Source organism: Streptomyces sp. NBC_01298, from assembly GCF_035978755.1.
In the GTDB taxonomy this organism is placed as follows: domain Bacteria; phylum Actinomycetota; class Actinomycetes; order Streptomycetales; family Streptomycetaceae; genus Streptomyces.
In genome coordinates, this window is sequence record NZ_CP108414.1 from 3,767,375 (window position 1) to 3,825,045 (window position 57,671).

Genomic DNA, 57,671 nt, shown 5'->3' on the forward strand with positions numbered 1-57,671 from the left:
GCGTCACCGGACGGCCGTCTCACCACCCGCCGGATATGGCTGCGCGGGCTGGCGAGCGGGCGGCCGGCTCTGGTCCTGGACTTCGGCCCGCCCGGGCGACCGCCGGGGCTGGCGCTGCCGGTCGGTTTGGTGCTGGAGGCGGAAGCCCGCTTCCGGCCCGGCTCCGCGGGGCTGCGCGCGGATCTCGGGGAGAGGTTCGGGCCGGCCGCACCGTGCCGGACCGCGCCGACCGGCGTGAGCACGACCGCGGCACTGGAGGCGTACGGCGCGGCACTGCGCGAGGACCCCTGGCTGGAGTCCTGGCCGGTGGTGCTCGGCCCGGTGGTGCCGATACCGGGGGGACCACAAGGGGGACGACAGGAGGGAGCGCAAGACGACCGAGACGGGCCACAACAGCCCAATGAATCATGGCAGTTGGCGGACGCGGAGGGGACATCCGCCCTGCCCGTGCCCCTGACCGGGGCCGGGAGCCGGACCGGGACCGGGCTGTGGCAGCTGGCCGCGCTCTCGGGGGGCGGCCCGTTGACGGTGTTCGGCGAATGCGGACACCGCGGATTCACCCCGCTGACGGCCTGGCAGCCGGGCTCCTCGGAGCCGGTGGTACTGGGCTGAGCGGGCGGCAGGGGGAAGGCGGCGGCGCGGGGGCGCCGACGTATTCGAAACGAGTGAGCCGGGGGGCTTTCATGGACGACAACCACGCCAGTTGAGGCCATAGGCACGGCCGTCTGCCTGTCTGTGCCACAGGAAAACAAGCTGCTCCGGTCCCGCGGAGGGGGCGGGACCGGAGCCGGGCACGGCACGCGAAGGAAAAGGGAGGGGAACCGGTGAACACGACGACGCACACGACCAGTGAATCGACGGACACGGCCTACGCGGACGGGAGCTGGGACGAGCTGGTGGGCGCGGCGCTGCTGGGTACCGAGCGGCGCCGGGGCAGTCCCGGCGCCCTGCTCGCGGCCGCGGCCGTGCAGACCGTACGGCGCCGGGCCGGGCTGAGACCCGCCGAGGCGGGACCCCGGCCCGAACCCGCGCCGCACGACCCGCGTCCCGAGCCGCCGGAGCCGGCCCGGCGGCGGCTCGCGCAGTTGCTGGCGGGCCGGGCCGGAGCGGGCAGCGGTAGCGGGCGCCGGGGGGCCGCCCCCGACCTGACGGAGCTGCTGCCCCAGTGGCTGGCCGCCGCCGGACAGCACGGCTACCGGGCACCGGCCTCGCTGGTGCCCGCGCTGCTGGACGTGGCCCGGGCCCGTAGCGACCTCCGCCCGCAGGCGCTGGCCCTGACCGGGCCCCGTGGGCTGTGGCTGGCCCGGCTCAATCCGGACTGGCGGTTCGCGCTGCGCGGGGGGTCCGGGGGCGCCGGCGAACTGCCCGACGCCGAGGACGCGGTGGCGGTGGAACGGTTGTGGCAGGAGGGGCTGTTCGCGGAGCGGGTCGCACTGCTCGGTCTCGTACGGGCCCACGAGGCGGCCGCCGGACCGCGGCTGCTGGAGACCACGTGGAGCACCGAACGGGCCGAGGACCGGCTGATGTTCCTCGACTCCTTGCGGGTGGGGCTGTCGGCGGGCGACGAGCCGTTCCTGGAGGCGGCGCTCGGCGACCGCAGCCGCAATGTCCGGGCGACCGCCGCCGAGCTGCTGTCCGCGCTGCCGACCTCGGCGCTGGCCGGCCGGATGGCGGAGCGCGCGCTGGCCTGCGTCGGCCCGGAGGGGGTGACGCCGCCGGCCGAGTGCGATGCGGGGATGCTGCGCGACGGCGTGGTCAAACGGCCGCCGGCCGGTCGCGGGGAGCGGGCCTGGTGGCTGGGGCAACTGGTGGAGTCGGCGCCGCTGTCGTGCTGGCGGGAGCGGTTCGGGGGGCTCGGCCCGGCGGAAATCGTGGCGCTGCCGGTGGCCGAGGGCTGGGCGGAGGAACTCCACGCGGCCTGGTGCCGGGCCGCGGTCCGCCAGGGCGACCCCGCATGGTCCCAGGCCCTGCTCAGCTCGGCCTCCGCACCACCCGCGGCGGGCCCGGCGACGGCGTCGCTGGCGGAACGGGCGAAGCTCCTGTCGATCCTCGGGGAGGAGGAACGAGCCGCCTGGGTAGCGGAGTTCATACGCACACACGGGCTGTCGGAGGCGTTCCAACTGCTCGGGGTGTGCGTGGTGCCGTGGGCGGGGGCGCTGGGGAGAGCGGTGATCGAGGCGCTGGACTCCGCGCGGGAGGCGGGCGGCTACCCGTGGAGCTTCAGCGGGGTGATGGGACTGGCCGAGCGATGCCTTGATCCGGCGGAGGCCGGGCGGCTCGATGTGCTGGCGGCGGAGCCGGTGGAGGAGGGTGCGGCGGCGTACTGGTCGGAAGCCTTCCAGCGCCTGGTCGCCACCCTGCACCTGCGTGCCGCACTCCACACGGAACTAGCCCCAGCCGACTGAAGACACCCCGGCCGGGACTCAATTTCCCCCAGCCGGGGTCGGGGGCTGCGTAGCGGGGGCGGGGACGGGGGCGGGGTGGGGTGTTGGCCGGGACGTAAAGCGTGATTTGTGGCGCACTACTCGGGATCACTGTCGAAGCAGCGGGCAGGGCGCCTAAATCATGCAGTCCAGGCCGACACCCCACCCCCCCCCCGGCACCGACCCCCACCCGCAGCAAGCACCACACCGGCACAACCCCAGCCCCGCCGGCGATTGAGGCGCAGGGGCCCGGGGACAGCGTCCCCGGCAACGGCGCCGCGCCAGACCCCCAGCTACACCGGCTGGCGGACGTGCGCCCGCACCCACTCCACGATGGCCGTGGTCGTCGCCCCCGGAGTGAAGATCTCGGCCACGCCCTTCTCCTTCAGCGGAGCGATGTCCGCCTCCGGAATGATCCCGCCGCCGAACACCTTGATGTCCTCCGCGTCGCGCTCCGCGAGGAGTTCCAGCACGCGCGCGAACAGCGTGTTGTGCGCGCCCGACAGGATCGACAGACCGATCGCGTCGGCGTCCTCCTGGATCGCCGTGTCGACGATCTGTTCGGGGGTCTGGTGGAGGCCGGTGTAGATGACCTCCATGCCCGCGTCCCGCAGGGCCCGCGCGATCACCTTGGCGCCTCGGTCGTGGCCGTCGAGGCCCGGCTTGGCCACCACCACACGGATCGGACCGGTCACACCCATCGCACTGCCTCCCGAGTGAACGAACGTTAAGTACAGCATTGCGCACACCCCCGTTTCGCGGTCAACCACGAGGGGGAAATCACACGTGGGATGGCGTACCACCGCTCCGCGCCGACAGCCGCACGGCACGGGGCGGTCGGACGCCCCGGTCCCGAGTCACCAGGACCTACGGGGGGTCGTCCATGGGGCTGACCATGTCCGGGGCCGCGCTGCGGGCCGGCGTACTGGAAGCGATCGTGCTCGGCGGGCACATTTTGCTCTATCCCACCGGAGTCCTACCAGAGCGACCCGCCGCCACCACGACGACGACCACAACAACAACCACCCACGACCGCCCACCGGTGGTGCTGCTCCACGGGTTCACCGACAACCGCTCCGTCTTCGTCCTGCTGCGCCGCGCCCTCGGGGCAGACGGCCGGCGGCAGGTGGAGGCGTACAACTACTCCCCCTTCACCCGCGACCTGCGCGTCACGGCCCGGCACCTCGCCCGCCGCGTCGAGGAGCTGTGCGAGCGCACGGGTCAGGACCGGGTGGACCTGGTGGGGCACAGTCTCGGCGGACTGGTCGGGCGGTACTACGCCCAGCGCCTCGGCGGCGACGCGCGCGTCCGCACGCTCGTCACGCTCGGCACCCCGCATTCCGGCACCCGCGTGGCGCCCTTCATGGACGCGCACCCCCTGGTCCGGCAGATGCGCCCGGATTCCGCGGTGATCGCCGAACTGCGCGCACCCGCGCCCGGCGGCCGGACCCGGTACGTGGCGTTCTGGAGCGAGTTCGACGAACTGATGGACCCGACCGGCACGGCCCGAATCGAGCACCCGGACCTGCTCGTGGAAAACGTGCAGGTCACCGGCATCGGGCATCTCGCCCTGCCCGCGCACCCCACCGTCATCGCAGCGGTCCGGCGCGCACTCGACGGGCCCAGGCCGACCGCCCTCCCCCACCCCGACGCCGCCTCCGTCGCCTGACCGGCCCGGCCGGCCTACCGACCGACCCGACCGGCCGACCCGACCGGCGGGCCCGACCGGCCGACCCGACCGGCGGGCCCGACCGACCGGCCCGGCCGGCCGAACGCCCCGCCGCGCCCTCGACCGCGGGAGCGAATAACGACCCCCAGTCGAACGTTTTTCGAACTCAAGGCCAAGGGTGGGTCTTCAGCCGACCGAAAGGCGGCCGAATGCCCGGTTCCGCCGAGCACAAATCCCTCCGAAGATTGTCGTTGCGAGTAACCGCCGGGTACAGTCACGCCACTGCTCTCCTCCGAGGACCCCACATTCCTCGGCCACCCAGGCCCCCCGCTGCCGAGGCGAAAGAGAAGTTGGTGAACGACCGCCCCTCGTCGGGCCAGTACCCCGATTTCGGGTACGACGGCCTTTCCACCACCACCTTCGCTGGCGATTCAGCGTTCACGCCCTATGAAACGCAGGGTCAGGGCTACAACTACGGCGCCACCTACGGTTCCTACGACACCGGCTCGTACGACACCACGGCATGGACCGCCCCCCAGAACGGCTACACACAGCAGTCCGCCGACGGATATGGCGGCTACGCCGCCCACGACGGCTACCTCTCGACCGTCCCCACGCAGGGCGGCGTCTCCCTGGACTATCAGTCCACCGCTTTCGGCTACGACACCTCCGCCGAGCAGACCGGCCACTGGTCGGTCCCCGGCTACGGCACCGAGACCGGCACCTACGACGCCACCGCCTGGAACACGGCCCCCGAGCAGACCTACGGCTACAGCGGCTACGAGCAGCAACAGCCGCAGCAGCAAGTACCGGAGCCGGCGCAGGATCAGGCCTACACCCAGGCCTACACCCAACCCGATGAGCAGCAGTACGCCTACGACTACGGGTACGAGGCCTACGCCGCCGCCCCCTCGCCCCAGGGCGAGACGGCCTACACCGAGACCGCCGTCTTCGACTTCCTCCCCGCCGATGTCGGCGCCGAGGCGCACATCGAGACCGCGGACGCGGATACGGACGCGAACCTCGACCTGGACCCCGACCTGGACCTCGACCTGGACCTGGACGCCCAGGTACACGATCTCCCCACCCAGGCCATGCCCGTCACCCCGGCCGCGCCGGACGGTCCGCGCCCCTCGCGCCGCGCCGGTTCCAAGCCCGGCTCGAAGCCCGTCGCCAAGGCGGGCAAGGCGAGTACCGCCAAGGCCGGTGCCAACAACCGCCGTCGCACCCCGGCCAAGCGTTCCGCGCTGCTGACCGTGGCCGTTCCCTCGGCCTGCGTGATGGGTGTCGCGGGTGTGGCCGCCGCCTCCGTGGGCGGGCTCACCGGTACGGAGAAGCCGTCCGAGGAGACCACCACCCTGGCCGCGCCCGACCCGGCCTCCATCAAGCCGGTCGCGGCGAACAGCAAGCTCGACACGCAGCTCACCGCCCTCAGCGCCGACGCCGGCGACTTCGCCGACCGCGCGAGCCGCACCCAGGAACGCATCGACCTGCGCCTGCGCCAGGACGAGGAGAAGAAACGGAAGGCGGAGGAGGCGGCGGCCAAGGAAGCGGCCCGCCCCAAGTTCGCGCTCCCCGTCGCACGGCACGGTCTGAGCGCCGGCTTCGGCCAGGCGGGCGTCAACTGGATGTCCGTGCACACCGGCATCGACTTCCCGGTGTCCTACGGGACTTCGGTCATGGCCGCCACCGACGGCACCGTGCGCAGCCAGTGGAACTCCGCCTACGGCAACATGGTGATACTCACCGCCGCCGACGGCACCGAGACCTGGTACTGCCACCTCAGCAGCGCCAAGATCCGCTCCGGCAAGGTCAAGGCCGGCGACGTCATCGCGTACTCCGGCAACTCCGGCAACTCCACCGGCCCGCACCTCCACTTCGAGGTGAGGCCGGGCGGCGGCTCCCCGGTCGACCCGCAGGCATGGCTGCGCGCCAAGGGCCTGAACCCGAACTGAGGCAGTGCACGACGCGGAACCACTACGCGGAACGTGGAAGGGCCCGCCCCCTGAGGGGCGGGCCCTTCCACGTCGGCTACGGAACCGTGCCGCCCGCTAGAGCTTCTGCACCGGCGCGTACCTCAGCAGCAGCCGCTTCGGCTTCTCGTCCCCGAAGTCGATGGTGGCCTGCGCGTCCGCGCCCGCTCCCCTGACCTCCATGACGGTGCCCAGCCCGAACTGGTCGTGCGTGACCCGGTCCCCGACCACCAGCGCGATGACCGGCTTGTCGGTGGCCCGCCGCGTCGCGAACCCCGACGGGCCCGACTTCGTACGCGACGAGGACAGGAAGGCCTCCGGCGAGGTGCCGAAGGTGGCCTTCGACCCGCCTCCGCCGGAGCCCGAGCCCGAGGATCCGTACCCGGAGCTGCGCATCGGGCCCGCCGGCTTCTGCACCGCGCCCGTCCGCTTCCACTGCAGGTACTCGGCCGGAATCTCTTCCAGGAACCGCGACGGCGGGTTGTACGAGGGGGTGCCCCAGGCGCTGCGCATGCTCGACCGCGTCAGGTACAGCCGCTCGCGCGCCCGCGTGATGCCGACGTAGGCGAGGCGGCGCTCCTCCTCCAGTTCCTTGGTCTGGCCCAGCGCGCGCATGTGCGGGAAGACCCCGTCCTCCATGCCGGTCAGGAAGACCACCGGGAACTCGAGGCCCTTGGCGGTGTGCAGGGTCATGAGGGTGATGACCCCGTTGCCGTCGGTGTCCTCGTCCGGGATCTGGTCGGAGTCGGCGACCAGCGCGACCTGCTCCAGGAACTCCGCGAGGGTGCCCGGGCCCACCGGCGGGGCGCCGTTCTCGGCGGCCTCGGCCGCCGCCGCCACCCGTGCCTGCTCGAATTCGAGCGCCACGGCGGCGAGCTCCTGGAGGTTCTCGATGCGCGTCTCGTCCTGCGGGTCGGTCGAGGCCTGGAGTTCGGCGAGGTAGCCCGTACGCTCCAGGACCGCTTCCAGGACCACCGCGGGGCCGGCGCCCGAGTCGACGATGGTGCGGAGCTCCTCCATCAGCACGTTGAAGCGCTTGACGGCGTTGGTCGAGCGGGCGGCCATGCCGAAGGCCTCGTCGACCCGGCGCAGCGCCTGCGGGAAGGTGATCTTCTCGCGCATCGCGAGCGCGTCGATCATCGCCTCGGCGCGCTCGCCGATGCCGCGCTTGGGCACGTTCAGGATCCGGCGGAGCGGGACGTTGTCCTCGGGATTCGACAGGACGCGCAGGTACGCGAGGACGTCGCGGACCTCCTTGCGCTCGTAGAACCGGACGCCGCCGACGACCTTGTAGGGCAGTCCGACGCGGATGAAGATCTCCTCGAACACGCGGGACTGCGCGTTGGTCCGGTAGAAGATCGCGACGTCGCCGGCCTTCGCGTCGCCCGCGTCCGTCAGCCGGTCGATCTCGTCGGCGATGAACTGCGCCTCGTCGTGCTCGGTGTCGGCGACGTAGCCGGTGATGACCGCGCCGCTGCCGGCCTCGGTCCACAGGTTCTTCGCGCGGCGGTTCTCGTTGCGCTCGATGACCGCGTTGGCGGCGGACAGGATCGTCTGGGTGGAGCGGTAGTTCTGCTCCAGCAGGATCGTGGTCGCGTCCGCGTAGTCCTCTTCGAACTGGAGGATGTTGCGGATGGTCGCGCCGCGGAAGGCGTAGATCGACTGGTCGGCGTCACCCACCACGCACAGCTCGGCGGGCGGCAGGTCCGGGTAGCCGGTGCCGACCAGCTCGCGCACGAGCGTGTACTGGGCGTGGTTGGTGTCCTGGTACTCGTCGACCAGCACGTGCCGGAAGCGGCGCCGGTAGTGCTCGGCGACGTCCGGGAAGGCCTGGAGCAGGTGGACGGTGGTCATGATGATGTCGTCGAAGTCGAGCGCGTTGGCCTCGCCGAGGCGCCCCTGGTACATGGCGTACGCCTGGGCGAGGGTCTTCTCGAAACCGTCCGCGGCCTGCCCGGCGAAGGCGTCCGCGTCGATGAGCTCGTTCTTGAGGTTCGAGATCTTGGCGCTGAAGGCCTTCGGCGGGAACTTCTTCGGGTCCAGGTCCAGGTCGCGGCAGACCAGCGCCATCAGGCGCTTCGAGTCCGCCGCGTCGTAGATCGAGAAGGAGGAGGTGAAACCCAGCCGCTTGGACTCGCGGCGCAGGATGCGCACGCACGCGCTGTGGAAGGTGGAGACCCACATGGCGTTCGCGCGCGGACCGACCAGGCCCTCGACGCGCTCCTTCATCTCACCGGCGGCCTTGTTGGTGAAGGTGATCGCCAGGATCTGCCCCGGGTGGACCCCGCGCGCGCCCAGCAGGTGGCCGATGCGGTGCGTCAGCACGCGCGTCTTGCCGGAGCCGGCGCCGGCCACGATGAGCAGCGGTGAGCCCGCGTGCACCACGGCGGCGCGCTGCTCCGCGTTCAGCCCCTCCAGGAGGGCCGCCGGGTCGATGACGGGCCTGGGGGCTCCGTCCCGGTAGTACGCGTCCCCGTGGATGGGCGCGTCGAACCGGCCCCCGAAGAGATCGTCCGCGCCCGCCTCGGGGGCGGCGTGGTCTTCGGGCGGCGGGGGGACCTCTTCGGAGGGGGAGAGGTCGGCCAGGAAGCTGTCGTCAAAGAGGCTGCTCATCGCCTTCCGAGTTTAGGGGGCGGGACCGACAGCCGGTCCCGCCCCCGGAAAATCCCTGTCCCCCCACGGAAAATTCGGCGGCATATGCCCTGCGGACCCCTCCCGCCCCCTTCCGAGTCGCTCGCTGCGCCGCTAGCGTGCTCCGCCAACCGGAAGGAGGTGCCGGCCCGTGTACACGTACGGATTCCCCTCGTCCCAACCCTCCCCCCACCACCGCAAGCCGCGCACCCGAAGACATCCGAACGCCCCCGCCGCGGTCGTCACGACCGCGGCCCTTTCCTCCTTGGGCCTGCTCCTCCCCCACCAGGCCGCGGCGGCGCCGGCGCCCCGCCCCTCGGTGGAGGAGGTACGGACCCGCGTGGACGAGTTACACCGGCAGGCGGGCACGGCCACCCAGGCCTACGACGCGGCGGCCGGGCGGACCGAGGAGCAGCGGGCCCTGCTGTCGGCGCTCATGGACCAGGTGGCCGCCACCACGCAGAAGCTGAACGAGGCCCGGCGGCTGCTCGGCAGCTACGCCGCCGACCGGTACCGCGGGGCCGGCGGGCTCGGCGGGACCGCGACCCTGCTGCTCGGCGACGATCCGCAGGCCTTCTTCGCCCAGACGCACCTGCTGAACCGGCTCGGCGGCCGTGAGGACGCACTGCTCACCCGGTACACCCGGGCCAGGGCGGAGACGGCCGGCAAGCGCCGGGAGGCGGCCGTCGTGGTCTCGGAGCTGGAGCGGGCGCAGGAGCAGCTGCGCGGGCGCAAGCAGGAGGTGCAGTCCCGGCTCTCGGAGGCGAACGCGCTGCTCGCGCAGCTGACCGCGGCGGAGCGGGCGCGGGCCCTGGCCCCCCGGGCGCCGGCCGCCTCGGGACCTCGGCCGGGTGACGCCCCCGCGTCGGCGGCCGGTGTCAGGGCGGTGGCCTTCGCCCGGGCCCAGCTGGGGAAACCGTACGTCTGGGGCGCGACCGGCCCGCGCTCGTACGACTGCTCCGGCCTGACCCAGGCCGCCTGGCGGGCGGCGGGGATCACGCTGCCGCGCACCACGTGGGACCAGGTGAAGGCGGCTCCGCGGATCGCGACGAAGGATCTGCGGCCGGGGGACCTGGTCTTCTTCTACGCGGACATCAGCCACGTCGGGATCTACATCGGCGGCGGCCGCATGATCCACGCCCCGAGGCCGGGGTCGTCGGTGCGCGAGGACTCGGTCTACTACCAGCCGATCTACGGGAGCGTCCGGCCGGGGTGAGAGCGCCCGGCGTGTCCGTCACTCAGCGCCACCGTGCGGCGGGGCCTCCGGCGTGGCGCTCACCGTCCGTATCAGAGGAGTTGGCGGGGCGCCCGCCAACTCGCTCTCTCCGTTGGTCCGTTCGTGCCGCTCGATTCGCGGGTTCCGCCAACCGGACCTAGCGTCTAGCGCATCGAGGAGCATTTACTGCCTTTTACGGACAAAGTGTTCGGGGCTGCACCTCGGGGACCCGGAGGATCCACCATGCGTGCGATACGCGTCGCATCCGTCACCCTGCTGTCCACCGCCGCCTTCGCGCTCACCGCGCCGTCCGCCTCGGCCAACGACGGCGGGACCACGCCCAATGTCACGTCCTTCGGCTTCACCGTCTCCCCCGCCACGGTCGCCCCGGGCGGTACCGTCACCCTGAACGCCACCGAATGCCAGGATCCCCTGGTCAAGGTCTCCTCCGGCGTCTTCGACGCGGTCGAGCTCAATGAGGGCAAGTCCGCCACCGTCAAGGTGGACGCGGACGCCAAGGCGGGTGCCCAGTACGAGGTCACCTTCGACTGCAAGGGCGAGAAGGGCACGACCACGCTCACGGTCGCGGGCCACTCGACCGGCACCGGGACCGGAACGACCACTCCCTCCAAGGGCGTCAAGGCCGGCCTCGGCGGCGGCGCCGGCGGCCTGAACGGCACCGAGATCGCGGCCGGTTCCGCGCTGCTGGCCGGTGCGCTCGGCGGTGGCGTGTACCTGATGCGCCGCCGGGCCGACGGCAACGCCTGACCGCTAGGGCCTGTCGTCCCCCGGGCACCCTGACCGCCGGGCCCGTCCGACCCGCCCCTGGCCGCCGGACGGGCCCGGTCCAGCACCCGCCCCACAACACCCGCCCCACACCCCCCGGCGCCACCGCGCCACCGAAGGAGCGCGCATCATGCCCCGCCCCCAGGAGCGTACGAAGCCTCGCGGCGGCTGGGGCGTCGTCGCCGTGGTCGCCCTCAGCGGCACGTTCCTCCTCACCAACGGGCTCGACCTGAACGGCGGTCCGCCGCAGCCCGCGCAGGCCGCCTCGCTGGTCAGCGACCCGGCCCACGACGAGGCCGCCCGCCGCCTCCCGCCGGCCCCGAAGCCGCTGAAGTCCTCCGCGCCGACCCGGATCCGGATTCCGTCCGTACAGGTCGACGCCCCCGTCACCCGGGTCGGACTCGACGCCGAGGGCTGGGTGGACGCGCCGCCGCCGCAGGACGGGAACCTGGCCGGCTGGTACGGGGGTTCCCCCGCTCCGGGCGCCCAGGGCACGGCGGTGATCGACGGGCACGTGGACAACAGGCGGGGTCCGGCCGTCTTCTACACCCTCGGCTCGCTCGAGCGGGGCCGGCACATCGAGGTGGACCGACGGGACGGCCGTACCGCCGTGTTCACGGTGTACGGCATCGAGGTCGTGGGTAAAAAAGACTTCCCGGCGGCCCGGATCTACGGCCCCAAGGGTGCTCCGGAGCTCCGCGTGATCACCTGCGGCGGCGGCTTCTCGAAGAAGGAGGGCTACGACGGCAACGTGGTCGTCTTCGCCCGCCTGACGGAGATCCGCGGATAGAGCCGACCTCGGTACGGACACCCGAGCCACCAGGTCCGGTCGCGTACGGCCACTTTCGATCATCTCGTCATCCAGCCGTTACCTTCGGGTCTAGCGTCCTCCCCCAAGCACCGACGGAGGAAGGACGTGAGGCCCTCGTGGCCAGTCATCGAAAGCCCAGGCAGCGCCCGCTGGGCGGCGGCACGGCACGGAGCACCGTACGCACCACCGCCGCCACCCTCGCCCTCGCGGGCGCTGCCACCGCCACCGCGTTCGAAGGCACGTCCCACGCCGACCCGCAGCAGACGCCCTCACAGGTCAAGGCGGAGATGGACCGGCTCTACGAGGAGGCCGAGGCCGCGACGGACCGGTACAACGGGGCGAAGGAGAAGGCCGACGAGGCGCAGCGCGCGCTCGACGGGCTGCGGGACCAGACCGCCCTCAAGACCGACCGGCTCAACACGGCCCGCAGCGCGCTCGGTTCGCTGGCCGCGAACCAGTACCGCAGTGGCACGCTGGGCGCCGCCGTACAGCTCGCGATGTCCGACGATCCGCAGGAGTACCTGGACCGGGTCGCGCTCATCACCCGCGCCGGGAACCGCAAAGCGGCCGAGATCTCGGCCGTGCGGCGGGGGCTCGAAGAGGTCGGCCAGCTCAAGGACCAGGCCGCCGGGCGCCTCGCCGACCTGCGGACCCGGCAGCGCGAACTCGCGGGCCACAAGGCCGAGATCGAGGAGAAGCTGACCGCCGCGCAGCGGCTGCTGGCCAAGCTGACGGCCGAGGAGCGCGCGGCCTACGAGGCCCGCTCGGCCGGCCCCGCCCCGAGCGCCCCCGCCACCCGGGCTCCGCTGCCCGCCGACGGCTCCCGCGCGGCCCGTGCGGTGGCCTTCGCGTACGGGGCGATCGGCAAGCCGTACGTGTGGGGGGCGACGGGACCGGGCTCGTTCGACTGCTCCGGCCTGACCCAGGCGGCGTGGCGCGCGGCCGGGGTGTCGCTGCCGCGCACCACCTACACACAGATCAACGCGGGACAGCGGGTCTCTCGCGGGGCGCTGGCCCCCGGTGACCTGGTGTTCTTCTACTCCGGTGTCACGCACGTCGGCATGTACATCGGCAACGGCCAGATGATCCACGCCCCGCGCCCCGGCTCCACGGTCCGCGTCGCGCCGATCGACTCGATGCCCTGGGCCGGAGCCTCCCGCCCCGCGTGAGCTCCGGGTGGGTGCCCTGCCGGGCTCAGATCAGCCGGCGGGCCGTCGCCCAGCGGGTCAGCTCGTGGCGGTTGGAGAGCTGGAGCTTGCGCAGCACGGCCGAGACGTGGGATTCCACGGTCTTGACCGAGATGAACAGCTGCTTGGCGATCTCCTTGTACGCGTACCCGCGGGCGATCAGCCGCAGCACCTCGCGCTCGCGCTGGGTGAGGCGGTCCAGGTCCTCGTCGACCGGCGGAGCGTCCGTCGAGGCGAAGGCGTCGAGCACGAAGCCCGCGAGGCGCGGCGAGAACACCGCGTCCCCGTCCTGGACACGGAAGACCGAGTCCACCAGGTCGGTGCCGGTGATCGTCTTGGTGACGTAGCCGCGGGCGCCGCCCCGGATGACTCCGATGACGTCCTCGGCCGCGTCGGACACCGACAGGGCCAGGAACCGTACCGGGTCCTCGACGGCGCCCATCAGCGGGGCGCAGCGGCGCAGTACCTCGACGCCGCCGCCACCGGGCAGGTGCACGTCGAGGAGCACCACCTCGGGGCGGGTGGCGGTGATGACGGTGACGGCCTGGTCCACGTCGGCGGCCTCTCCGACGACCTCGACCCCGGTCCGCTCGGTCTCGCCGATCTCGGCCTGTACCCCGGTGCGGAACATCCGGTGGTCGTCGACGAGCACCACCCGGACCCTCCTGGTCGCGCCGCCGGTGCTCGCGCTGTCCTCGGTCATGCTGCCTTCGCCGCCCTCTCCATCTCCAGCTCGACTTCCGTGCCGCCGTCGGGCGCGGACCGCAGTCGCGCGGTCCCGCCGTTGCGCTGCATCCGGCCGATGATCGATTCTCGTACGCCCATGCGGTCGTCCGGTACCGCGTCCATGTCGAAGCCGGGTCCGCGGTCCCGTACGGACACGAACACCGTCTGGCCCTCCACCTCCGCGTACACCTGGACGGGGCCGCCGTCGCCACCGTACTTGGCGGCATTGACCATCGCCTCGCGCGCGGCCTGCATCTGTGCGGCCAGCTTCTCGTCGAGGGGGCAGTCGCCGACGACGACCACCTCGATCTGCACCCCGTGGTGGTCCTCCACCTCGGCGGCGGTCTTCTTCACGGCCTCGGCCAGTGTCGTCGGCTCCTCGCCCTCGTCCTTGCCGGTGCCCTCCGGCTTGTACAGCCAGTTGCGCAGCTCCCGCTCCTGGGCGCGGGCGAGGCGGCGCACCTCGCCGACGTCCTCGGCGTTGCGCTGGATCAGGGTGAGGGTGTGCAGCACGGAGTCGTGGACGTGCGCGGCCACCTCGGCGCGCTCCTGGGCGCGGATGCGCATCAGGCGCTCCTCGGAGAGGTCCTGGGTCATCCGGATCAGCCAGGGTCCCGCCAGGAGGGCGACGCCGACGAGGACGGCGAGGGTGGCGGTCAGGACGTTGCCCAGCTGGGCGGCGGAGCCGCGGACCACGATGAAGACGGTCAGGCCCACGCCGACCAGGGCCACGCCGGCGAGCGCGCGGGCGGCCTGCAGCAGCCGGCCGTGCCGGCCGGCGGCCGCGTTCCAGTGGGCGCGGCGGGCGTTGTCGGCCTGGCGCCAGACGAGGACCACGCCGGCTCCGACGAGCAGGGTCGGCCACACGTACCGTCCGGAGCTGCCGCCGACCTGGACCTTGGAGATGAAGATGCCCGCTCCGACGCACAGCGCGATCAGCGCGATGATCTGGCCCCGCTCGGGCTTGCGCAGCCGCCGGGTGCCGTCGGGGAGGGTGTCGAAGTAGGAGCGGTGGCCGCTGCGGCCGCCGACGCCCAGCGGTACGAAGACCCAGAACGCGGCGTAGAGCAGCACGCCGAGTCCGTCGCCCCACATGAACAGGCCGAGGAAGGTGAGCCGGACCCAGACGACGGGCAGGCCCAGGTGCCCGGCGAGGCCGCGCGCGACTCCGCCGAGCATCCGGCCGTCGGCGCTGCGGTAGAGCTTGCGCTGCGGCGTCTCGTCGGAGTCCGGTGCGTACGGCGGGCGGGGGGCGGCTGCTACGGGCATGTCACCGATGGTCACACGCTCGCGGTGCCCGTGACATCAGGGCAGCCCCCCAGTTCTCTCGGGGGGATATCAGGGTTGCGCCAGGGTAGATCCGGATGCCCGTGGCGACCCCGGACCGTCACCATGTACCCATGACCGAAGTACACGATTCCCCGCCGCCGGACGCAGGAGCCGGCAGGAGCACGGCCGGCGCGGGCGCCGGCTCCGCTTCGACGCCCGCCGAGCGCCCTCCCCTGCGCCGCGGCAAGCGCGACAAGGTGCTCGCGGGCGTGTGCGGCGGGCTGGGCCGGTACTTCGGTCTCGACCCGGTGATATTCCGGATCGTGCTCGGCGTCCTCGCCGTCACCGGCGGCGTGGGTCTGATCTTCTACGGCTTCGCCTGGCTGCTGCTGCCCCAGGAGGGCGAGGAGGACAGCGAGGCGAAGAAGCTGCTGACCGGCCGGGTAGAGGGCTCGACGCTGGCAGCGGTGTTCGCCGCGCTGGTGGGCTGCGCCCTGTTCCTGTCGATGCTGGACAACGGCGGGCTGGCGGTCTTCTCCGTCCTGGCCGTCCTCGCGCTGGGAGCCGCGGCCCACTGGTCGCAGCGGCGGCGGAGCGGATCCGGCGGGGCGCCCGAGGAGAAGGCGGCGCCGGGCGCCGAGTTCGTGTACCCGGCGGCCACCCGGACCGGGCACCGCACGGCGCACAGTCCGGCGCCTCCCGAGACCCAGGCGCCGCCCGCGCCCGGCGGCCCGTCCTGGTGGCGGGATCCGCTGGTCAAGGACGGCACCACGGGGCCGGTCGGCTCGACCGGGTACCTGTGGGGCCCCGAGGACTCGGTGCCCGCCGGTCCCGGCGGCGGTCCGGCGGCGGCTCCGCCGTCCGGGGAGGACCTCCCCCGGGAGCCCCGCGGCGGCATCGGCGGCCGGGTGTTCGTCCTCGCCGCGCTGGCCGGGAGCATCGCCACCGCCGCGGTCTGGGAGGGCAGCACCCTGAGCCACGCCCTACAGGTCGGCTTCGCCGCCGGCCTCGCCGTCTTCGGCCTGGGGCTCGCGGTGAGCTCGGTCAAGGGCCGCACGGGCTTCGGCACCATCCTGCTCTCGGTGATCACGGCCGCCCTGCTGGCCGCGTCGGTCGCGCTGCCCAAGGACATCAGTACCGACTGGCGCGTCGTGGACTGGCATCCGACCGCGGTGGCCGAGGTGGCCCCGGTCTACGAGGCGGGTACCGGGCTCGCCACCTTGGACCTCAGCCACGTGGACGTGCCCAAGGGCACCACCGTGCCCGTCCGCGCCTCCATCGACGCCGGCCGGCTGCGGGTGATCCTCCCGAGGGAGGTCACCGCGAGGACGGAGGCGACGGTCAGGCTGGGCGACATCCAGATGCCCGGCGACACCAGCGAGGACATACGCGTGCGCGACCGCACCGAGACCCGGGAGGCGACGCTGCCCCCCGCCTCGGGCACCCAGGCCGGCGGCACGATCGAGCTGCACCTCAGCGCGGGTGTGGGACAGGTGGAGGTAACCCGTGCGGCGTCATGAGTTCCAGCCGGGACGGCTGATCGCGGGACTGGTCCTGATGGCGGCCGGGGTCCTCTATCTCCTCGGCGCGGCGGGCGAGGCGGATCCGCCCTGGTTCCTCGTCCTCATGATGACCGCCGGCGGCCTCGCCTTCGCCGCCGTCACCGGACTGGTGACCTACGCCGTGCGCCGCGACCGGCGCGAGCGGATCGGGGAGACCCGCGGGTCCGGCGGGAGGTGATGTCACGCCCATCATGACAGGTCAGAGGGTGTTTTCGTAGGACGAAGGGCACAGGCGAACAGCCTTGTCCGGCTCCCTGCGCCGCCCCCAGACTCTCCGTCATGGATCACTCGGGGAAAGTCGATCAGGACGACATCGTGCGGGCACGCAACGTGCTGCTCTCGTCGGGACGCCTCTCCCCGCGGGACAAGGTGGACGCCTACCGGGTGCTCGCCCAGGTCAGCCCCGCCGCCTACCTGCCCCTCCTGGCCCGGGCTTTGCAGGACCTGAGTCACGAGGGCGGCAGAACGCATCCGGCCGCCCTCACGCTGTGCGAGGAGGCGGTGGCCGCGGCGCGGGCCATCGATCCGGCCGAGCCCGCCCGCGCGGACCACCTCTACGAGGCCCTCGACACGTGCCAGCGCGAGCTGTACCGCGCGGGCCGGCGCGCCGAAGGGCTCGCCCTGCGCGCCGAAATGCTCGCCATCGGCCGCGCGCGGGCGGAACTGGCCGGGGAACCCGTGGTCGCGGGGCTGAACACGTGGGCGGCCGGTCTTTCCGAGGAGGGCCGGTATGCCGAGGCGGCCGATGCCATGACCGAGCTGGTCACGGTGCTCCTGCCCGACGGGTCCCGCAGTGGGGCTCTCGCCTGGTCCCTCCTGGAGTGGATCGCCGTCCTCCACGAGGCCGGCCGGTCCGGCGAAGCCCTCGACGCGTTCGAGACCCTCGTCGGCGTGCAGGCCGCCGAAGCGGCGGGAAACGACCGCGACCGGATGATCTCCCGGCTCCACACGCTCATCGGGTACGCACGGATGCTCGACGCCCACGGTCGGGACGAACGGGCGGGCCTCGTGAGGGAAGAGGCACTCGCCCTGCTCACGGAGCTGGCCCTCCGCGGTGCGCGGTACTCCGGGGGCGGCTACGAAGTGTCGTTCTGGGCGGTGCTGTTGTCCTTGCCCGGCGCCGGAAGCGACCGGCCCGCGCCCGGTGAGCCGCGTCCTCCCTCGGGCACGGATCCCATGTACTGGTCGCCCGACACCAAGCAGCGCTACTTCGACAGCCGTCACGCCCTGCGCGAAGAGGTGGACGCCCTCGCCGCGCGGGCCACCGACGACCCGGACCGGCACCTGGCGGAACTGGTCCGGCTGCACCGGGTCCTCACCGTCCGCTCCACCGTCTACTGGCGGTACCGGACCCATCTGTTCGCGGAGCAGGTGCGCCCCCTCTTCGACGAAGGGGTGGAGCTGGCCCGCCGGCTGTCCCCGCACGACCCGGCGGCCGGAACCCGGACGCTGGCCGGCAGCCTGATCGACCGGTCGGCCTTCCACGTCGCCGTCGGCGAGTTGGGTCCCGCCCTGGAGGACTTCCGCGAGGCACTGGGCCACCCGGGAGCGGCGAACTGACCGGACCGCTCCCCTCAGGCGGTGGCCCTCCGCTTGCCCCTGATCAGGGCGTCCAGTGACCACAGGGGCGCCCCGGCGAGGATCAGCGGGGTCCAGGCCAGCAGGTAGATCAGGTCGTTGCCGTAGTAGTACGGGGTCACCGCCCAGGACACGGTGAGCCACAGGCTGAGCGAGATCAGCGCCCCGCCGACGGACGCGATCCGGGTCAGCAGCCCGGCCAGGACCCCCAGGCCGACCAGGAGCTCCCCGATGGCCAGGGCCACGGCGAAGCCGACGGGTGCCTTCAGGGCCAGGTCCACCATGGCCGGGATCGCCGAGGTGTCGCGCACCCCGTGCATCAGTTCGCCGATGGAGCCGCCGCCGGTGGCGGAGAGGAACGCCGAGTCGGTCAGCTTGTCCAGGCCCGCGTAGACGAAGGTCACGCCGAGGAAGATCCGCAGGGGCAGGAGGGCGTGGCGGGCGGCGCGTTCGCGCAGACCGTGCGGGCCGCTCGGTCCGGTGGGTGCGTCAGGGGCGCCGGAGGGGACGTCAGTTCGGGTCACGCGTCATGTGTACCCGCTTCACTCCGCCACGTCGATGGTGCACCGGTTTGATTCCACCCCCGCGGCGGTGACGACCTGGATCTCGATCCGCCCCGGCTCCACTTCCGCCGGGACCGGCACGGTCAGTACGGCGTCGGACGGGTTGGTGAAACCGCCCGCCACCGGGACCAGCGGTACGTGCACATGGACCGCGCCCACCCGGACCACAAGCCGGGCCAGCATCTCCGGCGTCTGGGCCCCCGGCGGGACGAAGCCCACTCCGCGGATCTCGATGTCGTCCCCGGGGCGGATCGCCGCGTCCAGATCCCCGGGCTCGCGTCCGCGCACCACCGACAGGACCAGCGGGCGGCTGCCCTCCGCGTACTTCGCCGCCAGGTACACGGCCGCCGACAGCGCCACCAGCAGCGCCAGCGCCCACGGCAGCGCCGGCAGCCGGTCCGGGAACCGGGCCAGCGAGACCCCCGCGAAGGCCAGCACCACCGTGGAGACCAGCACGTACTGGGCGTCCGGGAAGGAGCCCCGGCCCGCGTCGTCCGTCAGCAGGTCCGCCCCGGTCGGGCGGTCCGCCGGCAGCTTCTGCAGCCGCTGTCCCATGATCCGTACGGAGACCACCCGGCGCACCAGCACCGCGACGCCCGAGGTCAGCCCGAGCACCGCCAGCAGCGGCAGCGCCCGGTCGAAGGCGAGACCCTCGTACAGCGCCTGGCGCTCGGGTCCCGGCGAGGAGGCCGCGAGCCGCAGCGCGGGCAGCAGCGTCGCGAAGGCGGTGAGCACCAGCCAGGCGCTCGGCACCACCTTCGAGGTGGACAGCCGGTTGTCCTCGCCGACCAGCGGGGCCAGCAGACCGCCCCGGATCGTCTGCGCGCGGGCCGCCACCGTCAGCAGCGCGGCCAGTACGAGCGCGGCCAGCAGCCCGGCGGTGCGCGTCGTGGACCAGCCGGTGCCGAGCGCGGTGCCGACCTGGACCAGGAGCAGCACCCCCGCGGCGATCCACACGGCGAGGACGGCCCGCCGGGAGAACAGGTAGAGCCAGGAGCTGCCCGCCTCCCGGCCCCGGTCGGCGACCGTCCGGGCCGACAGGGTCAGCTCGTCGGAGACCCACTGTCGGGAGGCCCCGAGGGAGTGCGCCACGGCGTCCGGCACTCCGTGCCCGGAGGCGAACTCGTCGCGCTTCTCCAGGAACGCCGCCACGGCGCGGCGGTGCCCCTCTCGTGTGCAGTCCTCGCAGGCACAAGCCGCGGTATGGGTGCTTCTGGACATCTCTTGGACAGCCACGAACGTGCCGCCTCTCTGAACTCCGGTGCGATGCCAGCGAATTGTGCACCACTGCGGCAGTGTTCCGGATTGCGCACGATGTCAGAGCAGGTGATTAACCGTTCATGATGTTGACGCACCCGCTCCGGCGGCCTCCAGCAGCGGCTGGCAGTTCGCCCAGGCCGCGAGATCGGATCCGAACCGTTCCCTGGTCGCGAGCGCGCTGTGATGGCTGATGAGCACCGCCTTTCCGGCCGCCCGCGCGATCAGCTGGACCTGCGCGGCCCGCTCCGCCGCGATGAACCACCACGCGGCGGCCTCCACCGAGTCACCGACCGTCAGCAGGCCGAGGTTCCGCAGGACCAGAGCCTTGTAGGGGCCGAGCGCGGTCGCGATCCGCTCGGGGTCCCCACCGCCCGCGGCCCCGCCGCCCAAGGCCCCACCGCCCGAAAACTCGTCGAGCAGCGCGTGGTCCTCGTAGAAGGCGCAGGCCTCCTGGGTGACGGGGGCGAGCAGTTCGCCGAGCGCGGCGAGCGCCCGGCCGTACGGGGCCTGCGTGCGCACGACGGCCACCACGCGGGGCCGGGCCCGGTGGACGGCCGCGTGCACGGCGAAGGCCAGCTGGTTGACCCTGCGCCCGCCCTGCCTGACCCGCCCCTCCCCGTCGACGAGCAGCAGGTCCTCGGGGCCGATCGAGGCGAAGGCCCGGCCGAAGGGGTTCACCCAGTAGCAGTCCTCGAACTCCGGGTCCCGGGCGCTGACGTGCCCGCCCACCCCGTCCTCGTAGCCGAGCCGCCCCAGCAGCCGCAGCACCCCGGCGAGCCGCTCCTTGCGGTGCGCGCGCTCCTCCTCGGCGGTGGCGAACACCGGCGGCATCTCGAAGCCCAACCGCTCGACGGGCACGGGTGCGGGTGCGGGCAGTCGCTCGGTCATGGCCCCTCCTTCAAGGTCGCGGCGCAAAGTACCGGCGACCGGGCGAAGAGGCCATACACGCGACGAGGCCGCCGCTCCCTGGGCGGGAGCGGCGGCCTCGTCACCTACGTGCGGGCGGGTGGGACTACTCCCACTCGATGGTGCCCGGGGGCTTGCTCGTGCAGTCCAGGACCACGCGGTTGACGTCCGGCACCTCGTTGGTGATGCGGGTGGAGATCCGCGCGAGCACCTCGTACGGCATGCGCGTCCAGTCCGCGGTCATCGCGTCCTCGGAGGAGACGGGGCGCAGCACGATCGGGTGGCCGTAGGTACGGCCGTCACCCTGGACGCCGACGCTGCGGACATCGGCCAGCAGGACGACCGGGCACTGCCAGATCTCGCGGTCCAGGCCGGCCGCCGTGAGCTCGTGGCGGGCGATGGCGTCGGCCTCGCGGAGCAGGTCCAGACGCTCCTTGGTGACCTCGCCGACGATGCGGATGCCGAGGCCGGGGCCGGGGAACGGCTGGCGCTGGACGATCTCGGCGGGCAGGCCGAGCTCCTGGCCGACCATCCGGACCTCGTCCTTGAACAGCTGGCGCAGCGGCTCGACGAGCTCGAACTCGATGTCGTCGGGGAGCCCGCCCACGTTGTGGTGGGACTTGATGTTGGCGGTGCCGGTGCCGCCGCCGGATTCGACGACGTCCGGGTACAGGGTGCCCTGGACCAGGAAGGCCACCGCCGGGCCGTCCTCCTGGAGGATCTCCAGCTGCGCCGCCTCGAAGACGCGGATGAACTCGCGGCCGATGATCTTGCGCTTGGTCTCCGGGTCGGAGACGCCGGCCAGCGCGTTCAGGAACCGCTCCTGGGCGTCGACGACCTTCAGCTGCACGCCGGTGGCGGCGACGAAGTCCTTCTCGACCTGCTCGGTCTCGCCCTTGCGCATCAGACCGTGGTCCACGTACACGCAGGTGAGCTGGGAGCCGATGGCCTTCTGCACGAGGGCCGCGGCGACCGCGGAGTCCACGCCGCCGGACAGGCCGCAGATGGCGCGCTTGTCGCCGACCTGCTCGCGGATGAGGGCGACCTGCTCCTCGACGATGTTGCCGGGGGTCCAGGTGGGCTGGAGGCCCGCGCCGCGGTAGAGGAAGTGCTCCAGGATCTGCTGGCCGTGCGTGGAGTGCATCACCTCGGGGTGGTACTGCACGCCGTAGAGCTTCTTCTCGTCGTTCTCGAAGGCCGCGACCGGGACGACGTCGGTGGACGCGGTGACGGTGAAGCCCTCGGGAGCGGCGGAGCAGGCGTCGCCGTGGGACATCCACACCGACTGGTTCTCGGGGGTGCCCTCGAAGAGGGTGGATCCGGCCTTGGAGACGGCCAGCGGGGTACGGCCGTACTCGCGCGAGCCGGTGTTGTCGACGGTGCCGCCGAGGGTGACCGCCATGAGCTGGAAGCCGTAGCACATGCCGAAGACGGGGACGCCGGCCTCGAAGATCGCGCCGTCGAGCTGGGGGGCGCCCTCCTCGTACACGGAGGACGGGCCACCGGAGAGGATGATCGCCTTCGGGTTCTTGGCGAGCATCTCGGCCACGGGCATCGTGCTGGGCACGACCTCGGAGTAGACCCGTGCCTCGCGGACGCGGCGGGCGATCAGCTGCGCGTACTGGGCGCCGAAGTCGACGACGAGAACCGTGTCCGGGGCGCTGTCGTGGGTGGCGAGGGTGGCTTCTGGCACGGGGCAGGCCTTCCGGCGGAAGAGGGGGTTGTTTTGTCGATTCTAACGGGGGACGGATACCCCTCTTCGTCTCAGTCTCCGAACCGGCTTGGCACGGAGCGGGACAGAGGGTCATAATCCCTCCATGCGCAAGCAGCTGAGCTTCCTCTTTACCTATGGCACCGGCCGGTCCGGTCGCCATGGGTCATCGTGATGCTCGCTTGAGCCACTGACTTCCCAGAGCGCCCCGGTCCGACAGGACCGGGGCGCTCTGGCGTTCCCGCTCCGGTCGGACCCTCACCCACAGGAGACCGACCATGAGCACGACCACGATCGCCGCGCACGGCGCCACCACCGCCACCACCACCCCCGAGCAGCTGATCGCCGGATCCCGCGAGCGGATCGACGCCATCGACGACCGGATCATCGGCCTGATCCAGGAACGGATGGCCGTCTCGACCGTCATCCAGGAGGCCCGGATCGGTTCGGGCGGGCGCCGGGTGCACCTGTCGCGGGAGATGGAGGTCCTGACCCACTGGAGCGACGCACTCGGCAAGCCCGGCACCACGCTCGCGATGACCTTGCTGGAGCTGTGCCGCGGCCGGGTCTGACCCTCGGCGCGACGCCCGTGACGCCTGTTCGTCACCCGTCCGGACCGTGACCGGCCCCACGGCCCTTCGTTGATGCCGATGACCGTGCCAGCCAGGTGCGGACCGCAGCACCACGCGTGGATCCGCTGGAGCGATGAGACGTACCCCTGCGGGGCGTGCGTCGTGGGACCTCGCTCCTTCTATGTGACCGGACGGCAGGGGACAGCAGCCCGGTCACCACACAAAGGACGGCCGGCCCGGGGGACGCCCCGGACCGGCCGTTCTTCTGTTTCCCCCGTTGTTTCCCCCGCGGGCCCCCGTTGCTTCCCCCCGCGGGTCCCCCGTTCGTTCCCCCGGCTACGCCGTTACGCGCGGCCGGTTGTCCGGCGCCGGAACGCCAGGAACACGGCGCCGCCCGCGGCCACGAGGACCGCGCCGGCGAGCAGGATCGGCCCGGCGGTGACGCCGGTCTCGGCGAGGCCGCCGTTCGGCGTCTTGCCGTTGCCGGTACTGGCGCCCGGGCTCGGAGTGGCGCTCGTGCTCGGCGTGGCCGTCGGGCTCGTGGAAGACGTCGGCTTCGGGCCGGGCGTGGTCGGGGTCGGCGTGGGCGTGACCTGCTTGCCGTTGATCACGAAGGCGGCCTTGTCGTTGGCGTGCTTCGGGTCCCAGCTGATCGGCGCGGCGCCGTCGGGCGACCAGCTGCCGACGGTGACGGACCCGGTGGCCTCCGCGATGACCTTCTCGATCTTCAACTCGAAGGGGAAGCTGAACTTCTCCTTCTCCCCGATGACGTGCGAGGTCGGGCAGAAGTAGCGCGGTGCGCCCAGCCGACCTTCGCGGTAGCCCCCCGAGGCCGTGACGGCCCTGCAGAACTTGGGCGCCTTGGTGACCTTCGCGCCCGCCGGGATCACGATGTCCGCCATGGCGACGTCCTCGCCCGAGCGGAGGTAGGCGACCCACGCGGGGCCGTCGTTGCGGAAGCCGATGGCGGCCTTGACCGTCTCGCCCGCCTTGCCCTTCACGGAGAGGGGCTCGGCCACCAGGTCGGCGGTGTTCTTCACCGAGAAGCCGAACTCGTGCTGGTTGTTCCACGGGTCCAGGTCCACCCCGCGCGGCGTGGCCTTGGCCGAGCGCGTCTTGAGGCCCAGCTTCTTGCCCGTGCGGGGCGTGCTGAACTTCTGCGTGGACTTCGGCTGGGAGCCGGCCTCGTGCACCCCGTAGATCAGCTCGTCGATGAAGGCGTGCGGAGCGGCCTTGAGGGTCAGCGCGCCGGCGATCTCCCAGACCTCGCCCGGCTTGATCTCGTTGTCGAAGGTGCAGACCGTCACGCCCCAGCCCACGTTCCAGGGCTGGCCCGTGCTGTCGTCCTGGCTGAAGGCGCAGTTGTCGTACTGCTCGACCAGGCCCATGCCGTGCGTGGTGATCATCTCCAGCGCCACGCCCTTGACCGGCTCGGTGCCCGCGTTGGCGAAGACGACCGGGAGCGGCTGGGTCTCACCCGGGACCAGCTTCGACTTCAGCTTGGCCTTTTCCAGGACCAGGTCCGGGCCGCCGACCCGGACCTCGGTGGTGGTGGGCTTGAAGGTGGCGCCCTGCGCCGCGCCGGTCATCGTCAGGTCGGCGACCGTGCCGTTCTTGCTGCCCTTGGCGGCGGTGAGGTCCAGGGACACGACCTCGCTGCCGTACGTCCAGACCGCCCAGTCCGTGCAGGTGACCTTCGTCGCCGTGAGGGTGCAGTCGTTGGAACGCTCCGGGGTGAGCTTCACGTCGGCGACGCCCTTGAGGGGGGTCAGGTCGATCGTGTAGGTGGCGTGCTCGCCGAAGTCCTTGCCCGTCTCGTTCTCGACGACGAAGCCGACGGTGGTCGGCCGCGCCTTCCCGGCGTCCCCCGGGTGCGGGTGCAGGCCGATCTCCTCCGGGCTGGTGAGCGTGAATACCGGGTCCGCCGCGTTCGCGGGGGTGGCGGCCAGGCCGACGGCCACCAGGCCGGCTGCCGCCAGCAGGGAGATGCGCTTTCTCATGCCGTCCTTGACCAGCGAGGTCCCTCCCGGGTTGCCCCCTTCACCCTGTGACGCACGCCACACATCCGTGACCGGATTCCGCTACAACCATCCGGGCCCCGCGGCTGTCATCCATGTAGTTCGGCGGGTACCGCGCTCGGAGGGGGAGTGCGGTGCCCGCCGAAGTCGTTCGGCGGTGGAGCGGTGCCGAACGACTTCGGCTGCCGGCGGCTATTCGGCGGGCGACTATTCGGCGGGCGACGCCGCCCGCGGCGGGATCTCCGGTACCGCCAGGAACGGCAGGCGCAGCGCCCCGAAGGCCTCCTTCGGCACCGCCGGGCGGGCCGGTTCCACGGCCGCCAGGCGGGTGTAGGCCGCCCCCTGCTCCGGGCGCGGGTCGCGCTCGCCGTTGTTCGGCCAGTAGGACATCGCCCGTTCCGCCTGCGCGGTGATCGTCAGCGACGGGTTGACCCCGAGGTTCGCGGAGACCGCCGAGCCGTCCACCACCGAGATGCCCGGGTGCCCGTAGAGCCGGTGGTACGGGTCGACCACGCCCTCCTCGGGCGAGGCGCCGATCGGGCAGCCGCCGAGGAAGTGCGCCGTCAGCGGGGTGCCCATCAGCTCGCCGATGTTGCTGCCCGGGAACCCGTTGATCTCCTCGGCCAGCAGCGTCGCCGCCCGCGTGGCCTCGGCGATCTGTACGGGGTTGGGCGCGCCGTGGCCCTGCCGGGCGGTGAGCAGCCCCTTCCCCAAGCCGCCGGGCTTGCGGTAGGTGGTCAGGGAGTTGTCCAGGGACTGCATGACCAGGCCGATGATGGTCCGCTCCGACCAGCGCCGGTTGGAGAGGGACCGCAGCAGCTGGAGCGGGTGGCGGGCGGTGCGCCCGAGCCAGGCGCGGACCCGGTGGCCGGAGTACGGCACCTGGAGGATCGTCATGAACCCCATCGCGTTGGAGCCCTTGCCGTAGCGCACCGGCTCGATGTGCGTGTCGGCGTTCGGGTGCACCGAGGAGGTGATGGCCACGCCCCGCGTGAAGTCCGCGCGCTTGTCCTTGCCGTGCCGCTTGCGGTAGCGGCGGTCATCGGTCTGAGCCCCTACGAGGCCTTCGGAGTTGGTCCGGGTCAGATCGCCGAGGCGGTCCGAGAGGCGGGGCAGCTCGCCGAGGTCCTTCATCGTGTGCAGGAGGGTCTGGGTGCCGTAGGTACCCGCCGCGACGACCACGTAGCGGGCGCGCAGCACCTTGGGCTCGGCGCGGCGGCGGCCCTCGGTGGGGACGGTGCGGACGCGGTAGCCGCCGTCGGGGTGGTCGGAGAGGGCCGTGACCGTGGTCATGGGGTGGATGACGGCGCCGGCCCGCTCGGCGAGGTGCAGGTAGTTCTCGTTCAGGGTGTTCTTCGCGCCGTGCCGGCAGCCGGTCATGCACTCGCCGCACTCGGTGCAGGCCTTGCGGGAGGGGCCGGCGCCGCCGAAGTACGGGTCGGCGACCTCGTCACCGGGGCGGACCTTGCCCTGGCCCGCCGCATCCTCCCCGTCCCCGAAGAAGACGCCGACCGGGGCCATGTGGAAGGAGTCCGCGACGCCCATCTTGGCGGCGGCCGCCTTGAGGTGGACGTCGGAGGGGGTCGTCGTCGGGTTGAGCCGGACCCCGAGCATGCGCTTGGCCTGGTCGTAGTAGGGGGCGAGCTCGTCCCGCCAGTCCGTGATGGACGCCCACTGCCGGTCCTCGAAGAAGGCGGTGGGGGGCACGTAGAGGGTGTTGGCGTAGTTGAGGGAGCCGCCGCCGACGCCCGCGCCCGCGAGGACCATCACGTTGCCGAGGAGGTGGATGCGCTGGATCCCGTACAGCCCGAGGGCCGGGGCCCACAGGTAGTTGCGCAGGTCCCAGCTGTTCTTCGGCAGGCTCTCGCGGGTGAAGCGGCGCCCCGCCTCCAGGACGCCGACCCGGTACCCCTTCTCGGAGAGCCGCAGCGCCGAGACCGACCCTCCGAAACCCGATCCGATGACGATGACGTCGTAGTCGAAGTCGTGGTCGTACGACACTGCGGTGCCTCCCCGAACAGAACGGAACGGAACGGACGGAACGGAAACGGATGGAACAGACGGAACGGAACTGACTAGCGGAGTCGGAACGCCTTCATGACCTGGAGGCTGCGGGTCATGAACGCCGCGTACTTCTCGTCGTCCATCCCCAGCGAGGGGCCCATCGGCAGCAGCCGCTGGTGGGCGACGGTCTGGGCCTCGGTGTACTTGAGGATGCCCTCGGAGCCGTGGCGGCGGCCGAGGCCGGATTCCTTCATGCCGCCCATGGGGGCCTGGGCGCTGCCGTAGGCCGGGGCGTAGCCCTCGTTGATGTTGACGGTGCCGGTGCGCAGGCGGGCCGAGACGGCGTGGCCGCGGCGGGCGTCCTTCGTCCACACGCTGGAGTTCAGGCCGTAGGCGGTGCCGTTGGCCTCCTCGATGACCTCGTCCTCGTCGGTGAAGCGGTAGATGGAGACGACCGGACCGAAGGTCTCCTCCCCGCACACCGCCATCGCGGACTCGACGCCGTCGAGGATGGTCGGCTCGTAGAAGAGCGGGCCGATGTCGGGGCGGGCGACGCCGCCGGTGACGAGGGTGGCGCCCTTGGCGACGGCGTCGTCCACATGGCGCTGTACGGCCTCCAGCTGGCGCTCGCCGGCCAGGGAGCCCATGTCGGCGCCGTAGGCGAGGGAGGAACCGAGCCGCATAGCCTTCGTACGGGCGGCGAACCGGGCGACGAACTCGTCGGCGATCGAGGCGTGCACGTACAGCCGCTCGATGGAGATGCAGAGCTGGCCGGCGGAGGAGAAGCAGGCGCGGACGGCGCCGGCGGCGGCCTTCTCCACGTCGGCGTCGCGCAGGACGAGCATGGCGTTCTTGCCGCCGAGCTCGAGGGAGACCCCGATCAGGCGGGCGGCCGCGCCCTGGGCGACCTCGCGGCCGGTACGCGTGGAGCCGGTGAACGAAACGTAGTCGGCGCGGCGGACCAGCTCGGGGCCGACGACCGGGCCCTCGCCGAGCACGATCTGGAACACCTCGGCCGGCAGGCCCGCCTCGATCATCAGGTCGCGGGCCCACAGGGCGGTCAGCGCGGTCTCGGTGTCGGGCTTCATCACGACGGCGTTGCCCGCGACGAAGGCGGGCAGGGCGTCGCCGATGGACAGTTCGAGGGGGTAGTTCCAGGGGGCGATCTGGCCGATGACCCCGCGCGGCTGGCGCAGCTCGGTGACCTTGGTGAGGGTGGGCATGGCGCCCGTGTGGCCCTTGGGGCGCAGGTACGAGGGGGCCTTGCGGCCGTAGTGCCGGGCCGCGATCGAGACGGCCTGGACCTCCTCGTGGGCGTGCAGCCGGGCCTTGCCGGTCTCCAGCTGGATCAGGTCGAGCACCTCGGCCTGCCGGGACAGGACCAGGTCGTGGAAGCGCAGCAGTACGGCGGCCCGCGCGCGGACGGGCACGGCGGCCCAGGCGGGCTGCGCGGCGCGGGCGGCGGCGAAGGCCGCCTCCACGTCCTCGGGGGTGGCCTCGGGAAGCTCCGCGAGCCGGTCCCCGGTGAAGGGGCTGTGGTTGGCGGTGCGGCCGGAGCCGGCCACTCCGCGGGTCAGCCGGGCGACCAGTTCGGGGGTCACCACGTCGGCGGCGCTCCGGGCGCCGGCCGGGGCGGGGGCGACCGGGTTGGTGGGCTGCGGGGCGCTGCGGAGGGGGGCCGGGGCCTGCGTGTCCGTCATGGGCGTGAGCGTATTCCGCCGGGGGGTGCTTTGGGTACCCGCCGGTAACCGGATTTTGCCATTTATGCCAGTGATCACTGGCGGGATGGCGGAAATCCGGGCACCGGGGGCCTTGGGGGCCTCAGGAGGCCGGGGCCGGCTGCCAGCCGCTGAGCACGATGTCGAACTGTTCCCGGGTGATGTCCCAGTCCGCAACCGGACCCGACATGTACACCGCGTACTCGGTGCCGTCCGGCGCGTAGTACATCTGCTCGATGGCCTTGCGCGGCCCGGTGAAGGCCCCGGTCTTCTCCGTCCAGACGAACTCCCACAGGGCGGCCTTGACCTGCCCCCGGAAGGTGTTCGGGTGCAGGGTCAGGCGCACGTAGTCGGAGCGCTTCTGCACCTGCTTCTCCAGATCGAGCAGGTGCGCGTACGGGTCCTTGAACTTCGGGTCGCGGTCCACCGCGATCCGGATGAAGTGCTTGCCGTCGTCCCGGGTGTAGTCGATCTGCGTCCCGTCCTCGCGGCGCTTCCAGCCGTCCGGGACGAAGAGGGAGAAGCCCTCCTTGTCGACCGCCTTCACCCAGCCCGCCGGCGGAGCCTTCTGCACCTGCCCCTTGGCGTCCCCGGCGCCGGACGAGGCACCGGAGGACGCACCGGCCGACGTGCCGGACGAAGCACCGGCCGACGCGTCCTGGGTACCGGCCGTGCGGCCCGGGATCCCGCCGTCCGTGGTCGAGTCGCCGGTGTACTTCAGGATCCCGAACACCCCGCCGCCGCCGAGCAGCGCCGCCACCACCGCCACGGCCGCGGCCCGCCTGATCCGGCCGGGGGCTCCGGTGTCGCGGCCGCCCCGTCCGCCCGGTCCGGCCTCGGAACGCGTGGCGAACACCGGCTCCGGCGCCGGCTCCCGGCTCCGCCCCTGCTCCCCTTCACCGGGCGGCGCCGCGATGTCCGCCGGCTCGCTCCGGGCGGCGCCCAGCTCCTCGGAGCCCATCGCGCGCGTGGGTACGTACGCCTGCGCCGACTTCGGCTCCCGGCCCTCCATCGCCTGCAGCAGCATCTGCTCGGCCTCGTCCGCCGACGGCCGCTGCGCCGGGTCCTTGCGCAGCAGCGCCGTGATGACCGGGGCCAGCGCGCCCGCGTGCGTCGGGGCGGGCGGCTCCTCGTTCACCACGGCCTGCAGGCTGGAGATGGGCGAGGTGCGGCGGAAGGGCGAGCGGGCCTCGACGGCCGTGTACAGGGTCGCGCCGAGCGACCACAGGTCGGAGGACGGATCGGGGGAACCGCCGGTGACCCGCTCGGGGGCCAGGTAGTCGATGGAGCCGATGAGTTCACCGGTGCGCGTGATGGAGGAGTCGCCCTCGATCGCGGCGATGCCGAAGTCGGCGAGCATCACCCGCCCGTCCTTGGCGAGCATCACGTTGCCCGGCTTCACGTCCCGGTGCAGTACCCCGACCGCGTGCGCGGCGCGCAGCGCGCCGAGCACGTGCAGCCCGATCCGGGCCGCCTCCCGTGGCTCGATGCGGCCCGCCGTCTTCGCCGCGTCCGCGAGGGAGGGACCGTCGATGTACTCCATGACGATCCAGGGCCGGTCGTCGTGTTCCAGTACGTCGTGGACCGTGACGACCGCCGGATGCTGGATCCGGGCCGCGGCCCGGGCCTCCTTCTGCGTCCGCTGGTGCAGGACGTCCCGGTCCGCCTGGGCGACGTACAGCCCCGCCGTCAGCTCCTTGACGGCGACCGTCCGGTGCAGCAGCTCATCGTGCGCGCGCCACACCTTGCCCATGCCGCCCCTGCCGATGGGCTCCACGAGCCGGTACCGGCCCGCGAGCACCGCACCCGCACCTGTCTGCTGTTCCACGAATCCCCGCCGCCGCTCTGTGCACTTCCGGTCAGACTACGGAGATCGCGGGCGACGGCGGAACCACTCGGAGGCGGTTCGGCCGCACTGTGACGCAATCGCCGTACTGATAGCGCGTCAGCCGCCGCTCCTGTAGCTGGCCGTCGCCTGCTCGAAGGTCTCGGTGACCTTGCCCTCCTGGTCCTGCGGGCCGGTGACCATCACGACGTGGTAGGAACCTCCGAGCGCCACGACGAAGTTGCGGGCCACGACGGAACGGCCGTTGCCGTCGATCCAGGTGTACCGGCCGGTGACGCGGAGCTGGTTGCCGACCTTGGTGGACCTGATGTCGCTCACGCTGGACCAGGTGGAGGAGCGGTACGGAGCCAGCTCGGGCTCCTTGTCCTTCTGGTAGGTGGCCGGGTCGGGGTTGCCCTGGACCTTGTCCCGGCCGGGGACGACGGTCAGGACGAAGTCCCCCTCCGTGTAGCGGACCTGACCGGACTCGTTCATTCCGCGGCGCTCCCAGCCGTTCGGAACGTTGATCGAGAAGTGCTCGGCGTCCTGCTGGGCGGTGTACCCGGACGGAGCGGTCACGCCCGGCTGCGGGGCCGGCTTGGACTCGGGCGGGCTCGGGTTCGCGGAAGGGCCCGTGCCCTGGCCGGACCCGCTCGGCTTCGGGCTCGGCTTCGGGCTCTGCTTCGGGTTCTGCGACTGGGTCGCGGCGGGCGGCTTCATTCCGGCCGCCTTCTGCCCGCCGCCCTGCGGATCGGCGGAGCGGGGCATGAAGAACAGGGCGTAGGCCACGGCTCCCGAGAGCAGGACGAGGATCCCCAGTAACAGGGAACGGCCCAGCGAGCGCGGCTTGCGGGGGTGTTCGGCGCTGCGGTGCCGGCCGTGCAGGTCGGCTCGCCGCCGTGCGACGGGGAGCCTGGCCGGATCCTCCACCACCGGCGGCAGCATGGCGAAGCCGCCGTCGGGCTCCGGGGCGGAGCGCACGAGGGAGCGCAGCCAGCCGCGGAGCTCCTCGAAGTCGGGCCGCTCGGTCGGGTCCTGACGGAGCAGGGACTCCACGATCGGGCGCAGCGGGCCGCACTCCTCGGCGAAGGCGGGGGGCTCCGCGCAGACCATCTCCACGAGCTCGGCGACGCTGTCCTCGGGGTACGGGGCATGGCCCTGTACGGCCCGGTACAGCAGCGCGCCGAGCCCCCAGAGGTCGGTGGCCGGCCCGACGGGCGCGGCCAACTGCCACGGCCCGTGCACGGCCTGCGCCTGCTCGGGAGCCCACCGCTCGGTGACGGCCCCGACGACGGCCATCCGCGTCTGCCGGGCCCGCTCGGCATCGAGCCCGCTCCGCGGCCCGCTCCCCCACCCGACAGCCCCACCCGCGCGCTGCCCGGCCCCGGGGGCGACCGCGTACCCGGGAGCCCCCTGCGGCCCGCCCTGCGGACCGCCCTGCGGACCCGCCTGGCCGGGGCCGCGGGCGCCGTGCACCACCGGATACCCGCCACCGCCTTGCGGACCGGACTGTGGGCCGCCCTGGCCGTAGCCGCCGGGGCCGGGGGCCGTCGCGTATCCGGCGCCGGTCTGTGGGCCGGGCTGCCCGTAGCCGCCCGCCCCGGAAGCTGTCGCGTACCCGGCGGTGCTCTGCGGGCCGCCGTGGTCGGGGTTCGCCGGATCGGGGCGGCCCGGCTCGAGCTGGAGTTGCCCGCCGTACCCGGCGACCGGCCGGTCGAGGCCCGCCTGATCCTGGGCCGGGTGGCCCGGTCCCTGCGCGGTCGGCCCGTGGCCCGGCCCGTGCTCCCCGCCGTCCTGCGGCTGCGCCTGGCCGTCGGGGGAGACCCCGGGCGTGCCGCCGTCCGGGGTGTCCGCCTGGTGGTAGCCCTGGGGAAGGGCGAGCTGCGCCGGCAGCGCCGCGCGGGCCGGCGGCTCCGCTTCGGCCGGCGGCAGGGCCTGGCGGCGCGGGGTGGCGCCGTGCCAGGCCGCGCCGCTGTCCGGGCCGCCGTACGGGTACGAGTACCCCTGCGGCAGCTTCGACCCCTCCGGCCTCGGCTCCGCCTCGGGCTCCGGCGCGGGCTCGGCCCCGGACCCGGCCTTGCGCTGCTCGGTGATCCGCGCGGCGGCCTGGGCCCCGGCCCGGTACGCGGCGATGGCCCCGGCCCGCGCGGCGGCCTTCAGATCGGGCCGCTCCCCGGCGCTGCCCGGGGTGGAGGAAGTCCCCGGGGTGCCGGGGGTGCCATGGCCACCGGCAGGCGCGAGGGCGCCGGAGGGGCCGGGCGTGTCGGCCGCGCCAGGGCCTCCGGACACGCCATAGGGACCGGCCAAGTCAGGGCCGCCGGGGCCGCCAGGGGCTCCGGGCACGCCATAGGGACCGGCCAAGTCGGCGCCACCCGAGGCGCCGGGCGCATTCGGAGCCTCGGGGGTACCGGAAGTACCGGACCTGCCGGAGCCGTCGGGACGGCTCCCGGTACCGGGGCTTATGTGGTCCCGGTAGCGCGGCCCGGTGTCGTAGCCCGGAGCCACGAGCGGCGCGTACTCCGCCGCGTTCCCGCCCCGCTGTCCGCCGTCGTCGCGCCCGGAACGCTCCCCGGGCCCGCCCCCGTACGGGTCGTCGTACCGGTCGCCGAGCTCCCTGGGCTCCCCGCCCCGCTGCCCGCCGGCGAGGCCCGCACCGTGCCCGGCCCCCGGCTGGTACCCCGCGTCCGCCCCCGGCCCGCTCCAGGCGCCCCCCGGGGCACCGCCGTACCCCGTGTCCGCGCCCGCCTCCGGCCCGGCCAGCGCGGCGCGGCCGTAGCCACCACCGCTCTCGGGCGGACCCGCCGCGAACCCCGGGCCGCCCGGTTCACCGCCCGGCCAGGGCCAGGGCTCCGCGGCAGGGTCCGTACCGTCCTGCGGCGGGACAGGGTCGTACCCGCACAGGGCGTCCTCCGCCGCCCCCGCCGCCAGTCCCGTCAGGACGACCCGCCCGTCCTCGCAGATCAGCACCGTCCGCATGGTGATGTTCCGGTGCGTCCACCCGTGGGCGTGCAGCACCCGCAGCGCGGTCAGCACGTCCGCCGCCACCTCCGCCGCCCGGTACGGGCTCAGCGGTTCGTCGGCGATCAGCGCCGCCAGCGGTCTGGCCGGGACGAGTTCGCTGACTATCCACAGCGACCCGCCCTCCGCGAACACGTCGAAGACCTGGTCCAGCCGCGGATGGTCCGGCACGGACGCCGCCGCCTGCGCGGCCTCGATCGCCCTGCGCACGGCGGGCAGTTCACCGTGCGGGACGCGCCGGCCCCCGGCCACGGGCGGCGGCCCGCCCCGCGTGCCGTCCAGCAGCTCCGCGTCGACGACCTCGGGCAACGGGACCTGCCGTACGAGGACTTCCTGACCGCTGCGCGTGTCGAAGGCCCGGGTCTCGATCAGTTCGTAGGCGTCGGACGGCGGCAACGGCAGACGGTAGCGCTCGGCCAGGATCCGGCCCGCGTAGTCCTCCACATCGCCTCCCCCGAGAGCTGCGGACCCGTCCCCCAGGCCCCGCTGACACGATACGACGCCCAGGGCGCCCGCGTCCCGGCCCTGGCGAGGCTGACCCGAGCCCGCTCGGTACGCGGGTCAGCCCAGTGGCTGGAAGGTGTCGAACGCCGTGGTGCGCAGCTGCGTGCACTCCGGCGCGTCCCACTGGTCCGCGAGGCAGGTGATCATGATGGCGTAGCCGTGCGTCGCGTCCATCCGGAACCCGCGGTCGAGCACCCGGACCCGCGAGCCCTTCTGGTCCCGCTCGAACTCCCAGTCCGCGACGGTCGGGTACCCGCGGTACTCGACCTTTTCGAGGCGCAGCAGCTTGTAGTTGCTGCTGCTGCCCGCCACGGCGGGGGCCAGTTCCAGCCAGGCCGCGCGGGCGTCTTCCCGCGGCGAGCTGTTGAAGTCGATCTGGATGCGCGGGAATCCGCCGTCGCGGCTGTAGATGACGCCGCTCTTCTTCCCTACCACTCCGGTCTGCTTGAAGCCCTCGGGCATGCCCATCGCGAAGTGGAACCCGGGGTCGTTGATCTGGCCGTACCCCGGCGGCAGCCCGGGCAGGGCGCCCCCGGGCGTGGAGCCCTGGCCCTGGCCGGGGTTGGTCCCCGCACCGGGAGACTGGCCCGGGTCCGGCGAAGCGGCCCCCGCGCCGGGCGACTCGCCGCTCTTCGGCGAGGGCGAAGGCGCGGGCGAAGACGGAGGCGGGGTCGACGAACCGGGGGCGGGGCTCGACGCGGCGGTCTTGCTGCCGCCCTTGCCGTCCTTCGGGGAGTCGCCCTTGTCGTCGTCGCCATTGACGACGTACCCGATGATCGAGCCGATGACCGCGAGCGCCACGACCACGCCGGCTATCGCGAGCACGATGGTGCGGCGCGGCAGGACGTCGGTGATCGGGGCCGCGACGGGCGACGGGCGCGGCGACGGGGCCTCGGCGGCGGTCGCCGCCGTGGCCGTGGCGGCCGCGGCGGCGGCGCTGGCCGCCGCCGCCTTGCGGGCCGACTTCAACGCCGCGCGGGCACGCTCCCGCTGCTCGCGCTCACGGCGCTCGCGTTCCTTCTTCTCCGCCTTCTCCGCGGCCTTGGCCGCCTTGTCGGCCGCCGCCTGCTCGGCGGCGTCATGGGCCTCGGCGAGGGATATCTGCCGGGTTTCCTCGGGGCTCGGACCGACTACGGGGGCCGGCGGCTCGGGCGCGTCGATCACGGCGGTGAGCATCGCCCGCGCGCGGTCGTCGTCGAGCCGGTGGGCGGGGTCCTTGACGAGGAGTCCGTAGATGACCTCGGTCAGCGGACCCGCGTTCTTCGGCGGTTCGACGGGCTCGGTCATCACGGCGGTCAGCGTCGCGAGCGCCGACCCCTTGTCGTACGGGGGAACGCCCTCGACGGCGGCGTACAGCAAGCCGCCGAGCGACCACATGTCCGCCGGCGGGCCGGGCCGCTGGCCGCGGGCCCGCTCGGGCGAGATGTACGAGGGCGCGCCGACGAGCATGCCGGTGGAGGTGACGGAGGGGTCGCCCTCGACCTGGGCGATGCCGAAGTCGGTGAGGATCACGCGGCCGTTGCCGTGGTCGGCGAGCAGCACGTTGGAGGGCTTCACGTCCCGGTGCAGGATGCCCTGGCGGTGGGCGGCACGCAGTACGTCGAGCACGGCGAGGCCGACTTCCGCGGCGCGGCGGGGGGTCAGCGGGCCGCTCTCGCGGATGAACTCCGCGAGCGAGGGGCCCTCGATGAGCTCCATGACGATCCAGGGCCGGCCGTCCTCGTCGACGACGTCGTAGACGGTCACGGCGCCGCCGCTGCGGATCCGGGCGATGGCCTTGGCCTCGCGCAGGGTCCGGGTGATGAGGCGGCGCTTCTCGTCGTCGTCGACGCCGCTGCCGAAGCGGAGTTCCTTGACGGCGACGGTGCGGCCGAGGGTCTCGTCCTCGGCGCGCCAGACGGTGCCCATGCCGCCCTTGCCGAGGACGTCGCCGAGCCGGTACCGGCCCGCGAGCAGCCGGCCCTCGTCGCGCGGGCCCTCTTCCGCCTTGGCCGCGGCGGCCTTGACGGCGGCGGCCACCTCGTCGGCCTTGCTCACCACGGCGGACTTCGGCGCGGCCCCAGCGTCCTCGACCCCACCGTCCGCGCGCACGGCGGCGGCCTTCCGCGACTCCGCCTTCGCACCGGCGGGCTTCGCGTCCGCGGCCTTCGCACCCTCGACCCCGGACGCCCCCCGCACAGGCTTCGCCTCGGCGGCCTCACCCGGCTTCGCGTCCTCGGGCTCGCCCTTCACACCGACGGCCTTCGCGTCCTCGGGACCGGCGCCCTCACCCGCGGGCTTCGCGTCCTCGGGCTCAGCCCCAGCGGCGGCCTTCGCCGCAGCCGGCTTCCGCAGCTCCGCCTTCGCCGCGGAAGCGCCGGGCTTCGCGTCCTGCGGCCCGGCCTCCCCGGCGGCTTCGGCCGCAGCCGGGGGCACCTCGTCCGCGGCGGCCGGCGCGGCCTTCGCGGCCCCCGTCCCGGCGGGCTTCGCCGCGGCGGCCCGCTTCGCGGCTCCCGCCGCGGGCGGCTCGGCCGGCGGCTTCGGGTCCGTCGGGGGTGCGGCCGGAGGCACCGGCGATCCCGTCCCGACAGACGGCTCCGGCGACTCGGTGTGCTCCGGCTTCGACATGCGTCCCCTCTGCGTTCGTGCCGCCTGCTCCGGTTGCCCTGGCAGCGGCCGGGGTGCCCGGTAACCCGCCCCGGCAGAACCCTCATTGTCCCTTACTCCGCAACGGACGGGAGCCCCGGGTCCGCGGTTCCGCCCGCGAAGTGACGGAGTTACAACGGGACGATGTCCGGCGCCCCCAGCCGTGCCGCGTCCGCCGTCTGGTCGTCCGGCTGGCGCTGCGATTCCCGTTCCGCCTGCACCCTCTTCTCGTAGTGCTCCACTTCCTTCTCGATCTGCTGCTCGTCCCAGCCCAGCACCGGAGCCATCAACTCCGCGCATTCGCGCGCCGATCGCGTCCCCCGGTCGAAGGTCTCGATCGAGATCCGCGTCCGCCGGGTCAGCACGTCGTCCAGGTGCCGCGCCCCCTCGTGCGAGGCCGCGTAGACCACCTCGGCGCGGAGGTAGTCGTCGGCTCCCGTCAGCGGCTCCCCGAGCGAGGGGTCCTTCGCGATCAGCTCCAGCAGTTCCTCGGTCAGCGAGCCGTACCGGTTCAAGAGGTGCTCCACCCGCACCACATGGAGTCCGGTCCGCGCGGCGATCCGCGCCCGGCCGTTCCACAGGGCCCGGTACCCCTCGGCCCCGACCAGCGGCACGTCCTCCGTCACGCACGGCGCGACCCGCTGGTCGAGTCCGTGCACCGCCTCGTCCACCGCGTCCTTGGCCATCACCCGGTACGTCGTGTACTTGCCGCCGGCCACGACGACCAGCCCCGGCACCGGGTGCGCCACCGTGTGCTCGCGCGAGAGCTTGCTCGTCGCGTCCGACTCCCCGGCCAGCAGCGGCCGCAGGCCCGCGTAGACCCCCTGGACGTCGTCCCGGGTGAGCGGGACCGCCAGCACCGAGTTGACGTGCTCCAGCAGGTAGTCGATGTCCGCGCTCGACGCCGCCGGGTGCGCCTTGTCCAGGTCCCAGTCGGTGTCGGTGGTGCCCACGATCCAGTGCCGGCCCCACGGGATGACGAAGAGCACCGACTTCTCGGTCCGCAGGATCAGCCCGGTCGAGGAGTGGATCCGGTCCTTGGGAACGACGAGGTGGATGCCCTTCGAGGCCCTTACGTGGAACTGGCCGCGCTCCCCGATCAGCGCCTGGGTGTCGTCCGTCCACACCCCCGTGGCGTTGACGATCTGCTTCGCCCGGATCTCGTACTCCCCGCCGCCCTCCACGTCCTGGACCCGCGCACCCACGACCCGCTCGCCCTCCCGCAGGAAGCCGACGACCCTCGCCCGGTTGGCGCACTGCGCCCCGTACGCGGCGGCCGTCCGGACCAAGGTGGCCACGTACCGCGCGTCGTCCATCTGGGCGTCGTAGTACTGCAGGGCGCCCACCAGCGCGTCCTTGCGCAGCGCCGGCGCGATCCGCAGGGCGCGCTTGCGCGAGAGGTGGCGGTGGGTCGGCAGCCCGCGCCCGTGACCGCTGGAGAGCGACATGGCGTCGTAGAGCGCGACGCCGGAGCCGGCATAGAACCGCTCCCATCCCTTGTGCTGCAACGGGTAGAGGAACGGCACCGGCTTCACCAGGTGCGGGGCGAGCCGCCCCAGCAGCAGGCCGCGCTCCTTGAGCGCCTCCCGCACGAGGGCGAAGTCGAGCATCTCCAGGTATCTGAGCCCGCCGTGGATGAGCTTGCTGGAACGGCTGGAGGTGCCCGAGGCCCAGTCCCTCGCCTCCACCAGCCCGGTCGCCAGGCCCCTGGTCACGGCGTCGAGGGCGGTACCGGCGCCCACCACGCCCGCACCGACCACCAGCACGTCCAGCTCCCGCTCGGCCATCCCGGCGAGCGCCTCCGCGCGCTGCACGGGCCCCAGCGAGGCCCGCCCACCGCCTCCGCCCATCCCGGCACCCATCCCCGCCCCCATCCCGGCGCCCATCCCGGCACCCATCCCCGCCCCCGTCCCGGCAGCCGTCCCGGCTCCCGTCCCCGCACCCGCCCCTGCGCCCGTCCCTGCCCCTGTCCCAGTGCTCACGGCTGCCTGCCTCCCGTTGACGCGGGTCGCCCCGTCCGTCCTGTGCGGCCATCCCACCTGTCGTGGGTGATCCCGCTCACATCGCCCGTTCATGATTCTCACCGGCCGCACCCACATCAGCCACCGCCTGTGGATAACACGGAGGCGACCAAGACCCCTGAATACGACATATCTGTCATATATACGCCTAGTCTGACATTGCGCCAGCTCTCCTCCTCCACAGGACTTGCGCGCTCCGCCCCCTCATGCATGTCAGGGAAGGGAAGGGACGGCACCCCCATGCCCGCAGATCTCGCCGTCATCGGACTCGGCCATCTCGGCCTCCCGCTCGCCCAGGCAGCCGTGGCCGCCGGGATCGAGACGGTCGGCTACGACAGCGGTCCGGCGACGGACTCCACCCTCACCGCCGCCGAGATCCGCCGCATGTCGGCGGCCGGCTTCCGGGTCACCACCAACTCCGCCGAACTGGGCCGGGTCCGCACGGCCGTCATCTGCGCCCCCACCCAGCTCGGGGCCGACCGCGCGCTCGACCTGTCCGCGATCGGCGAGGCGGGCCGCACGCTCGCCGCCCGGCTGCGTCCGCACACCACCGTCATCCTCGAATCGGCGGTCCACCCCGGCGTCACCGAGGACTACCTGCGCCCGATCCTCGAATCGGGCTCCCGCCTGCGCGCCGGCCGGGACTTCCACCTGGCCTACTCCCCCAGCCGCCTCGACCCCGGCAACCGCACGCACGGCATCGCCAACACCCCCAAGGTCATCGGCGGCCTCACCCCCGCCTGCACCGAGTCCGCGCACGCCTTCTACGCCCGGCTCACCGACAAGGTGGTCCGTGCCCGCGGCCTGCGCGAGGCCGAGACGGTCCAGCTCCTCGAAACGAACTACCGGCACGTCAACATCGCCCTCATGAACGAGATGGCCGTGCTCTGCCACGACCTGAGCGTGGACCTGTGGGACGTCATCCGGTGCGCCGAGACCAAGCCGTACGGATTCCAGGCCTTCCGCCCCGGCCCCGGAGTCGGCGGCCACGGGGTCCCCCTCGACCCCAACTACCTCCCCCACACCACCCGCACCCCGGGCCACCCGCTGCGCATGGTCGGTCTGGCGCAGGAGATCAACGACCGGATGCCGCAGTACGTCATCCAGCGCAGCGCCACCCTGCTCAACGAGCACGGCAAGTCCGCGCGCGGCGCCCGCGTCCTCCTGCTGGGCGTCACCTACAAGCCGGACCTCGCCGACCAGGAGGGCTCCCCGGCCCGCGAGATCGCCAGCCGCCTCCTCGACCTCGGCGCCCTGATCAGCTACCACGACCCGTACATCGCCGGGTGGCGCGTCAGGGACCAGCCCGTCCCCCGCGCCGAATCGTTGTACGAGGCCGCCGCCAACGCCGATCTGACGATCCTGCTCCAGCACCACCGCACCTACGACCTGCAAGGCCTCGCGGTGAAGGCCCAGTTGCTCCTGGACACCCGGGGCGCCAGCCCGGCGGGCGCCGCGCACCGCCTGTAGGGCCGGGCCGCCCCCTCGCAAACCCCTCCACGGATGTCGCAGGCTGCTGCTAGCCTGCGGCGACTTATCTCGCGCATACACCCCCACGTCAGCCGTGCGGGCCCGTGTGCCCACGATCCCTGGGGGGGATTTCTCCATATGAGCCAGCACACCCAGCCGCCCGCGCCCGACTCGACGCCCGCGCCCGAAGCCGCCGCCGCCCCGGCCCCTTACCCGGGCCCGTCCGGCGCCGACTTCCTCCAGGCCCAGGCACCGGCCCCGGCACGCCCCGGCAACCTGGGCCTCGGCATCGTCGCCGCGTTCGTCGCCGCGCTGGCCGTGGCCGCGGCGTACGGCGGCATCATGAACGCCATCGAGCGCGAGATCAGCTACGCGGTGATCGGCGTCGGCGCCGTGGTCGGCTTCGCCGCGGGCAAGCTCGGCGGCCGCAACCCGCTCCTGCCGGTCGTCGGCGCGGTCCTCTCGGTCGCCTCCGTCATCCTGGGCGAGCTGTTCTACTACGCGCTCGCACTCGCCGAGGCCTCCGGCATCGGCCTGGGCGACGTGCTGAGCACGCTCGGCGTCTCCGGCCTGATCGACATCTGGAAGGAGGGTGCGGACTTCAAGACCGCCCTCTTCCTCGCCCTCGGCGCGTTCGCCGGATACAGCACCGCCAAGAAGATCGGCGGCTGAGTCAGCCCCTCAGCCGCTCCACCTGACACGCCGGAGGGCCGGCGCCCCCGCATGGGGCGCCGGCCCTCCGGCGTGCGTACGGAAAAACCGTCAGCGGCTGTGCTGCGAGTCCGCGATGGTGACCTCGACCCGCTGGAACTCCTTGAGCTCGCTGTAGCCGGTGGTGGCCATCGAGCGGCGCAGCGCGCCGAAGATGTTCATGGAGCCGTCCGGGGAGTGCGACGGGCCGGTGAGAATCTCCTCGGTGGTGCCGACCGTGCCGAGGTCGACCTTCTTGCCGCGCGGCACGTCCTCGTGGACGGCCTCCATGCCCCAGTGGTTGCCCTTGCCGGGCGCGTCCGTGGCACGGGCCAGCGGGGAGCCCATCATCACGGCGTCGGCGCCGCAGGCGACGGCCTTGGGGATGTCGCCGGACCAGCCCACGCCGCCGTCGGCGATGACGTGCACGTAGCGGCCGCCGGACTCGTCCATGTAGTCGCGGCGGGCCGCGGCCACGTCGGCGACGGCGGTGGCCATCGGGACCTGGATACCGAGCACGTTGCGCGTGGTGTGCGCGGCGCCGCCGCCGAAGCCGACCAGGACACCGGCCGCGCCGGTGCGCATCAGGTGCAGGGCCGCGGTGTAGGTGGCGCAGCCGCCCACGATGACCGGGACGTCGAGCTCGTAGATGAACTGCTTGAGGTTCAGCGGCTCGGCGGCGCCGGAGACGTGCTCCGCCGACACGGTGGTGCCGCGGATCACGAAGATGTCCACGCCCGCGTCGACGACGGCCTTGGAGAACTCGGCCGTGCGCTGCGGGGAGAGGGCGGCGGCGGTGACGACACCGGAGTCGCGCACCTCCTTGATCCGCTGACGGATCAGGTCCGCCTGGATGGGAGCGGAGTAGATCTCCTGGAGACGGCGGGTGGCGGTCTCCTCGTCCAGCTCCGCGATCTCGTCGAGCAGCGGCTGCGGGTCCTCGTACCGGGTCCACAGACCTTCGAGGTTCAGCACGCCGAGGCCGCCGAGCTCGCCGATGCGGATGGCGGTCTGCGGGGAGACGACCGAGTCCATGGGGGCGGCCAGGAACGGGAGCTCGAAGCGGTAGGCGTCGATCTGCCAGGCGATCGAGACCTCCTTCGGGTCCCGGGTACGGCGGCTGGGGACGATGGCGATGTCATCGAACGCGTACGCCCTGCGGCCGCGCTTGCCGCGCCCGATCTCGATCTCAGTCACGTGTGGTGGCCTTTCCTGTGGGTCTGCCCGTCCAGTATCCCCGAACCCCGGCGCGCCGCGTTCCGGTGACCGCTGTACGGACGCACGTACCGGGCACGCCGGAGGGGCGGGCCCGCGCGGGCCCGCCCCTCCGGTACTGCGTGGATGCCGCTCCGATCAGCCCTTGCGGCTGTAGTTCGGCGCCTCGACCGTCATCTGGATGTCGTGCGGGTGGCTCTCCTTGAGCCCCGCCGAGGTGATCCGGACGAACCGGCCCCGGTCCTGGAGCTCCGGCACCGTCCGGCCGCCGACGTAGAACATCGACTGGCGCAGGCCGCCGACGAGCTGGTGCACGACCGCGGAGAGCGGTCCGCGGTACGGGACCTGGCCCTCGATGCCCTCGGGGATGAGCTTGTCGTCGCCGCCCACGCCCTCCTGGAAGTAGCGGTCCTTGGAGAAGGACTTACGGTCGCCGCGGGACTGCATCGCGCCGAGCGAGCCCATGCCGCGGTACGACTTGAACTGCTTGCCGTTGATGAAGAGCAGCTCGCCCGGGGACTCCTCGCAGCCCGCGAGCAGCGAGCCGAGCATCACCGTGTCGGCGCCCGCCACGAGGGCCTTGGCGATGTCGCCGGAGTACTGCAGGCCGCCGTCGCCGATGACCGGCACGCCGGCCGCCTTGGCGGCGAGCGCGGCCTCGTAGATCGCGGTGACCTGCGGGACGCCGATGCCGGCGACGACGCGGGTGGTGCAGATGGAGCCGGGGCCGACGCCGACCTTGATGCCGTCGCAGCCGGCGTCGATGAGGGCCTGGGCGCCGTCGCGGGTGGCGATGTTGCCGCCGATGACGTCGACCGTCGAGTTCGACTTGATCTTGGAGACCATGTCGCCGACGAGGCGGGAGTGACCGTGGGCGGTGTCGACGACGATGAAGTCGGCGCCCGCCTCGATCAGGGCCTGGGCCCGCTCGTACGCGTCGCCCGCGACACCGACGGCCGCGCCGACGAGCAGCCGGCCGTCCTTGTCCTTGGCGGCGTTCGGGTACTTCTCCGCCTTGACGAAGTCCTTGACCGTGATGAGGCCCTTGAGCAGGCCGGCCTCGTCGACGAGCGGCAGCTTCTCGATCTTGTGGCGGCGCAGCAGCTCCATGGCGTCCACGCCGGAGATGCCCACCTTGCCCGTGACCAGCGGCATCGGGGTCATGACCTCGCGCACCTGGCGGCTGCGGTCCGACTCGAAGGCCATGTCGCGGTTGGTGACGATGCCGAGCAGCTTGCCCGCCGGGTCCGTGACCGGGACGCCGGAGATGCGGAACTTCGCGCAGAGCTCGTCGGCCTCGCCAAGGGTCGCGTCGGGGTGCACCGTGATCGGGTCGGTGACCATGCCGGACTCGGAGCGCTTGACCAGGTCTACCTGGTTGGCCTGGTCGGCGATGGAGAGGTTGCGGTGCAGGACGCCGACGCCGCCCTGGCGGGCCATCGCGATGGCCATCCGGGCCTCGGTGACCTTGTCCATGGCGGCGGAGAGCAGCGGGACGTTCACGCGCACGTTGCGGGAGATGAGCGAGGAGGTGTCGATGGCGTCCGGGGACATGTCCGAGGACCCGGGGAGCAGCAGCACATCGTCATAGGTGAGGCCGAGCGTGGCGAATTTGTCGGGCATCCCAGTCGAGTCGCTGCCGTTCACAGTCATGACACCTTCCAAGATGGTCTTGCTCAGCGCGGATGTCCATGCTAACGGGATCCCGACGCCTCTCATTCCACGACGAAGATCGACGCCAAGGTTCGTATCTTCCTACGGGAAAAACCCGTACGGCCTACGGGAAAAACCTCGCACGGCCTACGGGAAGACCCGCACGGCCTACTGCTCGGCGAGCGCGCGGAGCCGGCTCAGCGCCCGGTGCTGGGCGACGCGCACCGCCCCGGGGGACATTCCGAGCATCTGCCCGGTCTCTTCGGCGGTCAGCCCGACGGCCACGCGCAGGACGAGGAGCTCGCGCTGGTTCTCCGGAAGGTTGGCGAGCAGCTTCTTGGCCCAGGCGGCGTCACTGCTCAGCAGTGCGCGCTCCTCCGGCCCCAGGGAGTCGTCGGGCCGCTCCGGCATCTCGTCGGAGGGCACGGCCGTACTGCCCGGATGGCGCATGGCGGCCCGCTGGAGATCGGCGACCTTGTGCGCGGCGATGGCGAAGACGAAGGCCTCGAAGGGGCGTCCGGTGTCGCGGTAGCGCGGCAGGGCCATCAGGACGGCGACGCAGACCTCCTGCGCCAGGTCCTCCACGAAGTGACGAGCGTCACCCGGAAGTCGCGACAGGCGGGAGCGGCAGTAGCGGATGGCGAGGGGGTGCACGAAGGCCAGCAGATCGTGGGTGGCCTGCTCGTCGCCCTCCACCGCACGGCGTACGAGCGCGCTGACGGTACCGTCGCCGCTGTTGCGGGAGGCGCCGCCGCCCCCTGTGGTCGCGGGTGACCCCGGGGCCTCGTCGTCGCGCATCAATCCATGGTGCCTTGGCGCCGGGGCATTCGCGGCACCGCGGCCCGTGTTGTGCGTCGAAGCGTTATGCGTCGACGGGTCGTGCGGGGTGGGTGCACCGGAACTCATGGTCTGGCCCTCCCCTCCCGCTCGGCCGAATCGTCCCCGCGGCGACATCTCCAGGATGCGCCACACCCTCAAGCATGCGGCATCGCGCCCGAAGCGACACGTCCCCCGGATTGTGCACCGTCAATCCCCCGCGCGCACCAGGGTGCGGCGGATCGGACGGCGGGAGATTCCGGAGGGCGGCCGGGGCCGCGGGTCCGGGGTGGGCCGGGGGCCGGGACGGGCCGGCCCGCCGACGGCACCGCCGGCCGGTGAGGGCCGGCGGACCTGCGGTCAGCGGACCAGGCCCCAGCGGAACCCGAGCGCCACGGCGTGCGCCCGGTCGGACGCACCCAGCTTCTTGAACAGCCGGCGGGCGTGCGTCTTGACCGTGTCCTCGGAGAGGAAGAGCTCGCGCCCGATCTCCGCGTTGGACCGGCCGTGGCTCATGCCTTCCAGCACCTGGATCTCGCGTGCGGTGAGCGTGGGCGCGGCGCCCATCTCGGCCGAACGGAGCCGGCGCGGGGCCAGCCTCCAGGTCGGGTCGGCGAGGGCCTGGGTGACCGTGGCCCGCAGTTCGGCGCGCGAGGCGTCCTTGTGCAGGTAGCCCCGGGCGCCGGCGGCGACCGCGAGGGCCACGCCGTCCAGGTCCTCGGCGACCGTCAGCATGATGATGCGGGCCCCGGGGTCGGCCGAGAGCAGCCGGCGCACCGTCTCCACACCGCCGAGCCCGGGCATCCGTACATCCATCAGAATCAGGTCGGAACGGTCGGCACCCCAGCGGCGGAGGACTTCCTCGCCGTTGGCAGCCGTCGTCACACGCTCGACGCCGGGCACGGTGGCAACCGCGCGGCGGAGCGCCTCTCGGGCAAGCGGGGAGTCGTCGCAGACGAGGACGGATGTCATGACCGCCCTCCGCAGCTGCTGATGCGCGTCACCTTGAGCCTCCAGGCTGGTACGTATCGTCACCTGTGCGGTCGATGCCCCCGGACACATGTCCGAGAACTTCTTGGTTCAACCGCCTTCGCACTCTCAACGATGGTCACTCGAAAGAGTTACGGGTCGGACGGACACCTTCGGCACTCTACGTGAGGAAGCGAACACAAGGCAGGAGCCACTCGCCGCGTGTCCTCCAGATGACGGTATGCCCTATTTGGCGGCTTTCCTTCCGTTTGGCGCATGTCTGAGGCTAGATTCCCAATGAGTCATATTTACATCTACTACGACAGTAGGTGTGGAGACATGGACCGTATCCGCCTCAGTACCGGCACCAAGAGGACTACCAATGGCAGATTTCTCCCGCCTCCCCGGACCGAACGCCGACCTCTGGGACTGGCAGCTGCTGGCTGCCTGCCGCGGGGTCGACAGCTCCCTCTTCTTCCACCCGGAAGGCGAGCGGGGCGCGGCCAGGAGCGCGCGCGAGACCTCGGCTAAAGAGGTCTGCATGCGATGCCCGGTGCGTTCTGAATGCGCCGCGCACGCACTCGCCGTCCGTGAGCCCTACGGGGTGTGGGGCGGCCTCACCGAGGACGAACGCGAAGAACTGATGGGCCGCGCCCGCCACCGCCTGATCCCGGCGACCACCGCGATCGGGCCGAGCGCGCCGATCGCCCCGCACTGACCGGGCTCCACACGAAACGACCGAAGGAACGTTTCGCCGATCTGATCGGCACACGCAGCACCGGCACACGCAGCACCGACGCGCACGGGTGTGCCGCGTACCGGACCGGGCTGCCACCCGACCGGCCGTACCGCCGTACGGTCCTTCGCGTGGCGGCCCCGTCCGCCGCGGGATCCGGCCACCCGGCCCATCGGGGCCAGGGCCATCCGCGCCAGGGCCGGCCGCCGGCGCCGGACCGAGCGCGCCCGGCCGTCAGCGCCGGGCGGCCCGCTCCAGCTGGACCAGGGTCGCGGCCACCGCCGGCACCCTGGCCAGGTCGGGCAGGGTCAGCGCGACGACCTCCCGCTCGACGGCCGGTTCCACGACGAGGGTGCTCACGCCCTTGGCCCGTACGGACTCCACCGCGAGCTCCGGCAGCACCGCGACCCCGAGCCCGGCCCCGACCAGGCCGACCACGGCCGGGTAGTCGTCGGTGGCGAAGTCGATGCGCGGGGTGAAACCGGCCGCCTCGCACACCTCCACCAGATGGCGGCGGCAGCGCGGACAGCCCGCGATCCAGGGCTCGTCGGCCAGCTCCGCCATGCCCACCCGCTCCGCTCCCGCCAGCCGGTGCCCTTCGGGAACCAGCCCGACGAGCCGGTCGGTCAGCAGCGGCCGGACCACGAGGTCCTCCCACTCGGCCGCCGATCCCGAGGCGCCGCCGTAGCGGAAGGCCAGCGCCAGATCGCAGTCCCCCTCGCGCAGCATCTCCACCGAGCGCGGCGGCTCCGCCTCGACCAGTGAGATCCGGGTCCCCGGGTGCTCGGCGCGCATCGCCGCGAGCGCGGTCGGCACCAGCGTGGAACTGCCGCTGGGGAAGGAGACCAGCCGGACCCGCCCAGCGCGCAGCCCGGCGATGGCCGCGACCTCCTCCTCCGCGGCCGTCAGTCCGGCGAGGATCCCGGCGGCATGCCGGACCAGCGCCTCACCGGCCTGGGTGAGGCGCATCTCGCGCCCGGTGCGGATCAGCAGCGGGGTGCCGGCGGACTGCTCCAGCGCCTTCATCTGCTGGGAGACGGCCGGTTGGGTGCAGCCGAGCTCGCGGGCGGCGGCGGAGAAGGACCCGGTTCCGGCGACAGCGCGCAGAACTCGGAGATGACGTGCCTCGATCACCCTTCGAGCATAAGGGGTACTTTGATCTCGGCGCGAATGACCCCCGGCTGCCTTTGAGGTGATCGGCTAGCGTGGTGCCATGCATCTGATCTCCGTGAACCTCGGCCGTGCGACGGCCGTCGACTACACCGACGCCCCGGACGGGCTGACCGGTCACGGCAAGATCCCCGCGCCGGGCCCCGTACGGGTCTTCGCTCCGGGCCCCAAGGGCGTCGGCGCGAGCGGCGTCGAAGGGGACGACGTCTGTCACCTGCGCCATCACGGCGGTGACCACCAGGCCGTGTACGCGTACGCCCGCGAGGACCTGGAGTGGTGGGAGCGGGAGCTCGGCCGCGAACTGCCCGGCGGGACCTTCGGCGAGAACTTCACCACCTCCGGACTCGACGTGAACGGCGCGCTGCTCGGCGAGCGCTGGCGGGTCGGACCCGATCTGCTCCTGGAGGTGGCCTCGGCCCGCATCCCGTGCCGGACCTTCCAGGGGATCCTCGGCGAGAGGGCCTGGGTCAAGCGGTTCACCCAGGAGGCCCGGCCGGGCGCCTACCTGCGGGTCCTGCGGGAAGGCTCGGTCTCCCCCGGGGACACCATCGAGGTCGCGCACCGCCCGGACCACGAGGTGACGGTGGCGTTCTGGTTCCGCGCCTTCACCACCGAGCGGGAGCTGCTGCCGCGCACACTGGCGGCGGGTGACGCGCTGGAGCCGGAAGCCCGGGACAAGGCGCTGGCCCACGTGGAGAAGTACGGGAAGCCGGGCGACTAGGTTGCGCCTATGACGACTGCGTTGATTACGGGATCCACGGCGGGCATCGGCGCCGCCTTCGCCCGGCGGCTCGCCGCCCAGGGGCACAACCTCGTCCTGGTGGCGCGGGACACCAAGCGCCTCGGGGAGCAGGCCACCGAGCTGCACGACCGGCACGGCATCGAGGCCGAGGTGCTGGCCGCCGACCTCTCCACCGAGGAGGGCATCACGGCGGTCGAGGAGCGCCTCGCCGACCGCAAGCACCCGGTGGACCTGCTGGTGAACAACGCGGGCTTCGGCAACAAGGGCCGCTACCTCGAAGTGTCCATGGCCGACGAGCTGACCATGCTGAAGGTCCACATCGAGGCCGTGCTGCGGCTGACCTCGGCGGCCGTGGAGCCGATGCGCTCGCGCGGGCGCGGCGGCGTGATCAACGTGGCCTCGGTGGCCGCCTTCCTGCCGCGCGGCACCTACGGGGCGAGCAAGGCCTGGGTCGTGCAGTTCACCCAGGGCGCGGCCAAGGACCTGACCGGCTCGGGCGTACGGATGATGGCGCTGTGCCCGGGCTTCGTGCGCACCGAGTTCCACGAGCGGGCCGGCATGGGCACGGACAACATCCCCGGCTGGATGTGGCTCGACGCCGACAAGCTGGTGGCCGCCGCGCTGGCCGATCTGGCGCGGGGCAAGACGGTGTCGATCCCGGATCCGCGGTACAAGGCGCTGATGGGCGTGGTGAAGCTGACCCCGCGGGGGCTGCTGGGCGGGATGTCCTCGCGCACGGGGCGCAAGTACGGGCCCCAGTAATCGGGGCGCGGGTCCCGCATCCCGTGGTGACCTGTGGGTAAACGGGGCATATGGGTGAAATCTCCCTAGACTGGATGTGTCCCATCCAGCGCGGGAGGCGACGCGATGACATTCGTACAAGTGATCGACTACGAGACCAAGCGCTTCGACGAGATGAACAGTCTCATCGACCGCTATGCCGAGCAGACCGCCGGCAGGCGCACGGTCACCCACACGCTCATCGGCAGGGATCGCGACTCCAAGACCCACTACGTGGACCTCGTCGAATTCCCCTCGTACGAAGAGGCCATGAGGAACTCCTCGCTCCCGGAAACCGACCGGATGTTCCAGGAGATGGTGGCGCTCTGCGAAGGCATGCCGAAGTTCATGAACCTCGACGTGGTCCGTGACGAGTACCTCAACAAGCTCGTCGTGAACCGCTTCCTCGAGGAGGTCGTGGGCAAGGGCAACTTCGACGCCGTCGAGGAGTGCATCGCCGCCGACTACGTCACCCACGACATCATGGAGAAGGCGGGCGAGGGCGGCGGCCGCGAGGGCATCCGCAAGACCGTCGGCATGTGGCGGAGCGCGTTCGACATGACCTTCGACATGACGCGGCAGGTCGCCGAAGGCGACTGCGTCACCACCCTGTGGGACTGGAAGGGCACTCACAAGGGCGAGTTCATGGGGGTCGCGCCGACCGGCAAGGAATTCACCATGTCGGGTTGTACGACCTGCCGGATCGAGAACGGCCAGATCGCCGAGGACTGGTGGTACTACGACGCACCGGGCCTGATGCGCCAGATGGGCATGATGCCCGGATAGCACCGGACAGCACCGGACAGCAGACGAGAAAGCCCCGGTCACCACCGCTTGGCAGTGGTGACCGGGGCTTTGCCGTACTTACCGACCGTTCTTACCGGCCGCGCCTACTGACGAGGTCAGTGGCTGTGGCCGTGGCCACCGTGGCCGTGACCGGCGTCGCCCTCGTCGTCGGCCGGCTTCTCGACGACCAGGGTCTCGGTCGTGAGCAGCAGCGACGCGATGGAAGCGGCGTTCTCCAGCGCGGAGCGGGTGACCTTGACCGGGTCGATGACGCCGGCCTTGACCAGGTCGCCGTACTCGCCGGTGGCGGCGTTGAAGCCCTGGCCCTTCTCGAGCTCGGCGACCTTCGCGGTGATGACGTAGCCCTCGAGGCCGGCGTTCTCCGCGATCCAGCGCAGCGGCTCGACGGCGGCGCGGCGCACGACCGCGACACCGGTGGCCTCGTCGCCCGACAGGCCGAGGTTGCCTTCCAGCACCTTCACGGCGTGGACGAGAGCGGAGCCACCGCCGGAGACGATGCCCTCCTCGACCGCGGCGCGGGTCGCCGAGATGGCGTCCTCGAGACGGTGCTTCTTCTCCTTGAGCTCCACCTCGGTGGCGGCGCCGACCTTGATGACGCAGACGCCGCCGGCGAGCTTCGCCAGGCGCTCCTGCAGCTTCTCGCGGTCCCAGTCCGAGTCGGTCGACTCGATCTCGGCCTTGATCTGGTTGACGCGGCCGAGGACCTCGTCGGAAGAGCCGCCACCGTCGACGATGGTGGTGCTGTCCTTGGAGATCGTGACGCGGCGGGCGGAGCCCAGTACGTCCAGACCGGCCTGGTCGAGCTTGAGGCCGACCTCCTCGGCGATGACGGTGGCACCGGTGAGGGTGGCCATGTCCTGGAGCATCGCCTTGCGGCGGTCACCGAAGCCGGGCGCCTTGACGGCGACGGCGTTGAAGGTGCCACGGATCTTGTTGACGACGAGGGTGGAGAGCGCCTCGCCCTCGACGTCCTCGGCGATGATCAGGAGCGGCTTGGAGGCGCCGGCCTGGATGACCTTCTCGAGCAGCGGCAGGAGGTCCTGGATGGAGGAGATCTTGCCCTGGTTGATCAGGATGTACGGGTCATCGAGGATGGCCTCCATACGCTCCTGGTCGGAGACCATGTACGGGGACAGGTAGCCCTTGTCGAAGGCCATGCCCTCGGTGAACTCGAGCTCCAGGCCGAAGGCGTTGGACTCCTCGACGGTGATGACACCGTCCTTGCCGACCTTGTCCATCGCCTCGGCGATGAGGTCACCGACCTGCTGGTCCTGCGCGGAGAGCGCGGCCACGGCGGCGATGTCGGACTTGTCCTCGATCGGGCGGGCGGTCGCGAGGAGCTCCTCGGACACGGCCTTGACCGCGGCGTCGATGCCCTTCTTCAGGGCGGCCGGGGAAGCACCCGCGGCGACGTTGCGCAGACCCTCGCGGACCAGCGCCTGCGCCAGCACGGTGGCGGTGGTGGTGCCGTCACCCGCGACGTCGTTGGTCTTGGTCGCGACCTCCTTGACGAGCTGCGCGCCAAGGTTCTCGTACGGGTCGTCGAGCTCGACCTCACGGGCGATGGTGACGCCGTCGTTCGTGATGGTGGGAGCGCCGAACTTCTTGTCGATGACGACGTTGCGGCCCTTGGGACCGATCGTCACCTTGACGGTGTCGGCGAGCTTGTTGACGCCACGCTCAAGGGCGCGACGGGCGTCCTCGTCAAACTTGAGAATCTTCGGCATGGGAGCGGTTCAGCCCTCTCGTTGCTATCCCCGGCCGCTCACCGCGACCGCCTGTCAGACACGAACTACGCCCCTCGCCGCCCGGCATCAGCAGGGGTGACCAGGGGCGTAGCTCAAAGCAAAACTGGAGAAGTGATTACTTCTCGACGATCGCGAGCACGTCGCGGGCCGAGAGGACGAGGTACTCCTCGCCGTTGTACTTCACTTCGGTGCCGCCGTACTTGGAGTACAGGACGACGTCGCCGACGGTGACGTCCAGCGGGAGACGCTGGCCGTCCTCGAAGCGACCCGGACCCACGGCGAGGACGACGCCCTCCTGGGGCTTCTCCTTCGCGGTGTCCGGGATGACCAGGCCAGAGGCCGTGGTCTGCTCGGCGTCGAGCGGCTGGACCACAATGCGGTCCTCGAGCGGCTTGATGGCAACCTTGGAGCTGGTGGTCGTCACGATCTGACCTTCCGCTTCGGAGATCCGGGGTTAATTGTCTGAGGTGGCGACCATGTCGATCCGTCGTCGCGGGTGCCGGATCTGCCTGTCGCCGTGTTGGCACTCACCAGGGGCGAGTGCCAGACGCGAGACTATTCCGGGGATTAGCACTCGGTCAAGCGGAGTGCCAATACGCGCCGCTGGTTTCGCAGCCTTGGCCGCCTGTTCGAGGCCCCGAATCCTGCGGGGACGCTGTCCCCGGGCCCCTGCGCCTCAAGCGCCGGCGGGGCTGGCTTGCGCCGAGGCTCGGTGGCTGCGGGTGGGGGCCGGTGCCGGGGGCGGGGTGGGGTGTCGGCCTGGACTGCATGATTTAGGCGCCCTGCCCGCTACTTCGACAGGGTGCGCGTGTTCTCGCGCCACAAATCACGCTTTACGTCCCGGCCAACACCCCACCCCGCCCCCGTCGCCGACCCCGGCCCCGCCGCAGCCCCCACCGACCCCGGCTGGGGGATATTCCAGACCGCCCGCGCCACTCCAGCCGTCCGGCGCTTGAGGACCGGGGTCTGGGGCGGAGCCCCAGAGGGGGCCGGGCGCAGCCCGGGGCCCCGCTCCTTTCAGCCCGTCCGGCGTTTGAGGACCGGGTCCGGGCTGGCCCGGGGAACGGTGGAAGGGAGGGTAGGGGAACTCCGCCCCGCAGGGCCCAACCACCCGCACCCGCCCCGCCGGACGGAGTCCGGCGCAGCCGGGCGAAGCCCGCGCAGCGGTGCGAGGTCGGCGTGAAAGAGGTGTGGTCGGCGTCAAGCAAGAAGGAATGGCTGCCCGGTATGTGACGCTTGGGGCATGCGGATCCTGGTCGTCGAAGACGAAGTCAGCCTCGCCGATTCACTGCGGCGCGGCCTCTCCGCCGACGGCCACTGGGTCGACCTGGCCCACGACGGCCACCGCGGACTGGACCTGGCACTCACCGGAGGCCCGTACGACGTGGTCCTCCTCGACCTGATGCTCCCCGGCCTCTCGGGCTACGAGATCTGCACCCGGATGCGGTCCCACGGCGTCGCCACCCCCGTGCTGATGCTGACCGCCAAGGACGGCGAGTACGACGAGGCCGAGGGCCTGGACTCGGGTGCGGACGACTACCTGACGAAACCGTTCTCCTTCGTCGTCCTCGCCGCCCGCCTCCGCGCGCTCACCCGCCGCGCCGCCGGCGCGGGCGCCGCCGCCCGGACCGGGGTGCTGCAAGCCGGCGACCTCGTCCTCGACACCCAGGGCCGCCGCTGCCGCCGGGGCACGCACGAGATCGAGCTGACCGCCCGTGAGCTCGGCGTCCTGGGCTGCCTGATGGAGCAGCCCGGCCGGGCCGTCGCCAAGCAGGACATCCTCGACGAGGTCTGGGACACCCCGCACGGCATCGACCCGAACATCGTCGAGGTCTACGTCTCCTCGCTCCGCCGGAAGATCGACGCCCCCTTCGGGCGCCGCGCGATCCTCACCGTGCACGGCACCGGCTACCGGATGGCCCCGGACGGTGGCTGAGCCGCCGTCGAAGCCGCGGCCCCGCCGCCTCGGCGGCCTCCGCGCCCGCGCCGCCGCGGCGGCCGCCCTCGCGATGGCCGCCGTACTGGCCGCCGGCGGGCTGTGGCTCTACACCCTGCTGCGCGCCAACCTCATCGAGAACACCACCGGCCGCACCGAGCTGGCCGCCCGCAAGGTGGCCGCGCAGTCCGACACCGGGAGCCTCCCGGCCGGCGGCCGGCTGCCCGCGCCCGAGGGCGGGGTCGACCTGGTCCTCGTACGGAACGCGGCCGGGACCGTCGTGGCCACCAGTGGGGACCTGAAGGACACCCCGGAGCTCACGGAGCTGGGCCCCGCGGCCGGGCAGGACGTACGGTCGGCCGTGCTGCCGCCCGCACGCCCCGGCGCACAGCGGCGCGTGGTGGTCGCCGTGGACGCGCCCGGCCCGCCGGGGGCGCACGACCCGCACACCGTCTACGCCGCGACCGTCCTCGGCGACGTCGACGACGCCAACCGGGCCGTCGCGCTGGGCCTGCTCGCCGGCGCGCCCCCGCTGATCGCCTTCGCGGCGCTGCTGGCCTGGTGGGTGACGGGCCACGCGCTGCGCCCGGTCACCGCGATCCGCACCGGGCTGGCGGCGGTCACCGGGAGCGAGCTGGACCGGCGGGTCCCGGACCCGGGCGGCGCCGACGAGATCGCGCAGCTGGCACGGACCGTCAACGACACCCTCGACCGGCTGGAGCGCAGCGACGCCCGGCAGCGGCAGTTCACCGCCGACGCCTCGCACGAGCTGCGCAATCCCCTCGCGGCCGTCCGGTCCCGGCTGGAGGTGGCGCTGCGGGACCCCGACCGGGAGTCGGTGGCGGCCGCGCTGGCCGATACCGAGCGGCTGCAGGGCATCGCGGCCGATCTGCTCCTGCTGGCCCGGCTGGACGGCGGGCCGGCGCCGCGCCCCGAGCCGGTGGACCTCGCGCTGCTGGCCGCCGAGGACGTGGCGCGGCGCCCGGAGCCCCGGGCCCGGCTACGGGTGGACGCGCGGGCTCCCGTACCGGCGTCCGGGGATCCGGCGCGGCTGGAGCGGGCGCTGGCGAACCTGGTGGACAACGCCCTGCGGTACGCCCGTACCGGGGTCGTGGTGCGGGCCTTCGCCGAGGACGGCTGGGCGATGCTGGAGGTCACGGACGACGGGCCGGGCATCCCGGAGGCCGACCGGGACCGGGTCTTCGAGCGGTTCGTACGGCTGGACGCGGACCGGGGCCGGGCCAGCGGCGGCACCGGCCTGGGGCTGGCCATCGCCCGGGAGATCGCCCGGGCGCACGGCGGTGACGTCCGCGCGCTCCCGGCGCCCGCCGGCGGCGCCCGGCTGGTGCTGCGCGTGCCCGCCCCGGCCTCATCCGGCCGCGGCGCCGCACCCGCCCCCACCCCCGCCCCCTGAAGACGCCTTCAGGACCCTCAGGCTTCCTTCAGCACCGCTCCCCCAGCATCGACAGGCATGAGCGCCCACCGCAGGAAGACCCGTGCACCGAAGTCCCCGGCGGCCGCGTCCCGCCGCCGCAGGCTCACCCGCACCCTGCTGGCGTCCGGCTGCGCCCTGGTGGTGCTCGCGGGGGCGACCGCCTGGTACCTGTACGACGACCTCGCCTCCAGCATCGGCAGCTCCAAGGCCCTGGAGGGTGCCGAGAAGTCGAAGTACGGCGACGTGAACATCCTGCTGATGGGCCTGGACAGCCGCCGGGACCAGAACGGCGAGGACCTCCCGCCGGCCGTGCTCGACAAACTGCACGCGGGCGCGACCTCGGCCGTCGGCGGCTACAACACCAACACCCTGATCCTGCTGCACGTCCCCGGCGACGGGAGCGAGGCGAAGGCCTTCTCGGTGCCGCGCGACGACTTCGTCGAGCTGCACGGGGTGCCCGGTTTCACCGGCAAGGCCAAGATCAAGGAGGCGTACGGGCGGGCGAAGGCCAAGGTCGAGGACCAGCTCTCCGCCCAGGGGGTCACGGACCGGAGGCGGCTCGAGCGGGAGGGGCGCGAGGCGGGCCGCAAGGCGGAGATCGAGACGGTGCGCACCTTCCTGGGCGTGCCGATCGACCACTTCGCCGAGCTGAACCTGGCCGGTTTCTATCACCTCGCGGACGCGCTGGGCGGCGTACCGGTGTGTCTGAAGAAGCCGGCGAAGGACGGTTTCTCGGGGGCCGACTTCCCGGCGGGGCGCCAGACGCTCGACGGGCAGCAGTCGCTGGCCTTCGTACGGCAGCGGCACGGCCTGACCATGGGCGACCTGGACCGGACGAAGCGGCAGCAGGCGTTCCTGGCGGGGGCCACCTACCAGCTGAACCAGGCCGGGACCTTCACCGATCCGGTGAAGCTGATGAAGCTGATCGACGCGGCGAAGCAGGACGTGGTCACCGACCGGGGATGGGACCTGCTGTCCTTCGTGAAGCAGGCGAAGAACCTGTCCGGGGGCAACGTGGAGTTTGTGACCCTTCCCATCGAGAGCTTCGGACGGAACCATGGCGCCGAGATAAACGTCGTAGACGATATGAAGATAAAGCGGTTCATAGCCGAGCGGATCGGGCCCGGGGCCACTGCGAGCCCGAGCGCGCCTGGCACCGCTCCCTCCTCACCGGGCACCCCGCCCGCCCCGCAGGGCTCCGCGGACTCAGCGGGCTCCCCCAAGAGCTCCGCCCCCGCGCCCTCACCGTCCCGGAGCAGCAGCGGAACCCCCGCCATCGACGGCGGCGGCGTCCCGTGCGTGGACTGAAGCCCCTGACCTCGGCGGGCGCGCGCCGCCGCACGGAAGCACTGCTCCTCGTCCTCGTCCTCGCGGTGACCGTCTCCGGCCACATCGCCGCCGGCCTCGCGATGAACGACGAGCTGCCGGCCGGCCTCACCGGCTTCGTGGTCAGCATGACGCTGCTCGCGCTGGTGGGGCACCTGGCCGTGCGCCGGTTCGCGGCGTACGCGGATCCGCTGATCTTCCCGCTGGCCCTGCTGCTGACCGGGCTGGGGCTGGTGCTGCTGCACCGCCTCGACCAGGGGTACCTCGACCGGTACAACTCTCCGGCGGTGGCGCCCGGCCAGCTGATATGGACGGTGATCGGCGTCGCGGCCTGCATCGCGGTGCTGGGACTGCTGCGCGATCACCGCCTCCTCCAGCGGTTCATCTACATCACGATGGCCGTGGCCCTGGTGGCGCTGATCGCACCCGCGTTCTTCGGCGCGGACACCTACGGGGCGAAGCGCTGGATCAAGTTCGGCGCGCTCTCGGTCCAGCCCGGCGAGTTCGTGAAGATCATGATCGCGGTTTTCTTCGCGGGCTACCTGGTGATCCACCGTGACGCGCTGGCCCTGTCGGGACGCAAGTTCCTGGGCATGCGGCTGCCGCCGATGCGCCAGCTCGGCCCGCTCATCACGGTGTGGATCGTCTCGCTGCTGGTGCTGGTCTTCGAGCGCGACCTCGGCACCTCGCTGCTCTTCTTCGGCGTCTTCGTGGTCATGCTCTACGTGGCCACGGAACGCACCAGCTGGATCGTCTGCGGCCTGGTCCTCGCCTCGGCGGGCGCCTTCGTCGTGGGCACGACGGAGCCCCACGTCAAGGCCCGCGTGGCCGCCTGGCTGAACCCGCTGTCGTACTACTGGAAGGACCGGCCGCCGGGCATCGTCTCGGACCAGTCGGCGCAGGCGCTGTTCAGCTTCGGCACGGGCGGCATCTCGGGCACGGGCCTCGGCCTGGGCCATCCGGAACTGATCAAGTTCGCGGGCCGCAGCGACTTCATCCTGACGACGGTGGGCGAGGAGCTCGGCCTGGCCGGGGTCATGGCCGTCCTGATCCTCTACGCGCTCCTCGTGCAGCGCGGGCTGCGGATGGCGCTGGGCGCCCGCGACCCGTTCGGCAAGCTGCTGGCGGTGGGCCTGTCGTCCGCCCTGGCACTCCAGGTCTTCATCGTGGCCGGCGGCGTCACGGGGCTGATCCCGCTGACGGGCAAGGCCCTGCCCTTCCTGGCCGCGGGCGGCTCGTCCCTGCTGGCCAACTGGATCATGATCGCCCTGCTGCTGCGCATCTCCGACAGCACCGAACGACAACGCGAGGCGGACGCGCGGGGCCCGGCGGAGACGACGATCACGCCCACGATCACGCCGCAGGCCGCCGGGCCCGAACCGCACCCCGCCGCGCCCTACAGGTAGTCCTCCAGCCGGCCGATCCGGTAACCCTGCTCCTGTATCCGCCGGAGCATCCGGGTCGTCATCTCGGTCTCCGTCGTGCCCTTCAGCTCGGCGGGGCCGCGGAAGTGGGCCAGGATGATGTCACCGGGTTTGAGGGTGGAGCCCTCGGCGTACTGGAAGTTGTTGATCTGCATCGACACGCGCCACAGGAGGAGCT

At 72.5% G+C, this 57,671-nt stretch carries 45 protein-coding genes (2 of these 45 running past the window's edge); 22 read left to right on the forward strand and 23 right to left on the reverse strand.

All coding sequences use genetic code 11. The annotated features are described in order from the left end of the window. Positions 1–612, forward strand: partial view of an SWIM zinc finger family protein gene (locus tag OG730_RS16840; RefSeq protein ID WP_327305025.1) — the final stretch only. The gene continues 825 nt to the left of window position 1, outside the view; 612 of the gene's 1,437 nt are visible here — the last part of the coding sequence; its start codon lies off the left edge, out of view; it ends in the stop codon at positions 610–612. A gap of 212 nt (positions 613–824) precedes the next feature. Then, the gene (locus OG730_RS16845; protein WP_327305026.1) at positions 825–2,405 is read left to right on the forward strand and encodes a DUF5691 domain-containing protein; all 1,581 of its coding nucleotides are present in this window, start codon (positions 825–827) and stop codon (positions 2,403–2,405) included. A gap of 311 nt (positions 2,406–2,716) precedes the next feature. On the opposite strand, the gene OG730_RS16850 is transcribed toward OG730_RS16845, so the two are convergent. Then, positions 2,717–3,124 (reverse strand): coenzyme B12-dependent isobutyryl CoA mutase small subunit, encoded by a 408-nt coding sequence (locus OG730_RS16850; protein WP_327305027.1) that lies wholly within the window; start codon positions 3,122–3,124, stop codon positions 2,717–2,719. A gap of 182 nt (positions 3,125–3,306) precedes the next feature. Between OG730_RS16850 and OG730_RS16855 the strand changes: the two genes are divergently transcribed. Both OG730_RS16855 and OG730_RS16860 read left to right on the forward strand, forming a co-directional pair. Further along, entirely contained in the window at positions 3,307–4,092 is a 786-nt protein-coding gene (locus OG730_RS16855; RefSeq protein WP_327305028.1) for an esterase/lipase family protein, read from the forward strand. Between the two features lie 209 nt (positions 4,093–4,301). Further along, positions 4,302–6,047: a M23 family metallopeptidase gene (locus tag OG730_RS16860; protein ID WP_327305029.1), complete on the forward strand. Its 1,746-nt coding sequence runs from the start codon at positions 4,302–4,304 to the stop codon at positions 6,045–6,047. A 96-nt stretch (positions 6,048–6,143) separates the two neighbouring features. On the opposite strand, the gene pcrA is transcribed toward OG730_RS16860, so the two are convergent. After that, positions 6,144–8,678 carry a DNA helicase PcrA gene (pcrA, locus tag OG730_RS16865; RefSeq protein ID WP_327305030.1) on the reverse strand — a complete coding sequence of 845 codons (2,535 nt, stop codon included), beginning with the start codon at positions 8,676–8,678 and terminating at the stop codon, positions 6,144–6,146. Positions 8,679–8,847: 169 nt separating this feature from the next. Between pcrA and OG730_RS16870 the strand changes: the two genes are divergently transcribed. The 4 genes from OG730_RS16870 to OG730_RS16885 all read left to right on the forward strand — a co-directional run bounded on the left by OG730_RS16870 (position 8,848) and on the right by OG730_RS16885 (position 12,678). Next, positions 8,848–9,912, forward strand: a complete 1,065-nt coding sequence (locus tag OG730_RS16870) for a C40 family peptidase (protein WP_327305031.1) — start codon at positions 8,848–8,850, stop codon at positions 9,910–9,912. A gap of 243 nt (positions 9,913–10,155) precedes the next feature. Then, a complete protein-coding gene (locus tag OG730_RS16875) occupies positions 10,156–10,680 on the forward strand; it encodes a hypothetical protein (protein WP_327305032.1) in 525 nt (174 codons plus the stop codon). A 148-nt stretch (positions 10,681–10,828) separates the two neighbouring features. Next, positions 10,829–11,488: a class F sortase gene (locus tag OG730_RS16880; RefSeq protein WP_327305033.1), complete on the forward strand. Its 660-nt coding sequence runs from the start codon at positions 10,829–10,831 to the stop codon at positions 11,486–11,488. A 137-nt stretch (positions 11,489–11,625) separates the two neighbouring features. Continuing rightward, positions 11,626–12,678, forward strand: coding sequence for a C40 family peptidase (locus OG730_RS16885; protein ID WP_327305034.1), 1,053 nt, complete (start codon positions 11,626–11,628; stop codon positions 12,676–12,678). Between the two features lie 25 nt (positions 12,679–12,703). Here the strand turns inward: OG730_RS16885 and OG730_RS16890 are convergent, their stop codons facing one another. Next, entirely contained in the window at positions 12,704–13,399 is a 696-nt protein-coding gene (locus OG730_RS16890; RefSeq protein WP_327305035.1) for a LuxR C-terminal-related transcriptional regulator, read from the reverse strand. Beyond that, positions 13,396–14,691, reverse strand: a complete 1,296-nt coding sequence (locus tag OG730_RS16895) for an ATP-binding protein (protein WP_327305036.1) — start codon at positions 14,689–14,691, stop codon at positions 13,396–13,398. The genes OG730_RS16890 and OG730_RS16895 overlap by 4 nt, the downstream gene beginning before the upstream one ends. A gap of 131 nt (positions 14,692–14,822) precedes the next feature. Between OG730_RS16895 and OG730_RS16900 the strand changes: the two genes are divergently transcribed. The 3 genes from OG730_RS16900 (at position 14,823) to OG730_RS16910 (ending at position 17,813) form a co-directional block, all read left to right on the forward strand. Then, on the forward strand, positions 14,823–16,211 hold the full coding sequence (locus OG730_RS16900) for a PspC domain-containing protein (protein ID WP_327305037.1): 1,389 nt from the start codon (positions 14,823–14,825) through the stop codon (positions 16,209–16,211). Beyond that, positions 16,198–16,431, forward strand: coding sequence for a hypothetical protein (locus tag OG730_RS16905; protein WP_327305038.1), 234 nt, complete (start codon positions 16,198–16,200; stop codon positions 16,429–16,431). Before OG730_RS16900 ends, OG730_RS16905 begins: the two co-directional genes overlap by 14 nt. Positions 16,432–16,532: 101 nt before the next feature. Further along, positions 16,533–17,813, forward strand: coding sequence for a hypothetical protein (locus OG730_RS16910; RefSeq protein WP_327305039.1), 1,281 nt, complete (start codon positions 16,533–16,535; stop codon positions 17,811–17,813). 14 nt (positions 17,814–17,827) lie between these two features. Here the strand turns inward: OG730_RS16910 and OG730_RS16915 are convergent, their stop codons facing one another. The 4 genes from OG730_RS16915 to guaA form a co-directional block, all read right to left on the reverse strand. Next, complete coding sequence (locus tag OG730_RS16915; protein WP_442814940.1) at positions 17,828–18,355, reverse strand: DoxX family protein; 528 nt, start codon at positions 18,353–18,355, stop codon at positions 17,828–17,830. A gap of 18 nt (positions 18,356–18,373) precedes the next feature. Further along, the gene (locus tag OG730_RS16920) at positions 18,374–19,630 is read right to left on the reverse strand and encodes a hypothetical protein (protein WP_327305040.1); all 1,257 of its coding nucleotides are present in this window, start codon (positions 19,628–19,630) and stop codon (positions 18,374–18,376) included. Positions 19,631–19,732: 102 nt separating this feature from the next. Then, positions 19,733–20,542, reverse strand: coding sequence for a class II aldolase/adducin family protein (locus OG730_RS16925; RefSeq protein ID WP_327305041.1), 810 nt, complete (start codon positions 20,540–20,542; stop codon positions 19,733–19,735). Positions 20,543–20,666: 124 nt separating this feature from the next. After that, positions 20,667–22,253 carry a glutamine-hydrolyzing GMP synthase gene (gene guaA / locus OG730_RS16930; RefSeq protein ID WP_327305042.1) on the reverse strand — a complete coding sequence of 529 codons (1,587 nt, stop codon included), beginning with the start codon at positions 22,251–22,253 and terminating at the stop codon, positions 20,667–20,669. 296 nt (positions 22,254–22,549) lie between these two features. Here guaA and OG730_RS16935 point away from each other — a divergent pair, with 296 nt between their 5' ends. Continuing rightward, positions 22,550–22,843, forward strand: coding sequence for a chorismate mutase (locus OG730_RS16935; RefSeq protein WP_327305043.1), 294 nt, complete (start codon positions 22,550–22,552; stop codon positions 22,841–22,843). A 344-nt stretch (positions 22,844–23,187) separates the two neighbouring features. Here the strand turns inward: OG730_RS16935 and OG730_RS16940 are convergent, their stop codons facing one another. From OG730_RS16940 to OG730_RS16970, 7 genes are all read right to left on the reverse strand, one after another. Further along, positions 23,188–24,843, reverse strand: a complete 1,656-nt coding sequence (locus OG730_RS16940) for a peptidase (RefSeq protein WP_327305044.1) — start codon at positions 24,841–24,843, stop codon at positions 23,188–23,190. Positions 24,844–25,068: 225 nt separating this feature from the next. After that, positions 25,069–26,862, reverse strand: a complete 1,794-nt coding sequence (locus tag OG730_RS16945) for a GMC oxidoreductase (RefSeq protein ID WP_327305045.1) — start codon at positions 26,860–26,862, stop codon at positions 25,069–25,071. A gap of 74 nt (positions 26,863–26,936) precedes the next feature. Next, positions 26,937–28,565, reverse strand: a complete 1,629-nt coding sequence (locus OG730_RS16950; RefSeq protein ID WP_327305046.1) for a succinic semialdehyde dehydrogenase — start codon at positions 28,563–28,565, stop codon at positions 26,937–26,939. Positions 28,566–28,686: 121 nt separating this feature from the next. Beyond that, complete coding sequence (locus tag OG730_RS16955; RefSeq protein WP_327305047.1) at positions 28,687–30,411, reverse strand: serine/threonine-protein kinase; 1,725 nt, start codon at positions 30,409–30,411, stop codon at positions 28,687–28,689. A 117-nt stretch (positions 30,412–30,528) separates the two neighbouring features. Continuing rightward, positions 30,529–33,870, reverse strand: a complete 3,342-nt coding sequence (locus OG730_RS16960; protein WP_327305048.1) for a serine/threonine kinase C-terminal domain-containing protein — start codon at positions 33,868–33,870, stop codon at positions 30,529–30,531. Positions 33,871–33,987: 117 nt separating this feature from the next. After that, positions 33,988–36,537 carry a serine/threonine-protein kinase gene (locus OG730_RS16965; protein WP_327305049.1) on the reverse strand — a complete coding sequence of 850 codons (2,550 nt, stop codon included), beginning with the start codon at positions 36,535–36,537 and terminating at the stop codon, positions 33,988–33,990. Between the two features lie 149 nt (positions 36,538–36,686). Then, the gene (locus OG730_RS16970) at positions 36,687–38,417 is read right to left on the reverse strand and encodes a glycerol-3-phosphate dehydrogenase/oxidase (RefSeq protein WP_327305050.1); all 1,731 of its coding nucleotides are present in this window, start codon (positions 38,415–38,417) and stop codon (positions 36,687–36,689) included. Between the two features lie 399 nt (positions 38,418–38,816). Here OG730_RS16970 and OG730_RS16975 point away from each other — a divergent pair, with 399 nt between their 5' ends. Then, positions 38,817–40,046 (forward strand): nucleotide sugar dehydrogenase, encoded by a 1,230-nt coding sequence (locus tag OG730_RS16975; protein ID WP_327305051.1) that lies wholly within the window; start codon positions 38,817–38,819, stop codon positions 40,044–40,046. 138 nt (positions 40,047–40,184) lie between these two features. After that, entirely contained in the window at positions 40,185–40,718 is a 534-nt protein-coding gene (locus OG730_RS16980; RefSeq protein ID WP_327305052.1) for a hypothetical protein, read from the forward strand. A gap of 90 nt (positions 40,719–40,808) precedes the next feature. Here the strand turns inward: OG730_RS16980 and OG730_RS16985 are convergent, their stop codons facing one another. The 4 genes from OG730_RS16985 to OG730_RS17000 form a co-directional block, all read right to left on the reverse strand. Next, complete coding sequence (locus OG730_RS16985; protein ID WP_327305053.1) at positions 40,809–41,933, reverse strand: GuaB3 family IMP dehydrogenase-related protein; 1,125 nt, start codon at positions 41,931–41,933, stop codon at positions 40,809–40,811. A gap of 156 nt (positions 41,934–42,089) precedes the next feature. Then, complete coding sequence (guaB, locus tag OG730_RS16990) at positions 42,090–43,604, reverse strand: IMP dehydrogenase (RefSeq protein ID WP_327305054.1); 1,515 nt, start codon at positions 43,602–43,604, stop codon at positions 42,090–42,092. A gap of 168 nt (positions 43,605–43,772) precedes the next feature. Continuing rightward, a complete protein-coding gene (locus OG730_RS16995) occupies positions 43,773–44,402 on the reverse strand; it encodes a sigma-70 family RNA polymerase sigma factor (protein ID WP_266880655.1) in 630 nt (209 codons plus the stop codon). A gap of 378 nt (positions 44,403–44,780) precedes the next feature. Continuing rightward, on the reverse strand, positions 44,781–45,392 hold the full coding sequence (locus OG730_RS17000; protein WP_003948568.1) for a response regulator transcription factor: 612 nt from the start codon (positions 45,390–45,392) through the stop codon (positions 44,781–44,783). Positions 45,393–45,771: 379 nt separating this feature from the next. Between OG730_RS17000 and OG730_RS17005 the strand changes: the two genes are divergently transcribed. Then, the gene (locus OG730_RS17005) at positions 45,772–46,107 is read left to right on the forward strand and encodes a WhiB family transcriptional regulator (RefSeq protein WP_327305055.1); all 336 of its coding nucleotides are present in this window, start codon (positions 45,772–45,774) and stop codon (positions 46,105–46,107) included. A 252-nt stretch (positions 46,108–46,359) separates the two neighbouring features. Here the strand turns inward: OG730_RS17005 and OG730_RS17010 are convergent, their stop codons facing one another. After that, positions 46,360–47,259 (reverse strand): LysR family transcriptional regulator, encoded by a 900-nt coding sequence (locus tag OG730_RS17010; RefSeq protein ID WP_327305056.1) that lies wholly within the window; start codon positions 47,257–47,259, stop codon positions 46,360–46,362. 79 nt (positions 47,260–47,338) lie between these two features. Between OG730_RS17010 and OG730_RS17015 the strand changes: the two genes are divergently transcribed. The 3 genes from OG730_RS17015 (at position 47,339) to OG730_RS17025 (ending at position 49,603) form a co-directional block, all read left to right on the forward strand. After that, positions 47,339–48,016, forward strand: coding sequence for an MOSC domain-containing protein (locus tag OG730_RS17015; protein ID WP_327305057.1), 678 nt, complete (start codon positions 47,339–47,341; stop codon positions 48,014–48,016). 9 nt (positions 48,017–48,025) lie between these two features. After that, entirely contained in the window at positions 48,026–48,799 is a 774-nt protein-coding gene (locus OG730_RS17020) for an SDR family NAD(P)-dependent oxidoreductase (RefSeq protein WP_327305058.1), read from the forward strand. 105 nt (positions 48,800–48,904) lie between these two features. Next, the gene (locus OG730_RS17025) at positions 48,905–49,603 is read left to right on the forward strand and encodes an ester cyclase (RefSeq protein WP_327305059.1); all 699 of its coding nucleotides are present in this window, start codon (positions 48,905–48,907) and stop codon (positions 49,601–49,603) included. 116 nt (positions 49,604–49,719) lie between these two features. Here the strand turns inward: OG730_RS17025 and groL are convergent, their stop codons facing one another. Together groL and groES are read right to left on the reverse strand one after the other, a co-directional pair. Continuing rightward, positions 49,720–51,351: a chaperonin GroEL gene (gene groL / locus OG730_RS17030; protein ID WP_327254515.1), complete on the reverse strand. Its 1,632-nt coding sequence runs from the start codon at positions 51,349–51,351 to the stop codon at positions 49,720–49,722. A gap of 136 nt (positions 51,352–51,487) precedes the next feature. Beyond that, positions 51,488–51,796, reverse strand: a complete 309-nt coding sequence (groES, locus tag OG730_RS17035) for a co-chaperone GroES (RefSeq protein WP_008739621.1) — start codon at positions 51,794–51,796, stop codon at positions 51,488–51,490. Positions 51,797–52,615: 819 nt separating this feature from the next. Between groES and OG730_RS17040 the strand changes: the two genes are divergently transcribed. Genes OG730_RS17040 through OG730_RS17055 form a run of 4 tightly spaced genes read left to right on the forward strand, consistent with a single transcriptional unit; the run spans position 52,616 to position 57,475 of the window. Then, entirely contained in the window at positions 52,616–53,308 is a 693-nt protein-coding gene (locus OG730_RS17040) for a response regulator transcription factor (protein WP_327305060.1), read from the forward strand. Beyond that, complete coding sequence (locus tag OG730_RS17045; RefSeq protein WP_327305061.1) at positions 53,301–54,722, forward strand: sensor histidine kinase; 1,422 nt, start codon at positions 53,301–53,303, stop codon at positions 54,720–54,722. Before OG730_RS17040 ends, OG730_RS17045 begins: the two co-directional genes overlap by 8 nt. 57 nt (positions 54,723–54,779) lie before the next feature. Continuing rightward, entirely contained in the window at positions 54,780–56,051 is a 1,272-nt protein-coding gene (locus tag OG730_RS17050) for an LCP family protein (protein ID WP_327305062.1), read from the forward strand. Then, a complete protein-coding gene (locus tag OG730_RS17055; protein WP_327305063.1) occupies positions 56,039–57,475 on the forward strand; it encodes an FtsW/RodA/SpoVE family cell cycle protein in 1,437 nt (478 codons plus the stop codon). The genes OG730_RS17050 and OG730_RS17055 overlap by 13 nt, the downstream gene beginning before the upstream one ends. Here OG730_RS17055 and OG730_RS17060 read toward each other — a convergent pair. Next, positions 57,466–57,671, reverse strand: the final stretch of a protein-coding gene (locus OG730_RS17060; RefSeq protein ID WP_327305064.1) for a polysaccharide deacetylase family protein. Its footprint extends 679 nt past the window's final position; 206 of the gene's 885 nt are visible here — the last part of the coding sequence; the start codon falls outside the window, past its right edge; its stop codon occupies positions 57,466–57,468. The two genes, OG730_RS17055 and OG730_RS17060, sit on opposite strands and share 10 nt — an antisense overlap.

What these genes read in the sequence shown, in the direction of transcription:
- OG730_RS17040 (WP_327305060.1), top strand. Translation starts at nt 52,616, where the DNA reads ATGCGGATCCTGGTCGTCGAAGACGAAGTCAGCCTCGCCGATTCACTG.
- OG730_RS16975 (WP_327305051.1), top strand. Translation starts at nt 38,817, where the DNA reads ATGCCCGCAGATCTCGCCGTCATCGGACTCGGCCATCTCGGCCTCCCG.
- OG730_RS16900 (WP_327305037.1), top strand. Translation starts at nt 14,823, where the DNA reads ATGACCGAAGTACACGATTCCCCGCCGCCGGACGCAGGAGCCGGCAGG.
- OG730_RS16995 (WP_266880655.1), bottom strand. Translation starts at nt 44,402, where the DNA reads ATGCGCGACGACGAGGCCCCGGGGTCACCCGCGACCACAGGGGGCGGC.
- OG730_RS16875 (WP_327305032.1), top strand. Translation starts at nt 10,156, where the DNA reads ATGCGTGCGATACGCGTCGCATCCGTCACCCTGCTGTCCACCGCCGCC.
- OG730_RS16910 (WP_327305039.1), top strand. Translation starts at nt 16,533, where the DNA reads ATGGATCACTCGGGGAAAGTCGATCAGGACGACATCGTGCGGGCACGC.
- OG730_RS17015 (WP_327305057.1), top strand. Translation starts at nt 47,339, where the DNA reads ATGCATCTGATCTCCGTGAACCTCGGCCGTGCGACGGCCGTCGACTAC.
- OG730_RS16880 (WP_327305033.1), top strand. Translation starts at nt 10,829, where the DNA reads ATGCCCCGCCCCCAGGAGCGTACGAAGCCTCGCGGCGGCTGGGGCGTC.
- OG730_RS16925 (WP_327305041.1), bottom strand. Translation starts at nt 20,542, where the DNA reads ATGACCGAGCGACTGCCCGCACCCGCACCCGTGCCCGTCGAGCGGTTG.
- OG730_RS16940 (WP_327305044.1), bottom strand. Translation starts at nt 24,843, where the DNA reads ATGAGAAAGCGCATCTCCCTGCTGGCGGCAGCCGGCCTGGTGGCCGTC.
- OG730_RS16935 (WP_327305043.1), top strand. Translation starts at nt 22,550, where the DNA reads ATGAGCACGACCACGATCGCCGCGCACGGCGCCACCACCGCCACCACC.
- OG730_RS16895 (WP_327305036.1), bottom strand. Translation starts at nt 14,691, where the DNA reads ATGCCCGTAGCAGCCGCCCCCCGCCCGCCGTACGCACCGGACTCCGAC.
- pcrA (WP_327305030.1), bottom strand. Translation starts at nt 8,678, where the DNA reads ATGAGCAGCCTCTTTGACGACAGCTTCCTGGCCGACCTCTCCCCCTCC.
- guaB (WP_327305054.1), bottom strand. Translation starts at nt 43,604, where the DNA reads ATGACTGTGAACGGCAGCGACTCGACTGGGATGCCCGACAAATTCGCC.
- OG730_RS17025 (WP_327305059.1), top strand. Translation starts at nt 48,905, where the DNA reads ATGACATTCGTACAAGTGATCGACTACGAGACCAAGCGCTTCGACGAG.
- OG730_RS16855 (WP_327305028.1), top strand. Translation starts at nt 3,307, where the DNA reads ATGGGGCTGACCATGTCCGGGGCCGCGCTGCGGGCCGGCGTACTGGAA.
- OG730_RS16970 (WP_327305050.1), bottom strand. Translation starts at nt 38,417, where the DNA reads ATGGGTGCCGGGATGGGCGGAGGCGGTGGGCGGGCCTCGCTGGGGCCC.
- groL (WP_327254515.1), bottom strand. Translation starts at nt 51,351, where the DNA reads ATGCCGAAGATTCTCAAGTTTGACGAGGACGCCCGTCGCGCCCTTGAG.
- OG730_RS17050 (WP_327305062.1), top strand. Translation starts at nt 54,780, where the DNA reads ATGAGCGCCCACCGCAGGAAGACCCGTGCACCGAAGTCCCCGGCGGCC.
- OG730_RS16965 (WP_327305049.1), bottom strand. Translation starts at nt 36,537, where the DNA reads ATGTCGAAGCCGGAGCACACCGAGTCGCCGGAGCCGTCTGTCGGGACG.
- OG730_RS16860 (WP_327305029.1), top strand. Translation starts at nt 4,302, where the DNA reads ATGCCCGGTTCCGCCGAGCACAAATCCCTCCGAAGATTGTCGTTGCGA.
- OG730_RS16890 (WP_327305035.1), bottom strand. Translation starts at nt 13,399, where the DNA reads ATGACCGAGGACAGCGCGAGCACCGGCGGCGCGACCAGGAGGGTCCGG.
- OG730_RS17005 (WP_327305055.1), top strand. Translation starts at nt 45,772, where the DNA reads ATGGCAGATTTCTCCCGCCTCCCCGGACCGAACGCCGACCTCTGGGAC.
- OG730_RS16850 (WP_327305027.1), bottom strand. Translation starts at nt 3,124, where the DNA reads ATGGGTGTGACCGGTCCGATCCGTGTGGTGGTGGCCAAGCCGGGCCTC.
- OG730_RS16950 (WP_327305046.1), bottom strand. Translation starts at nt 28,565, where the DNA reads ATGACGGACACGCAGGCCCCGGCCCCCCTCCGCAGCGCCCCGCAGCCC.
- OG730_RS17020 (WP_327305058.1), top strand. Translation starts at nt 48,026, where the DNA reads ATGACGACTGCGTTGATTACGGGATCCACGGCGGGCATCGGCGCCGCC.
- OG730_RS16980 (WP_327305052.1), top strand. Translation starts at nt 40,185, where the DNA reads ATGAGCCAGCACACCCAGCCGCCCGCGCCCGACTCGACGCCCGCGCCC.
- OG730_RS17000 (WP_003948568.1), bottom strand. Translation starts at nt 45,392, where the DNA reads ATGACATCCGTCCTCGTCTGCGACGACTCCCCGCTTGCCCGAGAGGCG.